49 protein-coding genes and 2 pseudogenes (1 of these 51 running past the window's edge) are annotated in these 57,671 nt (G+C 66.0%); 21 read left to right on the top strand and 30 right to left on the bottom strand.

The window, feature by feature from the left end; translation table 11 throughout:
• Positions 1–1,614, bottom strand: partial view of a hypothetical protein gene (locus tag AB0H61_RS28980; protein WP_357310600.1) — the 5' portion only. 18 nt of this gene lie to the left of the window's left edge; the window shows 1,614 of its 1,632 coding nt (coding positions 1–1,614); it begins with the start codon at positions 1,612–1,614; its stop codon lies off the left edge, out of view.
• A 472-nt stretch (positions 1,615–2,086) separates the two neighbouring features.
• On the opposite strand from AB0H61_RS28980, the gene AB0H61_RS28975 reads away from it, so the two are divergent.
• On the top strand, positions 2,087–2,677 hold the full coding sequence (locus AB0H61_RS28975) for a TetR/AcrR family transcriptional regulator (RefSeq protein ID WP_357310599.1): 591 nt from the start codon (positions 2,087–2,089) through the stop codon (positions 2,675–2,677).
• An 81-nt stretch (positions 2,678–2,758) separates the two neighbouring features.
• Here the strand turns inward: AB0H61_RS28975 and AB0H61_RS28970 are convergent, their stop codons facing one another.
• Positions 2,759–3,547: a crotonase/enoyl-CoA hydratase family protein gene (locus AB0H61_RS28970; RefSeq protein WP_357310597.1), complete on the bottom strand. Its 789-nt coding sequence runs from the start codon at positions 3,545–3,547 to the stop codon at positions 2,759–2,761.
• Between the two features lie 36 nt (positions 3,548–3,583).
• Positions 3,584–4,363, bottom strand: a complete 780-nt coding sequence (locus tag AB0H61_RS28965; protein WP_357310595.1) for an SDR family oxidoreductase — start codon at positions 4,361–4,363, stop codon at positions 3,584–3,586.
• Positions 4,364–4,672: 309 nt separating this feature from the next.
• On the opposite strand from AB0H61_RS28965, the gene AB0H61_RS28960 reads away from it, so the two are divergent.
• Complete coding sequence (locus tag AB0H61_RS28960) at positions 4,673–5,911, top strand: acyl-CoA dehydrogenase family protein (RefSeq protein WP_357310593.1); 1,239 nt, start codon at positions 4,673–4,675, stop codon at positions 5,909–5,911.
• A gap of 200 nt (positions 5,912–6,111) precedes the next feature.
• Positions 6,112–6,933, top strand: coding sequence for an acyl-ACP thioesterase domain-containing protein (locus AB0H61_RS28955; RefSeq protein ID WP_357310590.1), 822 nt, complete (start codon positions 6,112–6,114; stop codon positions 6,931–6,933).
• A gap of 242 nt (positions 6,934–7,175) precedes the next feature.
• Here the strand turns inward: AB0H61_RS28955 and AB0H61_RS28950 are convergent, their stop codons facing one another.
• Positions 7,176–7,859, bottom strand: a complete 684-nt coding sequence (locus AB0H61_RS28950) for a DUF2267 domain-containing protein (protein WP_357310588.1) — start codon at positions 7,857–7,859, stop codon at positions 7,176–7,178.
• Between the two features lie 298 nt (positions 7,860–8,157).
• Here AB0H61_RS28950 and AB0H61_RS28945 point away from each other — a divergent pair.
• Both AB0H61_RS28945 and AB0H61_RS28940 read left to right on the top strand, forming a co-directional pair.
• Positions 8,158–8,862: pseudogene (locus AB0H61_RS28945) on the top strand (phosphoribosyltransferase); the annotation flags it as partial.
• Between the two features lie 144 nt (positions 8,863–9,006).
• Positions 9,007–9,387 (top strand): hypothetical protein, encoded by a 381-nt coding sequence (locus tag AB0H61_RS28940; RefSeq protein WP_357310586.1) that lies wholly within the window; start codon positions 9,007–9,009, stop codon positions 9,385–9,387.
• A 34-nt stretch (positions 9,388–9,421) separates the two neighbouring features.
• Here the strand turns inward: AB0H61_RS28940 and AB0H61_RS28935 are convergent, their stop codons facing one another.
• Positions 9,422–10,297, bottom strand: a complete 876-nt coding sequence (locus AB0H61_RS28935; protein WP_357310584.1) for a DUF302 domain-containing protein — start codon at positions 10,295–10,297, stop codon at positions 9,422–9,424.
• Positions 10,294–10,842, bottom strand: a complete 549-nt coding sequence (locus tag AB0H61_RS28930) for a flavodoxin domain-containing protein (protein ID WP_357310582.1) — start codon at positions 10,840–10,842, stop codon at positions 10,294–10,296. The genes AB0H61_RS28935 and AB0H61_RS28930 overlap by 4 nt, the downstream gene beginning before the upstream one ends.
• Positions 10,843–11,322: 480 nt before the next feature.
• Between AB0H61_RS28930 and AB0H61_RS28925 the strand changes: the two genes are divergently transcribed.
• The 3 genes from AB0H61_RS28925 (at position 11,323) to AB0H61_RS28915 (ending at position 14,951) form a co-directional block, all read left to right on the top strand.
• Positions 11,323–12,240: an ABC transporter ATP-binding protein gene (locus tag AB0H61_RS28925; protein WP_357310580.1), complete on the top strand. Its 918-nt coding sequence runs from the start codon at positions 11,323–11,325 to the stop codon at positions 12,238–12,240.
• Complete coding sequence (locus AB0H61_RS28920; protein WP_357310578.1) at positions 12,237–13,847, top strand: ABC transporter permease; 1,611 nt, start codon at positions 12,237–12,239, stop codon at positions 13,845–13,847. Before AB0H61_RS28925 ends, AB0H61_RS28920 begins: the two co-directional genes overlap by 4 nt.
• A gap of 216 nt (positions 13,848–14,063) precedes the next feature.
• A complete protein-coding gene (locus AB0H61_RS28915; protein ID WP_357310576.1) occupies positions 14,064–14,951 on the top strand; it encodes a universal stress protein in 888 nt (295 codons plus the stop codon).
• Positions 14,952–15,056: 105 nt separating this feature from the next.
• Here the strand turns inward: AB0H61_RS28915 and AB0H61_RS28910 are convergent, their stop codons facing one another.
• Both AB0H61_RS28910 and AB0H61_RS28905 read right to left on the bottom strand, forming a co-directional pair.
• Positions 15,057–15,422, bottom strand: coding sequence for a hypothetical protein (locus AB0H61_RS28910; RefSeq protein ID WP_357310574.1), 366 nt, complete (start codon positions 15,420–15,422; stop codon positions 15,057–15,059).
• 360 nt (positions 15,423–15,782) lie between these two features.
• Complete coding sequence (locus AB0H61_RS28905) at positions 15,783–17,186, bottom strand: cellulase family glycosylhydrolase (protein ID WP_357310572.1); 1,404 nt, start codon at positions 17,184–17,186, stop codon at positions 15,783–15,785.
• Positions 17,187–17,440: 254 nt separating this feature from the next.
• Between AB0H61_RS28905 and AB0H61_RS28900 the strand changes: the two are divergent.
• Positions 17,441–17,551 (top strand): annotated as a pseudogene (locus AB0H61_RS28900) (IS481 family transposase); the annotation flags it as partial.
• A 22-nt stretch (positions 17,552–17,573) separates the two neighbouring features.
• Here AB0H61_RS28900 and AB0H61_RS28895 read toward each other — a convergent pair.
• The 3 genes from AB0H61_RS28895 to AB0H61_RS28885 all read right to left on the bottom strand — a co-directional run bounded on the left by AB0H61_RS28895 (position 17,574) and on the right by AB0H61_RS28885 (position 21,789).
• Complete coding sequence (locus AB0H61_RS28895; protein ID WP_357310570.1) at positions 17,574–20,030, bottom strand: FHA domain-containing protein; 2,457 nt, start codon at positions 20,028–20,030, stop codon at positions 17,574–17,576.
• 139 nt (positions 20,031–20,169) lie between these two features.
• On the bottom strand, positions 20,170–20,982 hold the full coding sequence (locus tag AB0H61_RS28890) for an enoyl-CoA hydratase-related protein (protein WP_357310568.1): 813 nt from the start codon (positions 20,980–20,982) through the stop codon (positions 20,170–20,172).
• Between the two features lie 195 nt (positions 20,983–21,177).
• A complete protein-coding gene (locus AB0H61_RS28885; protein WP_357310566.1) occupies positions 21,178–21,789 on the bottom strand; it encodes a TetR family transcriptional regulator in 612 nt (203 codons plus the stop codon).
• A gap of 131 nt (positions 21,790–21,920) precedes the next feature.
• Here AB0H61_RS28885 and AB0H61_RS28880 point away from each other — a divergent pair, with 131 nt between their 5' ends.
• The 3 genes from AB0H61_RS28880 (at position 21,921) to AB0H61_RS28870 (ending at position 25,728) form a co-directional block, all read left to right on the top strand.
• A complete protein-coding gene (locus tag AB0H61_RS28880) occupies positions 21,921–22,496 on the top strand; it encodes a TetR/AcrR family transcriptional regulator (RefSeq protein WP_357310564.1) in 576 nt (191 codons plus the stop codon).
• Positions 22,497–22,558: 62 nt separating this feature from the next.
• Positions 22,559–24,442 carry an alpha/beta fold hydrolase gene (locus AB0H61_RS28875; RefSeq protein ID WP_357310562.1) on the top strand — a complete coding sequence of 628 codons (1,884 nt, stop codon included), beginning with the start codon at positions 22,559–22,561 and terminating at the stop codon, positions 24,440–24,442.
• Between the two features lie 77 nt (positions 24,443–24,519).
• Complete coding sequence (locus AB0H61_RS28870; protein WP_357310560.1) at positions 24,520–25,728, top strand: amidohydrolase; 1,209 nt, start codon at positions 24,520–24,522, stop codon at positions 25,726–25,728.
• A 220-nt stretch (positions 25,729–25,948) separates the two neighbouring features.
• On the opposite strand, the gene AB0H61_RS28865 is transcribed toward AB0H61_RS28870, so the two are convergent.
• Positions 25,949–27,298: an MFS transporter gene (locus AB0H61_RS28865; RefSeq protein WP_357310558.1), complete on the bottom strand. Its 1,350-nt coding sequence runs from the start codon at positions 27,296–27,298 to the stop codon at positions 25,949–25,951.
• A 34-nt stretch (positions 27,299–27,332) separates the two neighbouring features.
• On the opposite strand from AB0H61_RS28865, the gene AB0H61_RS28860 reads away from it, so the two are divergent.
• Positions 27,333–27,761 carry a hypothetical protein gene (locus tag AB0H61_RS28860; RefSeq protein ID WP_357310556.1) on the top strand — a complete coding sequence of 143 codons (429 nt, stop codon included), beginning with the start codon at positions 27,333–27,335 and terminating at the stop codon, positions 27,759–27,761.
• Positions 27,762–28,038: 277 nt separating this feature from the next.
• Positions 28,039–28,755, top strand: a complete 717-nt coding sequence (locus AB0H61_RS28855; protein ID WP_357310554.1) for a hypothetical protein — start codon at positions 28,039–28,041, stop codon at positions 28,753–28,755.
• 563 nt (positions 28,756–29,318) lie between these two features.
• Here the strand turns inward: AB0H61_RS28855 and AB0H61_RS28850 are convergent.
• Together AB0H61_RS28850 and AB0H61_RS28845 are read right to left on the bottom strand one after the other, a co-directional pair.
• The gene (locus AB0H61_RS28850; RefSeq protein WP_357310552.1) at positions 29,319–30,554 is read right to left on the bottom strand and encodes a hypothetical protein; all 1,236 of its coding nucleotides are present in this window, start codon (positions 30,552–30,554) and stop codon (positions 29,319–29,321) included.
• Positions 30,551–31,711, bottom strand: a complete 1,161-nt coding sequence (locus AB0H61_RS28845) for a hypothetical protein (RefSeq protein WP_357310550.1) — start codon at positions 31,709–31,711, stop codon at positions 30,551–30,553. The genes AB0H61_RS28850 and AB0H61_RS28845 overlap by 4 nt, the downstream gene beginning before the upstream one ends.
• 600 nt (positions 31,712–32,311) lie before the next feature.
• On the opposite strand from AB0H61_RS28845, the gene AB0H61_RS28840 reads away from it, so the two are divergent.
• Positions 32,312–32,665 carry a hypothetical protein gene (locus tag AB0H61_RS28840; RefSeq protein WP_357310548.1) on the top strand — a complete coding sequence of 118 codons (354 nt, stop codon included), beginning with the start codon at positions 32,312–32,314 and terminating at the stop codon, positions 32,663–32,665.
• A 158-nt stretch (positions 32,666–32,823) separates the two neighbouring features.
• Here the strand turns inward: AB0H61_RS28840 and AB0H61_RS28835 are convergent, their stop codons facing one another.
• Complete coding sequence (locus tag AB0H61_RS28835; RefSeq protein ID WP_357310546.1) at positions 32,824–34,335, bottom strand: long-chain fatty acid--CoA ligase; 1,512 nt, start codon at positions 34,333–34,335, stop codon at positions 32,824–32,826.
• Between the two features lie 128 nt (positions 34,336–34,463).
• Between AB0H61_RS28835 and AB0H61_RS28830 the strand changes: the two genes are divergently transcribed.
• The gene (locus tag AB0H61_RS28830; RefSeq protein ID WP_357310544.1) at positions 34,464–34,682 is read left to right on the top strand and encodes a hypothetical protein; all 219 of its coding nucleotides are present in this window, start codon (positions 34,464–34,466) and stop codon (positions 34,680–34,682) included.
• 104 nt (positions 34,683–34,786) lie between these two features.
• On the opposite strand, the gene AB0H61_RS28825 is transcribed toward AB0H61_RS28830, so the two are convergent.
• From AB0H61_RS28825 to AB0H61_RS28795, 7 genes are read right to left on the bottom strand one after another with little or no spacing between them, the layout of a single operon-like run.
• Positions 34,787–35,005, bottom strand: coding sequence for a hypothetical protein (locus tag AB0H61_RS28825; RefSeq protein WP_357310542.1), 219 nt, complete (start codon positions 35,003–35,005; stop codon positions 34,787–34,789).
• Positions 35,006–35,049: 44 nt separating this feature from the next.
• On the bottom strand, positions 35,050–35,934 hold the full coding sequence (locus AB0H61_RS28820; RefSeq protein WP_357310540.1) for a hypothetical protein: 885 nt from the start codon (positions 35,932–35,934) through the stop codon (positions 35,050–35,052).
• A gap of 31 nt (positions 35,935–35,965) precedes the next feature.
• On the bottom strand, positions 35,966–36,838 hold the full coding sequence (locus AB0H61_RS28815; RefSeq protein ID WP_357310539.1) for an ABC transporter permease: 873 nt from the start codon (positions 36,836–36,838) through the stop codon (positions 35,966–35,968).
• Complete coding sequence (locus AB0H61_RS28810) at positions 36,838–37,812, bottom strand: ABC transporter permease (RefSeq protein ID WP_357310537.1); 975 nt, start codon at positions 37,810–37,812, stop codon at positions 36,838–36,840. The genes AB0H61_RS28815 and AB0H61_RS28810 overlap by 1 nt, the downstream gene beginning before the upstream one ends.
• Positions 37,809–39,344, bottom strand: a complete 1,536-nt coding sequence (locus AB0H61_RS28805; protein WP_357310535.1) for an ABC transporter substrate-binding protein — start codon at positions 39,342–39,344, stop codon at positions 37,809–37,811. Before AB0H61_RS28805 ends, AB0H61_RS28810 begins: the two co-directional genes overlap by 4 nt.
• Positions 39,341–40,330, bottom strand: a complete 990-nt coding sequence (locus AB0H61_RS28800) for an ABC transporter ATP-binding protein (RefSeq protein ID WP_357310533.1) — start codon at positions 40,328–40,330, stop codon at positions 39,341–39,343. Before AB0H61_RS28800 ends, AB0H61_RS28805 begins: the two co-directional genes overlap by 4 nt.
• On the bottom strand, positions 40,330–41,289 hold the full coding sequence (locus AB0H61_RS28795) for an ABC transporter ATP-binding protein (protein WP_357310531.1): 960 nt from the start codon (positions 41,287–41,289) through the stop codon (positions 40,330–40,332). The genes AB0H61_RS28800 and AB0H61_RS28795 overlap by 1 nt, the downstream gene beginning before the upstream one ends.
• Before the next feature lie 592 nt (positions 41,290–41,881).
• On the opposite strand from AB0H61_RS28795, the gene AB0H61_RS28790 reads away from it, so the two are divergent.
• Positions 41,882–42,553, top strand: a complete 672-nt coding sequence (locus tag AB0H61_RS28790) for a TetR/AcrR family transcriptional regulator (protein ID WP_357310529.1) — start codon at positions 41,882–41,884, stop codon at positions 42,551–42,553.
• Here the strand turns inward: AB0H61_RS28790 and AB0H61_RS28785 are convergent.
• The 3 genes from AB0H61_RS28785 to ligA all read right to left on the bottom strand — a co-directional run bounded on the left by AB0H61_RS28785 (position 42,550) and on the right by ligA (position 48,393).
• Positions 42,550–43,503, bottom strand: a complete 954-nt coding sequence (locus AB0H61_RS28785) for a hypothetical protein (protein WP_357310527.1) — start codon at positions 43,501–43,503, stop codon at positions 42,550–42,552. The genes AB0H61_RS28790 and AB0H61_RS28785 overlap by 4 nt on opposite strands.
• A 973-nt stretch (positions 43,504–44,476) precedes the next feature.
• Positions 44,477–45,475 carry a hypothetical protein gene (locus AB0H61_RS28780; RefSeq protein WP_357310525.1) on the bottom strand — a complete coding sequence of 333 codons (999 nt, stop codon included), beginning with the start codon at positions 45,473–45,475 and terminating at the stop codon, positions 44,477–44,479.
• Between the two features lie 926 nt (positions 45,476–46,401).
• The gene (gene ligA / locus AB0H61_RS28775; RefSeq protein ID WP_357310523.1) at positions 46,402–48,393 is read right to left on the bottom strand and encodes an NAD-dependent DNA ligase LigA; all 1,992 of its coding nucleotides are present in this window, start codon (positions 48,391–48,393) and stop codon (positions 46,402–46,404) included.
• 470 nt (positions 48,394–48,863) lie between these two features.
• On the opposite strand from ligA, the gene AB0H61_RS28770 reads away from it, so the two are divergent.
• Positions 48,864–49,166 carry a hypothetical protein gene (locus tag AB0H61_RS28770; RefSeq protein WP_357310521.1) on the top strand — a complete coding sequence of 101 codons (303 nt, stop codon included), beginning with the start codon at positions 48,864–48,866 and terminating at the stop codon, positions 49,164–49,166.
• A gap of 396 nt (positions 49,167–49,562) precedes the next feature.
• Positions 49,563–52,193, top strand: coding sequence for an AAA family ATPase (locus tag AB0H61_RS28765; protein ID WP_357310519.1), 2,631 nt, complete (start codon positions 49,563–49,565; stop codon positions 52,191–52,193).
• On the opposite strand, the gene AB0H61_RS28760 is transcribed toward AB0H61_RS28765, so the two are convergent.
• The 4 genes from AB0H61_RS28760 to AB0H61_RS28745 all read right to left on the bottom strand — a co-directional run bounded on the left by AB0H61_RS28760 (position 52,190) and on the right by AB0H61_RS28745 (position 55,339).
• Positions 52,190–52,603, bottom strand: a complete 414-nt coding sequence (locus AB0H61_RS28760) for an ester cyclase (protein ID WP_357310517.1) — start codon at positions 52,601–52,603, stop codon at positions 52,190–52,192. The two genes, AB0H61_RS28765 and AB0H61_RS28760, sit on opposite strands and share 4 nt — an antisense overlap.
• 43 nt (positions 52,604–52,646) lie before the next feature.
• A complete protein-coding gene (locus AB0H61_RS28755) occupies positions 52,647–53,063 on the bottom strand; it encodes a Dabb family protein (protein ID WP_357310515.1) in 417 nt (138 codons plus the stop codon).
• Positions 53,060–54,229 (bottom strand): MFS transporter, encoded by a 1,170-nt coding sequence (locus tag AB0H61_RS28750; protein WP_357310513.1) that lies wholly within the window; start codon positions 54,227–54,229, stop codon positions 53,060–53,062. Before AB0H61_RS28750 ends, AB0H61_RS28755 begins: the two co-directional genes overlap by 4 nt.
• Before the next feature lie 516 nt (positions 54,230–54,745).
• Entirely contained in the window at positions 54,746–55,339 is a 594-nt protein-coding gene (locus tag AB0H61_RS28745; RefSeq protein ID WP_357310512.1) for a hypothetical protein, read from the bottom strand.
• A gap of 126 nt (positions 55,340–55,465) precedes the next feature.
• On the opposite strand from AB0H61_RS28745, the gene AB0H61_RS28740 reads away from it, so the two are divergent.
• Positions 55,466–55,762 (top strand): chorismate mutase, encoded by a 297-nt coding sequence (locus tag AB0H61_RS28740; RefSeq protein WP_357310510.1) that lies wholly within the window; start codon positions 55,466–55,468, stop codon positions 55,760–55,762.
• 20 nt (positions 55,763–55,782) lie between these two features.
• Here AB0H61_RS28740 and AB0H61_RS28735 read toward each other — a convergent pair whose 3' ends face one another.
• On the bottom strand, positions 55,783–56,193 hold the full coding sequence (locus tag AB0H61_RS28735; protein WP_357310508.1) for a MerR family transcriptional regulator: 411 nt from the start codon (positions 56,191–56,193) through the stop codon (positions 55,783–55,785).
• Positions 56,194–56,243: 50 nt separating this feature from the next.
• On the opposite strand from AB0H61_RS28735, the gene AB0H61_RS28730 reads away from it, so the two are divergent.
• Positions 56,244–57,197, top strand: a complete 954-nt coding sequence (locus AB0H61_RS28730; RefSeq protein WP_357310506.1) for an alpha/beta hydrolase — start codon at positions 56,244–56,246, stop codon at positions 57,195–57,197.
• The last annotated feature ends 474 nt before the right edge of the window (positions 57,198–57,671 follow it).

Here is a 57,671-nt window from a genome sequence, read left to right as displayed (position 1 = left end):
GTGTTGCCAGCTGGTGATGTTCCACAGACGGACTAGACCGCTGCTCTTGTCCGCGGTGGCTAGGAAGATGCCGTCGGGACTGAAGGCGACCGCGTCGGCAGGTGTGTCCAGCTCGCCGACCGAAGACCCTGTTATCGGGTTCCATAGTCGTACACCGGCATCGGACCAGACGTGGCGTCTAGCAGTGGCTAGAAGGTGGCCGTCAGGGTGGAAGGCGACCGCGTCGGCGCCGCGGTCGAGGCGGCGGACCTGCTCACCCTCGAGGTCCGACAACCACACCTCTGTGTTGCAAACGGCGGCAAGGAGTCTGCCGTGAGGGCTGACGGCGAAGCTTCGGACGGGTGACTCTCGTTCGATGTGCAGATCGCGGACGTGCTGGCCAGTGACCGGGTTCCACAGCTGGACAGTCGGATTCCACTCCCGCATCCAATAGTTGTCGACGGTCATGGTGCTGGTTGCCAGCATCTGATTGTCCGAACCGACCGCGAGGGTCACGACCCGCTCGTTGTGGCCGACAACAGCCTCACCAGGGTCGGGTGCACCATCGCCCAGGACGAGCAAGCGGTCGCCGGTGGTGGTGTCCCACAGGGTACCGCCAGCGGCGAGCGTGCCGTCAGCGAGGAAAGCGAGGCCTTCGACGGGGTGGCTGATTGTGCCTATGTCGCGCAGGTGCTCGCCGGTGGCCGCGTTCCATATCCGTATTCCACCCCAACCGTTCCCGGCCAGCACCGTGCTGTCGTTGCTGAACGCGATGGCGCTGGTGGGGCCGGGTGTGCGGAGGGTGTGCACGTGGTCGCCGGTCTCGAGGTTCCACACAACGATCGTGCGGTGGCCGTCACAGGTGGCGAGCATTGTTCCGTCCGGGCTGAACGTGACCGCTCGCAGGTCAGCGGCGCAGTGGTCGAGTGCTCGCAGTTCCCGTGCGGGTTGCTCACGGCGCAGCACCATGTCCAGCATCTCGCTGGCGGCGTGGTCGCCCCCAGCGGTCAACGATTGGAGGTCGGCAACCGCTTCTTCGTAGCGTCCTTGTGCCAGCAGCAGCCCGGCCCGCGTCCGCCGGCCCACCGGGTGGGCGATGGTGCCCAGCAAGTCGATGGCTTCATCACGCAGGTGGATTCGGCCAGCGCGCCAGTCGCTCGCGATGTTCACCAAAGTTTTTTCGAGGTTGTCGTAGTACGCATGACCCGGATCGATATCGGTGAGTAGGTCGACGGCAGTGGCAAGGCGGGCGTCCCTCCAGAACCTGATGACCGTGTACTCGAGTTCCATTGTGGCGGCGCGGTTTCCGGTGACAGCCAGCTGCCGAAGCAGATCGATGCGGCCTTGGCTCGCCAGCCAGCCGGACACGTTGGCGGTTCGGTCGGGCACGGGCAGCCTCTGCAGCTGCGCAATGGCTTCCTCCACACGACCCTGCCCGGCGAGCAGGCGGGATAGCCGCCTGCAAGCGCCCGCGTTCCCGGTTTCGGCCAAAGGTTGCATCTGGTCGATGGCCTCGTCGACCCGGCCGTGGCGTACCAACCAGTCCGCCAGCGCGCGGCGGGCATACCGATCTCCACCAGCCACCCGCGCCTCCACCTCGCTGATCCGGTCTGCCCGGACCAGAGTGACAGCCAACTGGCGGCACCCCTGCGGGTCCCCGGTGTCGGCCAGTTGTCGCAATTCTTCGAGACGGCCCATTCTCGCAAGGCGGATCGCTGCTTGGCGCCGGACAGGGGCGGGGCCTGGCGCTGATGCTGACGAGATCGGAGTAAACGGGTCCATGTCAAAGTCCTAGCACGCATGCCTGACCATGGACCGCGGCGTTATTTCCACCACGGCCGTCACCGTGGAGTTCGGACGACGCCACAGCCGCATCGAAGTTCTCGCGGACCGCATTTGAGGAGTGTGCAACCGAGATCTCGCCCCAGCGAGTTGTACCCCCTCCACACTCCGTATAGCTGAACACCGGCCCGCGTCGGCACAACCACAAAGCAGTCTCTATGGATTATGTTATATTTATGATACTTGACAGATCGTGTTGATTCACGGTCCGCGGGTTCGACCTGCCGCCGGGTGGCCCGCGAGTCGTTATCGGAGGAGTGGTGGGATGGCGCGGCAGAGGGACACGCGGTCGCGAATGGTCCACAGTGCGGTCGAGGTGCTGCGTGAGCGTGGTGTCGGTGGGGTGACTATCGATGCGGTGCTGGCCAGGAGCGGGGCACCGCGGGGTTCGGTCTATCATCACTTTCCCGGCGGGCGCGCCGAGATCGTTTCCGAGGCATTGAAGTTCGCTGGTGACGCGATCGGGGAGATCGTCGATCGCGGTGCTGTCGACGGCTACTCCGAGGCATTGCGCCAGTTCGTCGATCTGTGGCGAAACATCCTCGAGGGCAGCGACTATTCCGCGGGCTGCCCGGTGGTGGCGGTGGCTGTCGGCCCGGTCGAGGAGAGTCCCGAGCTGTTCGCCGACGCCGCCTCGATCTTCGAGCGGTGGCGTACGACGCTGGCGACCGGTATCGCCCGGGAAGGGCTGTCTTCCACGACAGCTCAGCACCTGGCCACGATGTCGATCGCTGCGGTGGAGGGCGCGGTCATCCTGTGCCGGGCGCAGCGCAGTAGTGAACCTCTCGACGAGGTTGTCCAACAGCTCGAGGTGCTCTTCGACAGTCAGCGGCTGCTCGCTCGGATGACGCGCTAGCTATCGCGATCGTGTCCAGCCTGGTGCAGGGCAAGACGACGCCCCGGTCCGTCGTCCGGGCCGGGGCGTGACACCTTCTGGTCAGTGGCCGGTGAAGACTGCCTTGCGTCGTTCGACGAAGGACTGGATGCCTTCGGCTCCGTCCGCGGTGGCGAACAGCTTCACCACGTCGGGCACCAGTTCGCTGGCGGCGGCGCGGTTGCCTTCGTCGCGGGCGCGGTGGGCCGAGGCGAGCAAGGTCCGCACACCCAGCGGCGCCGAGGACTCCGCGATGCTGTTCGCGATCTCGACGGCGCGCTCGACGGCGGCGGGGCCGTCGGCGGCGATCTCTTGGACCAGCCCGATGCGGTGTGCTTCGTGGGCGTCGAACTCCTCGCCGGTCAGGATCCAGCGCATGGCGTTGCCCCAGCCGCTTTCACGCCAGAAACGCAAGGTCGCGCCCCCGAAGGGGTAGATGCCCCGCCGGATCTCGAGTTGGGAGAAGCGGGTCGTCTCCGCGGCGACGCGGATGTCTGCGGCCAGCAGCAGTTCGATGCCCAGCGTCATGCACCAGCCCTGGGCGGCGGCCACGATCGGCTTGGTCCAGTTGTAGTCCAGCCGCCACGGGTCGAGACCGTCGTCGGGGTAGGTGGTCTGCCCGCTGGCCAGCGCGGCACCGACGTCGAGCATGTCGAGTCCGCCAGTGAAGTGGTCGCCGTGTCCGAACAGGACACCGGCGCGCAGATCTTCGTCGGATTCCAGCAGCGCGTAGGCGCGCGACAGGTCGGCGAGCATCTCGGTGGTGAACGCGTTGCGCTTGTCGGGCCGGTTCAGGCCGATGAGTAGCAGGTGCCCGTTGCGTTCGACGGTGACGGTGGGCGAGTCGGTCATGTGGGTCCTTCGAGGTGATGGTGTTGTGGCGGCAGCTCAGCGCAGGGTGCTGATGCCGCCGTCGACGGGGATGATCGCGCCGGTGATGTAGGCGCTGGCGCGGCTGGCGAGGAAGACCGACAGGCCGGCGATGTCGTCGGGGTTGCCGATCCGCTCGAGCGGCAGGTGCTGCCCGACAGCCTCGGCGCCCGCGGTCAGCAGCGTCGCGGTCATCTTCGACTCGAACAGCCCCGGCGCGATGGCGTTGACCAGCACGTCGGGTGCGAATTCGGCGGCCAGGTGCCGGGTGAGCATGTGCACCGCGGCCTTGCTGGCGCTGTAGGAGAAGTTGTTCATCCCGGGCATCGGCGGCCGGATGCCGTCCACGCTGCCGGTGTTGACGACCCGGGCGGGGTCACCGGGAGCCGATCCGGCGCGCAGCAGCGGCAACAACGCCCGGGTCAGGAAGAACACCGCCTTGACGTTGACCGAGTAGACCTTGTCGAACCCGGATTCGGGGAACTGCTCGACCGAGGCTCCCCAGTTGGCGCCGGCGTTGTTGAACAGCGCGTGCACCGCGGTCTCGTTGCTGGCGAGCTCCGCTGCGAGTTCCTCGATCCCCTCCGTAGTGCTCAGGTCGGCCGAGATGGTCTCGACCTGCCCGAGCGGTGCCAGTTCCTCCTGGGCCGCGCGCAGCTCCGCGCTCTTGCGGCTGACGAGGTAGACCTTCTTCGCGCCGGCCCGCAGCAGGCCGCGGCCGATCATCACCCCGATCCCGCGGCCACCTCCGGTGACCACGGCCACCTTGCCGTCCAAGTCGAAGAGCTGCGTGCCCATCCCAACCACCTCCTGGATCCGATCCGGATCGTCGTTTCGCCGCCGGGACGCGCAGCGCCCGGCCTGATGCGGCCAGCGAACCACAAGAACCATGTTCTATGCAATAAAGCATAGTCTCGCTTTCGATGAGAACACCACCCCGAGGCGCCGGCCGTTTCTGAAAAGTCCCAGTAATTGCGGCATCTCGACCATTTCCTCATCGCACGTACGGCAGCCATCCGGCGGGTAGCCAACAGCGTCAATCCATGGCACTATGCAATCTGTCATATCATTGAGAATGCTCGCTACAGGCGGGGAAGGATGGGATTGATGGTGACCGCGGAGACCGTGGACAGAGGCAGTTCCCTGTTCGCGCTGCCCTCGGCAGTGGCAGAGGCCGGAGTGTGGGCGCACGATTTCGCCGTGAAGTACGTTCGGCCCGCGGCGGCGGAGTACGACGAGCGGGAGGAAACCCCGTGGCCGGTGTTGCAGGACGCGGCGCGGGCGGGTCTCTACACCCCCGAGTTCGCGGCGATGGCGCCCCAGGATCCGTCCGGGCTGATGATGGCGGTGGTCTTCGAGGAGATCTACTGGGGCGACGGCGGAATGGGCCAGGCACTGCTCGGTACGTTCCTGCCCGCGGCGGCGTTGTTCGGGGCGGGCACGCCCGAACAGATACGCACCTGGCTGCCGGCGTTCTTCGGCACCGCGGACGAGCCCGCGGTCGCCGCTCTGTGTGCCAGCGAGCCCGACGCGGGCAGCGACGCCGCGGCGATCCGCACTCGCGCCGAGTTCGACGAACGCTCCAACGAGTGGGTGCTCAATGGTGTCAAGACCTGGGCCACCAACGGCGGCATCGCCGGCGTGCACGTCGTTTCCGCCTCGGTCGACCGTGAACTCGGCGCCCGCGGTCACGCGTTGTTCCTCGTGCCGCCGGGCACCAAGGGCCTGAGCCAGGGCCAGAAGTTCCGCAAGCACGGACTGCGGGCCTCCCACACTGCCGAGGTAGTCCTCGACGACGTACGGATCCCGGCCGATCTGGTGCTGGGCGGCAAGGGCAAGCTCGACGAACGCCTGGCCATCGCCCGCGAGGGTCGCCGGGTGCGGGTCCCTGCGGCGATGGCCGCGTTCGAGATGACCCGTCCGGCCGTGGCCGCGGCGGCGATCGGTGTCGCGCGCGCCGCCTACGAGTACACCCTCGAGTACGCCAAGACCCGGCGCCAGTTCGGCCGCGCGATCATCGAGAACCAGGCGATCGCGTTCATGCTCGCCGACATGGCCACCGACATCGATGCCGCGCGCCTGCTCGCGTGGCGGGCCTCGAACATGTTCGCCCAGGGCAAGCCGCTGGCCAGGGCCGAGGGCAGCATGGCGAAGCTGCGGGCCGGTGAGGTCGCGGTCCGGGTGACCGACCAGTGCGTACACATCCTGGGCGGCAACGGCTTCACCCGCGACTACCCGGTGGAACGCTGGGCCCGCGACGCGAAGATTTTCACCATCTACGAAGGCACCAACGAGATCCAGCGGATCCTCATCAGCCGCGCGATCACCGGCCTGCGCATCGAGTAGCCGACGCGGCGGCTCGCAACGCCTGGCGCGCCGGCATCGAACGGCAAAGTCCGACACGGCGTCCCCCGCGTCGGACCGTACCTTCCGGGCGGGCCACCGTTCCGGTTCCGGCCCGCACGGCCCGCTGCCGAATTCCGGCTCCGGACGTGCGGCCCGCACCGCGCCTGCTCCACCACCACGACGAGAAGGAGACCCTCCCGTTGTCCACCGAGGCCCCCGCAGATCCTCTCACCGCGGCGCCGCCGTATGTCCTCGCCGCCAAACCGGCAGCAGCCCAGTCCTACCGCGGGCGGTACCGCGTCAGGACCTCCGATGTCGACGAGTCGATGCGGCTGCGGCTCGACGGGGTGGCACGGTTGGTGCAGAACGTGTCCGAGGACATGATCGCGGACTCGTCGTTCTTCGACTCCGACCCCTTCTGGGTTCTGCGACGCACCATCATCGACGTCATCGACCCGGTGAGCTGGCCCGGCACCGTCGAGGTGCAACGCTGGTGCACCGCGACCTCGACCCGGTGGGTGAACATGCGCCAGAGCCTGCACGCCACCCACGAACAATCACCGTTCAACCGCCGTCACCGCCTCCCGGGCCACATCGAAACCGAGTCGTTCTGCATCAAGATCGACGCCTCGGCTCAGCTGTCGCGGATCTCCGACGCAGCACTCGAGGCGCTCGGGCGCCACGCACACGACACCAGACTGCGCTGGATCGCGCTCAACACCGAGCCCCTTCCCCGAACAAACGGGACCGACACACAGTTCCAGCCCCGCGCCAGCGACATCGACCCGTTCGGCCACGTCAACAACACGATCTACTGGCAGGTCGTCGAAGACGAACTGACCACACACCCGGCCCTCACCTCGGCCCCGCACCGCGCGGTCGTGGAGTTCCTCAAACCGATCGAGCCCGGCACGCAACTCGGTATACGTACACGGCACACCGACGATCGCCTGGCCATCTGGCTGCTGCTCGATGACAACATCGTGGCTGCCACTGCCACGGTGCGGCCACTGACGGTGTAGCCGGTCCCATGAACATGCCCGCCTCGACATCGCCCAGCTCGCCGTGTCGCCGGTCGACATGCCGTACTGATCTGTTCAATCGGTCGGTGCGCCGTGAATGACGATCACCCAGCGCAGGCCCATGAAGTTCGGCCGCCGGGTTCAGGTTGGGGGGAGATCGGCGGCAACGATTCCGCCGCCGATGACCCTTGTCCGCACGAGCCCACTCAGTGCGGGTGCGAACCGCGTTGCCCGGCAGATGGTCACGAAATACCTTCTCGATCATGGGAGCGATCAGCGGTTGGTGCGCCGGATCCGATTGGTCCTTCGGCGAGCAGAATTCGGTGCGCCTGCTGGGCGGCGGATATCCGTACGGCGTCTTGCGATTCGCCGCCGAGCGGCTTCTCGAGCCCATGAACGAGCACCGCCACCGCGTCATACAGTGCGCGGAGCCGGTTTTCGAATTCATCGAAACGAGACAATTCCGGTTGCGTGACAGCAGCCACCGTCAACGTTCCGGAGAGTTGGGTGCCCATGAGAACGCGGCGCAGATCGTCCGGCAGCAGTGTGAACACGTGGTCGAGCTGTCCGGGGGAGAACAAGTCGGCGAGCGTATCGGTCACCCCGCCGGCGAGCGCGACAACCTCGTCGCGTTCCACGCCTGCCTCGTCGGCGAACTGGGTGAGGAACGAGGGCACATCGTGCGAAACGGGGACGTGAGCGGGAACCCAGCCCTCGTAGAAGATCCCGCGCAGCAGCTCGGGTAGCTGGGCGCTCAGGTGTGCGGCCGCGTTGACACCGATGCGGTCACGCACCGTATGCAGCCAAGCTCGCAGGACACGGTGCGCGAAAGCCCGGTCCTCGGTGGCGAGTCCTTCGGCGATGGCATGCAGCCACTCGTGTGCGGTGTGGACCGCGGATGCGAGGGGGTCGCGGTGATAGCTCATTGGGTGCACCTTTCACGGGGTGGATCGTGGTGGAGGGAGCCTTCGGCAGTCGGCGACACGGGGCGATGGTGTGCGTCCACGTGCGGACCGCGGCCCAGTCACGCAGATCCCCGTAGCGGCCCCCGCCTAGCAGCCAGGTTTTGTCTGGTCCATATCGGAAAGCCTGCTCGCATGCGGCCCTCGCCCACAAGCCCACTACCCCGTATCCGGGACCAACGGCTCTCGGCTCGGCGACGATCGGACCTTCCGCCACGCTTCGTCGAAGCCCACGCTGGAAAGATCCGTGAGGAGGTCTGCGATGTTGTTCGACGATCGCCGTGACGCCGGATGTCGGCTGGCGGAGCGGCTGGAATATCTCCGGGACGAAGATGCCGTCGTGGTCGGCCTGCCAAGAGGCGGTGTTCCCGTCGCCTACGAGGTCGCGCGGGCGCTGGATGCGCCGCTGGATGTGATCGTTGTACGCAAACTCGGTGTCCCGTATCAGCCGGAGCTCGCTTTCGGTGCGATCGGCGAGGACGACGTCCGGGTGATCAACGACGCTGTAGTCGCGTACGCACAACTGACCAGCGAGGCTATGGCGAAGGTGGAGCGCCGCGAACGCGATGAACTCGCGGGGCGGGTCGAGCGGCTGCGGCGTGTGCATCCGCGTGTCCCGCTGTCGGGGCGCACGGTGGTCGTCGTCGACGACGGTATCGCCACAGGCGCGACCGCCCGTGCCGCCTGCCAGGTGGTGTGGGCACATGGTGCACAGCGCGTCGTGCTGGCGGTTCCGGTGGCGCCTCGTGACACGCTGGCGATGCTGGTAGGCGAAGCTGACGAGGTGGTTTGTCTGGAGGTGCCCACGTGGTTCGGCGCCGTCGGCAGCTGGTATCTCCGTTTCGGCCAGGTCTCCGACGCCGAGGTCACCGAGCTGCTACGCCGGGCCGGAGATCCGCCGCAGCCACAGGAGCCTCGAGCGGGGGATCCACCGGTGCGCGACGACGAGGCGCGGATTCAGGCCGGAGATACTGGGCAGCCGCGGCGCGCGCACCCGCCCTGCTGATCGTGGGTAGGCACGGCACGGTCCGTAACCGTTGGGCCGATCGTCCTCGGATTTGGGTGCCTTCGGCACTGTCGGCTGCGGGGATGCCCGAGCGATCGTGATGTCATGTCCAAAACCTCGAAGCTTTCGGCACCCGAACGGCGGCACATCGCCGAACGCACCCTGGACGCAACGGTGGGGCATGCGGAGGTGGTGCTCGTCCAGGTGCGGTGCGGACGAGGCCATCGGGTGGCGGCCGTCATCGAAACTCCGGCGGGGCCGGTGTTCCGCTCGGTGATCGGTCTGCGTGCTCACGGTGATCGCGACTTCGTCGATACCGGGCACGGCGCCCACCACCACGGCTCTCGCTACGCCGACCTGCTGGCGGCCGACGACATCGTCGACGATGCGGTACCTGCCTCCTGCGAATGTGGCTCGCACACGCTGTCGCGGACACGGCTCGAGCAGGCGATCGCCGACCGGGAGCGCACGATCCAGTTGCGCTGAGCACGGCACCGGGTCCTGGGCGAAGAGACACGAACTATTCCCCGGCGGATGAACGCTTCAGGATGCTCTCGAGCGCCGCCGTGACGCGGGTGCGGGTCTCCTGCGCAATCGGTCGGAGCGTGGGCCGTCCGGTCTGGCGGACCAGCAGATCCGGATCCACAGCCTCGACCAGGGTGGCCTCGCCGTCGGCGCGCACCACCACATTGCAGGGGAGTAGGAGGCCGATGCACCGATCCACCTCCAGCGCTCGATGCGCAAGACGCGGGCTGCAGGCCCCCAGGATGACGTAGTCCTCCAGCTCTACGCCGAGCTCCGTCCACAGGGTTGCACGCATATCGATTTCGGTGAGGACGCCGAAACCCTGTTCGGCCAATGCGTTTCGCACCGCCGCGACGGTGTCGGCGAACGGGGCGCGGATTCGCACAGCAAGTTCGGCGGGAGCGACGGGGATGCGGATCTCAGTGCGCAGGTCGTGCGGGTGGACCGCCTCGTCCGGCGCGACGAGATACACCTCGGTAGGTGGCCCGGCGGGCTGGTATTCCGACGTGCGCAACCAATCGTCCAGCGCGCGGTAGGCGTCGCCGATGCTCTGGTAGTGGCCGTGATGAACGGTCCGCGCAGAGAGGCCCGGCTCGGTTCGGCGCACCGTAACCTCTTCGGTTGCGTCATCGAGCGGCCCGGCGATGACCGGCAGGCCGAAGATGACATCGGTTGACGTGCCAAGGCCGAACTCGCCCAGATAGGTGGTCGACGGAGGCCCGGCGGGGGCCATTCGGGTGATCGTGGCCAATTCGTACAGCGCCCGCATCCCGGCGACGATATCGTCCCCGGCATGGTCGGCGTGCACGCTGCGGTGCAGCTCGAGCACGGTATGTGGGGTCGATTCGACGACCGTGACATGGTGGGTCATGGCTGTTCCCGTGGTGTCGAACCGTGGTATGTGATCCGGTCGAGTTCGGTGCGGGAGAGCCGATCTGCCCAGGTGCGGGCGCACTCCACTTCGCCCGCGACGAGCGGACCGAGCATGCCACCGACGAAGAAGTCCACCGGGCTGTCGGCGAGCTCGTAGCCCAGGTGGCGCAACCGTTTTGCCGCACCGCGGGCGGCCGACCCCGGCAGCCAGGTGGGCGTGGCGGCCTTGGTGCCGAAGGCCACGGCCCTGGTGCCGGGCGGCACGGGGGAGGCGTGGTCCAGCCATTCGCGAATGCCGACGTCCACCGCGACGGGGGCCTGTGTCCGATCGGCGGCATCGCGGCGGGTGCGGGTCCGGCTGAGCCCGAAGACGTGCGTCGGACCGCCGACTACCAATAGGTCGACCGGCGGGGCGGGTTGCTCCGCGGCGGCGGCCACCTTCAGCAGCTCCACAGTGCAGTGCGTGCCCAGACCCTCGGCGATGGCCTCGGCGATGGCCTCGGTATTGCCGAACATCGATTCGTAGACGACCTGTGCCCGCATGTCGGTCTCCTCTGCGCAAGCTACCCCGCGGAACCTATGGATAGGACGCTACGATCGGGCCGAGGTGACCCACAGTGCCGAACCGACATTCGTCGAGGGACTTTCGGCCATTGGTCCAGCACCGGTGCGTCCCGGGTACGAATGTGAACAGCGACGGTCGTAAGGGCGGTGGGCAGGTCGGCGAGTTCGTACCGGGCGGTGGACCCGACCCGACCCGACTCGATCCCGCACGGTGTGCAGCCAGGCTCGGATGGCGCGATATGCGCGATCGAAGATGCCGAGATCATCGGTGACGGAGCGCAGCCACACGTGAGCGGTGTGGATGGTGGGTGCGAGCGGGTCATTGCGGTGCGATATGGGCGGACCAGGTGCGGATCCCGGCCCAGTCGCGCAGGTCCCCCATAGTGGCCGCCGCCCATGAGCCCGGTACACCGTCCGGGACTTCCACTTCGGTACACGGCTGTGGAGGAGGATGGAACCATGGCGAATGACCTCGCGATTTCGGTTGCCGGACTGACGAAGTCTTTTGGCCGTACCAGGGCCCTGGACGGGCTGGATTTGCGCGTGCGCACCGGCGAGGTACATGGTTTTCTCGGCCCGAACGGTTCCGGGAAGACGACGACAATTCGGGTGTTACTCGGACTGCTCCGTCCCGACAGCGGCCGGACCCGCATGCTCGGCGCCGACCCCTGGGCCGACGCCGTCGCGCTGCACGCCCGGTTGGCTTACGTGCCCGGTGAAGTGACACTGTGGCCCGGCATCACCGGCGGCGAGATCATCGATCTGATGGGTAGGCTGCGCGGCGGCATCGATCAGCGCAGGCGCGCCGAACTGCTCGAACGGTTCGATCTCGACCCGCGGAAGAAGGCGCGCGCCTACTCGAAGGGTAACCGGCAGAAGGTCGCCCTGGTCGCGGCGCTGGCCTCGGATGCGGAGCTGCTGTTACTCGACGAACCGACCGTCGGACTCGATCCGCTGATGGAATCGGAATTCCAATGCTGTGTCCGGGAATTGGTCGAACAGGGTCGCACGGTGCTGCTGTCCAGCCACATCCTCGCCGAGGTCGAGGCGCTGTGCGATCGGGTGAGCATCATCCGGCACGGTCGCACGGTGGAGAGCGGCACGCTCGGCGAACTGCGCCACCTGACCAGGACCACCGTTGCAGTCGAAACCCTGTGTCCCGCAGCGGAATTGGAGACGATCACGGGCGTACACGACCTGATCCTGGACGGCACCCGCGCGCGATTCGATGTCGACACAGCACAATTGGACGTGGTGTTGCGTGCGCTCACCGAAGTCGGCGTGCGCAGCCTCACGAGCACTCCACCGACACTGGAAGACATCTTCCTGCGCCACTACGGCCCCGAAGCGACGTCCACTTTCGGAGCGACGTCGTGATAGTCCTGCGGACCGGCGTGACCGACGGTGCGACCGGTGCGGGCGCACTGTTGCGTTTCGCGCTGCGGCGGGAACGTTTCACGCTGCCGTGGTGGCTTCTCGGGCTCGGATTGCTGCTGGCCTTCCAGTCGGTGGCCAGCCAGCGCTTCTACGACACCGCGGCCAAGTTGGCGCAGCTGCGCGCCACCGTGGGCGCGAACGCGGCGGCGGTCGCGATGAGCGGGCCGACGCTGCTGCTGGACACCATCGGCGGCGAGATCGTGTTCGAAATCTTCGCGTACCTGGCGATTGTGGTCGCGCTGATGAATATGTTCCTGATCGGCCGACATACCCGCTCCGATGAGGAGACGGGACGCGCGGAACTGATCCGTTCCGCTCGGGTCGGCCGCCGGGCGCCCGCGGCGGCGGCGCTGACACTGGCCGGGTTGGCCGATGCCGCGGTGGTGCCGGTGGTATCCGGCGTGGCCATCGGGACCGGGTTGCCAGTCGGCGGTTCGCTGTTGCTCGGCGTCGCGGTCGCCGGGGTCGGGTTCTCCTTCGCCGCGGTGACCACGATGGCTGCCCAGATCTTCGAAAACCCGCGCAGCGTCTACGGTTCGGTCACCCTGGCCATTGCCGCCGCGTACGTCGTGCGGGCGGTCGGCGACGTCGGCACCGGGGCGCTGTCGTGGCTATCGCCCATCGGCTGGGGCCAGCGCACGTATCCGTTCGTGGCGGACCGATGGTGGCCGGTGCTGTTGTTCGGCGCGGCCTCGGCGGTATTTGTCGTCATCGCCTTCGCGCTGCTCGAACGGCGTGATTTCGGCGCGGGACTACTGACCTACGGATCCGGGCGGGCGCACGCGTCGTGGGCGCTCGGCTCACCCCTGGGGCTGGTGTGGCGGTTACAGCGCGGATCGTTTGCCGCCTGGTGTTTCGGCGTTTTCGGGCTCGGCGCGGCCTACGGCTCCTTCGCCGAGAGCATCGAACAATATCTGGCCGACAACCCCGAGATCGCCGCATGGATACCCGGCGGCGCCGAGGACGTGGTGGCTTCGTATCTTGCGCTGGCCGTTTCGATCACTGCGCTGCTCGCGGCCGCCTACGGGATCACCAGTGTGCTGCGCGCGCGAGCGGAGGAAACCGCGGGTCGCGCCGAGGCGCTGCTGGCCCCTCCGGTGAGCCGCACGACGTGGCTTGCGAGTCAGGTGACCATGGCACTGGCCGGTAGTGCCGCGGTGTCGGCGGTGGGCGGGGTCGGTGTCGGTCTGGCACATAGTCTGGCGGTCGGTGATCCGACCCAACTGCCGAGGATGATCGGGGCCGCATTCGGGTATGTACCCGCCGTGTGGCTGGTTGTCGCGGTCGCCGCCGTCGGATTCGGCAGGGTACCTGGGATCGTGGCACCGCTGGCCTGGACGGCCTTCAGCTACTGCGCCGTGGCCCTGATGTTCACCGATTCCTTCGACCTGCCCGCGTGGTTCGACGCCGCGTCCCCCTTCGCGCACACGCCGCGGTTGCCGCTCGAAGACCTCACGGCCGCACCGATTCTCACCATGCTCGCAATCCTCGCCGCGGCTCTGTTGGCCGCATTCACCGGGTTCCGCCGTCGAGACGTGGGCTACTGATCGGCCCGACTGGACGATCCGACCGCGTCGCATCCGAGCCGAGCTGTGAGGACTTACGTCCCTGGTTGATAGGCCGCCCGGCTCTGTGCTGGGACGGGTCGAGCCACGAATAGTGAGGTGCGCGGCCACCGGGGCGTCGGGACAGCACGTGATCGACGACCACTCCGGTATCGAGATACGTCAATACCAAGGGACACAGCCGAAGTGGAGCGACAGATGACCACACTCGCGAATCAGCAGACGATCGTCGTCGGAGTCGACGGCAGCCGGGTGGCGCTGGCCGCCGCGCGGTGGGCGGGCGCCGTCGCGGCCCGACAGCATGTGCCGCTGGTGCTCCTCGGCGTGGTGCCCACCGCGGACTATCGGCTCACAGCTGCCGCGCTGGCCGAGGCCGACATCCTGCCCATGCTGCGGTTGGCCGCGAAGAACAAGGTGCGGGAGGCCGCCGTCGCGGTGCGGAGCGACCAGCCGCAACTGGAGATCACCGAGCTGGTGCTGGACGGTTCGCCGGCCAGGGAGCTCATCGCGGCGGGCGATTCGGCCCGCCTGCTGGTCGTGGCCGCGAGCGCCAACGACCGATTCAGCACCCTGCTGCTCGGCTCCACCGCGCTGCTGGTGGCGAATAAGGCCACGTGCCCGGTCGCCGTGTGGCGCGGAGACCATAGCCGGCCGCTGCCCGACCAGCGCTCGATCCTGGTCGGCGTCGACGGCAGCCCCGGCAGTGAGGCGGCGGTCGGGCAGGCCTTCGAGATCGCCGCGCTGTTGGGGGTCGGGATCGTCGCGCTGCATGCCTGGAACGATCCGGATCTGCTGCAGTGGAGCCCGGTGCCGGATGTCTGGGAAACACTGGCCCAGCAAGAGGAAGAGCTGCTCGGTGAGCGGCTGGCCGGTTGGTGCGACAAGTTCCCGGATGTGGCGGTGACGCGGGTGGTGCAGAAGAGTCCGACCGCGCAGGCGCTACTGGAACATGCCGCGGACGCGCAGTTGATCATCACCGGCAGCCATGGCCGCAATCGCCTCACCGGGCTGCTGGTCGGCTCGACCAGCCAGAATCTGCTTCATCACGCGCCGTGCCCGACCCTCGTCTGCCGCGATCGCGGGTAATGACAGGCTCGGTCCCGGACTCGACTGGGCCGATGGTCCTGCCGAACCGCGACTTGTCACCGAGGGTGGGGGAGAAAAGTACCTCCGCGAGTGATCGGCGTGGGGTCATCGGCGGCAGGTCGGTGGTGTTGGGAGGCTGGCCCACTCGTAGGGGCCTCGGCTGCCCGATGAGGGGTCGTCTGCCCAGCCCCTGGTCGCGGATCGAGTCTCGGCGGTGAGCCGGTCGGCGCCGCGATCGTGGAGAGGGCGAATCAGTGCGCCACGGGCAGCGGCACGCTCGGCCAACAGCCCGAGGTACCCCGGTGGGACGGGGCAGTCGCTGTAGCGCCTGCGATCGCTGCGCCGACGGGTGATCGCGGCGCTCATGGCGATGTCCTGGTCGGTCGCCCGCCGCGCCACTGCCGCCACGGCGGCCAGATGGTCAGGGTTGTCCGGATTCGGCGCTCGATGCACGATCGTCGCCCATCCCATCCCATCCCATCCCATCCCATCCCAGCGCGGCGAAGGCCACCGACAAGTGGTGCAATACCGCCCGCGGCCGAGCAGCACATCACGCTGATCGCGTGCGGTCACCGGCAGTGATCGTGTCCGATCCATACAGGTGGATGTTGGCAGGTGTGATCTGCCATCGCGATGGCTGCATGTTGCATCTCGACGGGTGGCCTGACGTCCACCACCACTGACAGTTCGCGGGAGTCGGAACCCAAAACGGGGGATCTGATCTCGGTCCAACCAGCCGAACCGGATGCTTGGGCAGGAAGGACTACGTAGGAGACGCTCGACGTCGTGGCGAACGCTGTCGGTGAGAACCTCAGGCGGCCGCGGTGCTGGTCACCGTCGCGTCACCGTCACCTGGACGGTGTCCTGTCCGGGGTTGGTGGTGAGTTGAAGCAGCCGGGCATCGGGGACCGACACGACGTTGGCGCCCTGGATTTCGACCTGGTAGCCGTCGGGGTAGTTGCTCTGCGGCAGATATACCTCGGTGCGGGCTTCACGGGGGAACGGTTCCCCGGAATCGGCGCGGCGGGCGCTGTATCGGATGGTGAACGTCCCAGTCGCGCTGTCGTAGTGCCACTGCAGCGGGGTGCCTGCGATTGCATGTGGATATGGCCGGACGATCGCCGGATCCATCAGATTGGGGCCGGTCGGTGGCTCCTGGGGATGACCAGGTGTCTGGTTTTGCGGTTGGGACCAAAACAGCCAGGAAGCCATATTGTCGTCGAATGTATCGGCGAGACGAGTCAGCTTCGCCGAATCCTTGGTCGCGCCGAACTCGGTCACCAGCCCGACAACGCCCTCGAGGTCGGCGCGAGCCAATCCGTTGCTCACGCAGGTGTCGATCGGGCCGACGCAGTAGTCGTGAAAACTCATCCCCGCGTTCGGATCACCGGTGGGATTCGGCATCCAGTTCGGTGTGCCGAAGTCGTTGGTGACGGACGGCTCGTAGAACAGCAGGTGCTTCGGGTCGACTCGGCGGATGGCGTTCATCACTTTTGCTTCGAACGGCGCGAGTACACCGCTTTCGAATTGGGGGCAGCCCTGCGGGAAGCAGGTCGGGTATTCCCAACCGGGCCACGGCTCATTGATCAGGTCGTAGCCCAGCACGTACGGCTCGTCTGCGAAGCTTTGCGCGACATGCGCCCACATCGCCGCATAGTGTTCCTGCAGGCCGACGCCATCGGGCGCAGCGTGGTCGCGCCAGAAGTTCGCCCACGTTTGATTTTGTGCCGGGCTCGTGAAGTAGACCAACGGAAAGCCGGGGTCGGGCTGCAATGGGAACCCGTCGGTAACCGTCGCCCAGTAGGGGAACCCGCTCCAACTCGCGCCCACCGATTCGTTGAACGCGTCCTGATGGGAATCGATAAGGCTGTAGATGTTGTACCGGGCCAGCAGCTGCTGGGTCTGCTTGATCTGCGCGATGTAGTTGTCGTCGTAAACGCCGGGCTGCGGCTCGACCGCGTTCCATGCGAAACCAAGCCGGACCGCGTTGAAACCGTTCTCCGCCAGGAACTGGGCGTCGTTCTCGCCGAAACCTCCTGCTGCGGGGAAGTACGGCGGGTACTTGTAGACCAGATTCACGCCGTGCAAGGTGACCACCCGGCCCAGTTCGTCGGTGAGCCACCGACCCGCGTGCCCCAGTTCCGGAGCCGTCGGTGTCGCCGCGGCCGGTGTGGTCAGTCCCAGCAACAATATGACCAGCCCGAGACACCGTGCTGTCGAGGACATGATGGTCATCGCGCAGACCTTTCGACGATTATGCGCCGACGGCACTTCTACGGCGCTGACGACTAAAGCGAGAAACGCTCCGATACGCGGCCGAATAACACGATGGTCGAGATCACCGAACTGATGCCGAAATGCTATATATCGCTGGACGGATTCGATCGCGACACTCCGCTACACACCGCGACCAAGGGGTGGGATCGCGGATCGGTCCTGCCGCCCGCATCGCGGCTATGTCGGTTCCAGCTTTGTGTACAACGCCGTGCGACCATTCCCGGCTCGCCTACGGCGAAATCCTGCCCGACGAACGCAAAGAGACTGCGGTCGCGTTCCGGTGGCGAGCTCGAATGTTCTTTTCCATCAACGGAATAACCGTCGAGTGACGACGAATCGCCGGCGTCAGATCCTCGCGGGAAGGGCACCGCGGCGCCGTGGGCGCAGCTGGTACAGGCGGTACCAAGCCAGCGCGAGGAAGACGACCCCCAAGCCGGTGACGACTCCCATGTCGAGCAGCCACGTGCCGAGGGTGTGTTTCCACAGTGGGTCGGGTGCGCCCGTATGCGGTGAGAGGGTGTCGAGGTCGAGCGTCGCGGCGCCCGCGCCGTAGCCCCAACGGGACGGCGATATGTAGGACAGTTGGTCCAGGACGGGTGTGCCGGGGAGCCGCACCAGACCGCCAGTGAGCACCAGTTGTGCCATCGACAGCACGATCAGCAGTGGCAGCGTCTTCTCCGAGGTGTTCACCGACACCGACACCAGCAAGCCCAATGCCAGCGATGCGATGCCGAGCATCGCCATCGCCAGGATCAGCTCCAGCTCCGCCGACGTGAATATCCCTTTCGGAGGCATACTCTCACCGATGGTGCCGATGAAGAACAGCACCACCGACTGAAGAATGGTGATCACGCCCAGGACCAGGAGTTTGGACATCAGGTAGACCCCTGCCGACAGGCCCGCCGCGCGTTCTCTGCGGTAAATCGTCTGTTCTTTGACGATCTCGCGAATCGAGTTGCCGGTGCCGACGAAGCATGCGGCGAATATCAGAATCATGAGTTTGGTCGGGGCATCGGTGTTGGTTCCCGGGTCCCCGGTGAAACCCTCGCCCGACGGTATCGCGGCGATCAAGCCACCGAGAAGTAGGGGCATTACGCCGAGGAGCGCCAGATAACTTCGGTCCGAGGCGATGACCGCCAGGTATCGCCGACACAGCGTGCTGAGCTGGCTGAGCTTGGACTGTGGGGCGGGCGGCGGTGCCGGTGGGCGCTGCACTTCCACTGGGCCGACGTCCTCGGTCAGTCCGACCGCTACGTACTCCTGGAAGCGTGGCGAAGCCCGGAATTCACCGGCCCAGTCGCGGTCTTCCTCGCGATCGAACGCCTGGAACACCTCAGCCCAACTGGGCTGCGCGAAATGCTCCAGCCCCTCCGCAGGTGGCCCGTAATAGGCCAGCTGACCGCCGGGCACCAAGACCAGCAGGCGGTCACAGGAATCGAGATTCGCGACGCTGTGCGTGACGACGATGACGGTCCGTCCGTCATGCGCCAGTTCGGACAGCATTTCCATGACCGTTTTGTCCAGGCCAGGATCGAGGCCGGACGTCGGTTCGTCGAGGAACAACAGCGATGGCTTGGTCAACAACTCCAGCGCGACGCTTACGCGTTTGCGCTGCCCGCCCGAGAGCCTATCGATGCGAGTATCGGCGTGGCGCGCCAGACCGAGCTCGTCGAGGACCTCGTCGACCCGCTGCTCCCGCTCCTCGCGGCGTGTGTCACCGGGGAAGCGCAGTTCGGCCGCGTAGAGCAGGGCGCGCCGTGTCTGAAGCTGGCTGTGCAGGATGTCCTCCTGCGGGACCAGCCCGATCCGGTGCCGGAGCTCGTCGTAATGGGTGTACAGGTCGCGTCCGTCGTAGCGGACCGTCCCTTCCGTCGCGGGCCGCAACCCGGTGATCGCGCCGAGCAGTGTCGACTTGCCCGCGCCGCTGGGCCCGATGACGCCGACAAGTGAGCGCTCCGGGATGGGGAAGCTCACCTCGTCGAGGAGCACCTTGCCTTCCGGCGTCCGCACGATGAGGTTCTGCACCGAGACCGACACGTCGCCTGTGTCGACCGACTCGCGCAGTTCGTCGCCGACCAGCCGGGCCGTGGTGTGCCCCATGCCGATCAAATCGGATTCGGATAGGTCTGCGGCGTCGACCCTGGAGCCGTTGACGTAGGTGCCATTGTGGCTGCCGAGGTCGACGATCCGGTAGCTGCCCGGGCTGATCGTGCGCAGCTCGGCGTGATAGCGGGAGACCATGAGGTCATGCACGACGATGTCGTTGTCGGCCGCGCGTCCGATCCGGAGAATGGGCGAGGTGATCCGGACTACCGAGCCGGCGTCGGCCGCTGGAGGTGCCGATCGCGAAACCCGTCGGGGCAGGCCCGGTTCGAACAGCGTGACCGTTGCTTCGTCGTCGAGGTCGATTCCGGGATCGGGGACAACCATCGTGTCGCCACCGACATCGTCGTCCGACTCGTGGCCGGGTTGTCCCTCCAAGGAAACTGCCAACTGCGCACCGTTCACGGCGTGACCGAGCTGGAACGTCTCGTCGTGGTCGATCAGCATCCGCTCGACGCGGTGACCGTCGAAGAAGGTGCCGTTGAGGCTGTCGGCGTCCTCGATTTCCCAACCGTCCGAACCCCGTTCCAGAACGGCGTGCACCGACGATACGCGCGGATCGCTCACGACAATGTCGGCTGTGGGATCCCGACCGACGTTATACGCGCCACCGGCGCGTAACCGATAGACGCGTTCCCTCGTCTGCACCACAAGAACTGGCGCCTCGGGGAATTCCGTGGAGGATGATGCATCCGCCATAGCGCGAGTATACGACCGAGGCGCACTGGAGCTCTATTAGTTGGCAAACCGCCATCTCGTCGCGGTGTCCACTTGCCGCTGGCCTCGCACTTCCCATCACACCCGTCTGACCAGCACAAACCGACCGGCGAGCAGAAAATCAGCGCGTGACCGGGGCGAGTGGGGCAAAGGCGGGCGGCCGGCGGTCCAGATAGCTGGTCACGCCTTCGGTGGCGTCCGGATGGGTGAACGCGGCCAGCATCAGGTCGTCGGCCTCGGCGACGGCCGTCGCGAAGTCCGCATCCATGGCCCGGTTGATCTGGCTCTTGACGATGCTCATCGAATTCGGCGAGCAGTAGGTGGCGAGTTCGGTCGCGTAATCCACGGTCTCCTGCAACAGCGTGTCCGGGGCGCAGATGCGATCGACCAGTCCGATCGCCTGGGCTTCCGTGCCTCGAATCACCCGTCCGGACAGCAGGAGGTCCAGCGCGCGACCGCGGCCGATCAGCCGGGGGAGTAGCCAGGCGATTCCGTATTCGGCGATCAGGCCGCGGCGGACGAATGCCGTGGTGAATTTCGCGTCGGGTGTGCTGAACCGAAGGTCGCAGTACAGCGCCTCGATCAAGCCCAGACCGGCGGCCGCACCATTGATCGCCGCGATGAGGGGCTTGCGGACCGATAGCGGAAACTCGCGCGGGCGGGTGCGCTCCGGCATCTGTATATCGGTTGCCCCGCTGGCCTGTCGCAGGTCGTCCATATCGGCGCCCGCGCAGAATCCGCGCCCGGCCCCGGTGACGACGATGGCGCGGACTTCCGGGTTGTTTTCGGCGGCGTCGAGCAGTTCGAAATAGCGCTGTTCGAGCGTGTCGTTCCAAGCATTGAGCCGATCCGGGCGGTTGAACGTCAGGATCAGTACCGGTCCGCGCTGTTCCACGAGGACGGTGTCGGCGGCCTGCTGGGTGGTCTGACTCAAGGGTGCGGTCCTTTCTGGCGACCTACCTGAAAACTGTTGCCGGGCACGCATATCGGATGTGCGGATTCCGGTCCGCTCAGCACGCACCGACGGCGGTCCGCAGCTGCTCGGCTCCGAACCGACAGTAATCGAACTTGAAGTCGGATTCAATAAATTGGCCCGCATGGTGGTGCGGTTCGATTCGGCACCCGGCGTCTAGCCTGCGCTCGATCGAGTGGCGCCGACCATGCGCAGCGCGAGGTCCGCGTAATAGTCGGCGATGTCCTCGGGTGACCAGGTGCCGTCCTCGCGATACCAGCGCGCGATATCGATGCCCAGTGAGAGCAGAGCGGTCGCCGCCATATGCGGATTCTTGGTTTCGAACGCGCCGCAGGCGACCCCGCGTTCCAGGAGTAGGCGGACCTCCGCGTCGATGTTGTGCCGCATCTCCCTGATCTCCCGCTGATGGTCCGAATTCAGCGCGGCGAGTTCGTAGTTGATGATCCGGGCGATGGTATGTGCCCTCGCATGGTGCACGGCGAAGCTGTGCATCACCGCGATCAGTTGCTCCGTGGGGTCGTCGGTCGAGTCGATTGCGGCGCGCACGAGATTCAGCGTGTCCTGGTGGCCGTTCCGGGCGATCTGGTAGAGCAGTTCCTCCTTGGAACGGTGGTGCACGTAGATCGCCGCCGTGCTCAACCCGGCAATCGAGGTGATGTCGCGGGTTGTCGAGCCGTGAAAGCCGCGTTCGGCGAAGGCGATCGCGGCGGCGTCGAGCAGCCGCGCTCGGGTTTCGTCCGCGCGTGAGCGGTCCTCGGTGTCGGTCACTCAGACAGTCTCCCACCGTGGATATGACCGCCGCTGGAGCGGGGCGCGCAACAGTATCGAGCGGGTACCGCGGCCGCGAATCGGCAGACCGTTGGTTGACGTGACTATGTAGACCGGTCTAATCTGTGGATATGGCAGTCTCGGGAAGTTCGACGCGGGCACGGATGGTTGAGGCCGCTTGGTCGCTTATCGAGGCAAAGGGCTACCACGGCGCCGGGCTCAATGAGGTGCTCGCGGTAGCCGAAGCGCCTCGTGGCTCGCTATATCATCACTTCCCCGGAGGTAAGGACGAGCTGATCGGTGAGGCACTCGGAGTTGCGGGCAGAGAGGTCGATCGGATCGTAGGGGAGCTGGCTCTGACGGCGCCGACTACCTCTGATCTCGTGCGGGCCCTACTGGAACGGCTGGCCGACAGGATGGTGGCAGCCGATTACGCGAAAGGCTGCCCGGTGGCGACGGTGGCCCTGGAGGTTGCCGCGAGCAATGACAGCCTCCAGTCGATCTGTGGCGGCATCTATTCGAGCTGGCGACGAGCGCTGGCCGACGCCCTCCGCGCCGAGGGGCATGACGCGGCCGAGTCGGACGAGCTCGCGACGACGGCACTCGCTCTCATCGAAGGCGCATTGGTGCTGGCGCGTGCCGACCGCAGCCGGGTCCCGATCGAACAGGTCGGTCGTCGCATCGCCAAGCTGCTTGCCATCGACTGACAAACGCACCACTTTTGGGGTGTTTGCTATCCAGAATATGTAGACCAGTCTAGAGAGAAGATATGAACGAGACCTTGACCAGTGCTCCAGACGCCGTGGTATTCGGCGCGACGGGCTTTCTCGGTAAGTGGACGGTGTTGCATCTGCTGGATGGGGGCCGTTCAGTCGCGGCCGTCATTCGTGAACCGCATAAGTCGCATAGGAGTGCCGCTGGTCGGCCGATGCCGAGCAGGGCGGACGAGTTGCGAGCGTGGCTACGTGATCATGGTGTTGCGGCTGATCGGCTCACGGTGGTGTCCGGTGATTTCACGAACGGCGCGGACCTGGGGTTGAGTCCGGCGGACCACCAACGGCTCACAGGTGTGCGGGATGTGTTCAACACTGCCGGGCTCTACCGCTTCGGGCTGCAACGTGCGGAAGCCACGGCCGTCAACGTCGATGGTGCGCTCAATGTGCTGTACTGGGCCGCGACTCTCCCCGGCCTGCACAGGCTGATTCACGTGTCGGGATATCGGGTCGGGTCGGACCCGCACACGCGGTATCCGCTCCCCGAGGACGAATTGACGGAGCTCTACCGGGTCAAAGGAGCTTACGAAGGCTCCAAGACGGAGGCGGACGCGGCCATGCGGGTCGTCGCGGCGCAACTGGGTGTCCCATTGACCGTGGTGAATCCCAGCAGCGTGATCGGCCACTCGATCACCGGCGAGGTCGATCAATACATCGGGTTGGCCGATCTGGTTCGCGATCTGTGGATGGGGCGGCTGCCCGCGCTGCCGGGAACCGCCCGCACGTTTGTGCCCGTGGTTGCGGTGGACTATTTCGCGAAGTTCATGACCGCCATTCCCGAATTCGATCCGGAGCCCGGCGGGCTGCACTGGGTGCTCGATGGGAACACCCCCGACCTGCCCGATACTGTCCGACTGCTCGCCGACCACCTGGGTGTTCGCGCGCCGAAGACCCTTGTGCCGCTGGCGATTGTCCGTCGCCTGCCAACCGCGCTGACCGGGGCCGATCCCGAGACCCTGAGTTTTCTGTCCGAGGACCGTTACGATACGGCTTCAGCCGAGAAGGTCGCCGAGAGCGCAGGGCTCAGCACACCACCGGTCGAGACGACGTTGCGCCGCTGGGCCGATCGGCTGGTATCGGATGGCTTCGGAACGACGCCCGCGGTGCTACCCGGCGGCTTCCATGAAGTCGGCGGATCCCGCACGTTTGTCGCCGGAGACAGAACCTCGCCCGATGTCGTTCTCCTGCACGGACTCCCACTGGACGGTGAGTCGTGGCGGGGGGTGCTCGGCGAGTTGGACGACGATGTGTCGGCCCTTGTCGCCGACTTGCCCGGACTCGGCCGTTCGGCCCCCTTGTCGGCAGCCCCGCTGGATTGGCTCACCGATCTGCTGGCGCCCGTTGAAACCCGTCCCATCATTGTCGCTCACTCAGCGGCGACGGCGCCCGCCCTGCGCTACGCCGCCGCTCATCCGGATCGCGTCGCGGCCGTATTCCTCATCTCTCCCTATTTCCTTCAATCCGAGCCCAATTGGTTGCTCCGCACACCGACGTTGACAACACCTCTCCTGAAGAGGATGTCGGCCGATCGGCTCGCCCGCACACTCCTCGGCGCCCGAGGCGGCGATGCTTCGGGCCAGGTTCGTCAGGCCATCGAAAGTGCTGCCGCGCAACTGCAACGACCTGGGGTCGCCCGCCGTACCGCCCGCTGGCTCCGAGCCGCGAACCGTCCTGCAGAACGCGCCGCCCTCCAATCCCTGCTCGGCGGAACCGAACCGTTCCCGGTACCCGTCCATATCGTTGCCGGGGAACTGGATCCGCTGGTCGGCGATCCCGGTCCAGCCATGGTCGCGACCATCGCCGGCACCGGACACTATCCGCAACTCACACATCCGTCCGACATTGTTGCGATGATGCGCGGTATCGGGAGCATTCGATGAACCCCGGTTCCGGATCGGCAACCGGACCGAACGAGCCCGACGACGACCTGCCAGCACACCCAACAGCAACGGACGTTGTGGATGAACACTGGCAGCAGGTCTACCGGCAGTTGCACGCGAATCCCGAACTGTCGGGGGCCGAGTTCGCCACGGCGGATCTGGTGGCCGGGGAGTTGCGATCGCTGCCTGGTTGGGAGGTGACTCGAGGTGTGGGCGGCACCGGAGTGGTGGGTGTGCTCAGGGGCGCACCTGGACCGGTGATCTGGTTGCGCGCCGATATGGATGCTCTACCGGTCCAGGAGGAGACCGGTCTCGATTTCGCCTCGGTCGTACCCGGGGTCATGCATGCGTGCGGGCACGATTTTCATGTCGCCGCGCTCCTGGGTGCCTGCGCCGCGCTGGGGTCCGCAGGCGGACTGTCCGGCACGGTTGTGGCGATCTTCCAGCCCGCCGAGGAAACCGGTTCAGGCGCAAGGGATATGCTCGACGACGGTCTGTTGGAGAAGGTGCCGCATCCCCGGATCTGTCTCGGGCAGCATGTGAGTCCATTGCCTGCCGGGTTGGTTTTGACCAGGGGTGGGCCGTTGATGGCGGCCGCCGATTCGGTGCGGGTTTCACTGACCGGCGTCGGCGGGCATGCATCGATGCCGCACGCGGCCGTCGACCCGCTCGCGATGGCGGCCTCGCTGGTGCTGCGGTTGCAGGCATTGACCGCCCGGCAGACCTCGCTGTCGGCTGCTCCGGTCCTCACGGCCGCGGCGCTGCATGCGGGAACCCGTGCCAATATCATCGCCGACCATGCCGAATTGCTACTGAGCTTGCGGACATTCACTCCCGGCTCGCGTCGCGACATGCTCGAGGCGATCGAGCGGATCGCGATAGCGGAGGCCGAAGCCGCCGGTGCGCAGCATGAACCGGTGGTCGAGGTTTTCGATAGCCTCCCGTTGACTGTCAACACCCCGGCCCACACCGAGCGGGTCATGACCGAGCTTGCCGCCGGTGGACTTGCGGTGTTACCACTGCCGAATCCGATCACCGGTAGTGAGGATTTCGGATTGCTCGGCACGGCGGCGGGTTGTCCGTCGGTGTTCTGGCACATCGGTGGCGCTGATCCCGCCGGGTTCACCCCGGCCGACCAGGAACTGCTTCTCGGTGAGGGGAGGCTGCCATCTCGGATGCCGACAAACCATTCGCCGCGTTTCGCCCCGGCGCCCGGCAAGGCATTGGCTCCGGCGATCGCGGCGCTGGTGGCTGTGGCACGCGCGGAACTCGCGGGTGCACAGTAAATCCAGTCTTGATGATCGAATGGCATTGGGAGGGTGGTATTTTCGCCATGTCGGCTCTCCCGGGGGCTCCGATCGTCGGCTCTTCGCCGGTGTTGGTCGACCCGGGAGGCGTCGCCGCGGTGGGTGGGTTCCCGAATTCCGCGGCGACGCCTATTGATAACCCTTCCGAATTTTCGAGCGCCCAGATGAGGGGATGGCGCTGCTTACCCGGTTCGGAGGGTCAGGAGTGGGCGGTGGCGGTTTCGCCGACGGTAGCCGGCTGTGCGTGCGTCACGGTCTCCGGTAGAGCCCACGCACTGGCGAGCGTGCACACGGCCATCACCATCAAGAAGGCCGAGACCGCCGCCGTCGATCCGGTCGCGGCCAGCAGTGCGGTCATCAGGAAAGGTGTGCCGCCGCTGACCAGAATCGCGGCCAGCTGGTAGGCCAGCGTGATGCCCGAGTAGCGGATCCGGGGTTCGAACAGTTCGGCCAGATATGCCGCGAGCGGCCCGTATACCAAGCCGGATCCGAGGCCGCTGCCCACCGCGGTGGCGATCAGGATGGCGGTGAGCGAGCCGGTGTTCACCAGCCAGAAGAATGGGAACGCCCACACCGTCAAGATGGCAGCGCCGGTCAGCATGAGCGGGCGGCGCCCGAAGCGGTCGGACAGCGAGCCGGCGATATAGATGACCGGGATGCCCACCGCGGACGACAGCAAAGACACCATCAGCAAGCTGTTGCGGTCCAAGCCGAGTTCGCCGACACCGTAGGAGAGCACACCGGCCACGCTGATGTAGAAGATGGAGTTGCTACCGAAGAGCAGGCCGGAGCCGAGCAGCACCTTCTTCCAATGCTTGCGCAGCACCTCGAGAATCGGGGCTTGCGCGATCGCGGTCGAGGCGTCGCCGGCGCGAGCCTGGAGCTGGCGGAACTCCGGGGAGTCCTCGATGCGCAGTTGGATGAACAGCACGACCGGGAACAGCAGGGCGCTCGCAAGGAACGGGATACGCCAACCCCACGAGAGGAAGTCCGCGCCTTTGACGAGGCGGGCCACCAGCAGGAATGCACCCGTGCCGAGCACCAAACCGAATGGCACGCCCATCTGGCCGAATGTGCCCGCCCGGCCCTTGCGGTTCGGACGGGAGGTTTCGGTGAGCAGCAGGGTGACCCCGCCCCACTGTCCGCCGACCGCGATGCCCTGGAGGAATCGCAGGGTTACCAGCAGGATCGGTGCTGCTGCCCCGATCGACGCGGTGGTCGGCAGCAGGCCGATTGCGCAGGTCGATACCGCGACCAGGATCAGGCATGCGACGAGTGCGGGTTTGCGGCCGAACTTGTCGCCCACATGCCCGAAGACGAGTCCGCCTATGGGTCGGGCGATGAAGCCCGCCCAGAAGGTGCTGAACGACAGCAGCGTTCCCATCAGCGGTGAGGCGTTGGGAAAGAACAGCTTGCCGAAGACCAAGGCCGCGGCGGTGCCGTAGATGAAGAAGTCGTACCACTCGATGGAACTGCCGATGAGGCCGGCGGCCATGAGTCTGCGCAATTTCTTCTGGTCCGGGGCGGCAGAGACCGGGGTAGGCGTCATCGCTATCTCCAAGGTTCGGGGTGAAGGAACTGATGTGACTGCCGTCACTGTCAGTGGCCGAACCGTACTTGAAGTTGGCGTCAAATTCAACTGCTTTCGCGGCAATTGTTTCCCGACCTCGGCGGGGGGTGGAAGGAGGTCAGCTGTTGCCGATGTGGGCAACGGTGAGCTGGCGTGCGAAGGCGCGGCCGATCGCGGAACGCGGGATCCGCGTCATGCGGAGTTCTCCTCGATGATCGCGTTTGCTGGCGCCAATGCCAGCGCCCGCGGCCGTGCCGGGAGGCTCATCGGACTGCGCAGTGCGCAGCTGGGCGTGACCGGCCTGGGGCTGGGTTCGGGCAGCGCTCGAATGGTCGGATTGGTGGTAGGTGGCTATCGACAATGTGCCATCCGGCATCCCGAAGTGCTTCTGGCAGTCAGTTTTTCGGCCCGACACCCGAGGGCTTGGGCCGAGTGTGTGTGACATAGGTCATGCCATTGATACCTGAATCCAGCGTCAAGTTCAAGTGGTAGCGGGAAGAAAATCGCGCGATGCAGAAATTTGCTCGAAGGGGTTGACGCCGGTATGTGGCCTGCTGCATCTTTAGTGGCCATACCAGTTAACAAGCGCTTAGTTATGGTCTGTAGGCCCGGAAAAGGATCGCAGTTGCCGATGTCGCTAGCGGCGTCGACTGCGTTGCGCTGGTGCGCATATGGATCTCTCGAACGGTCGGTTCGAGGTATCGAGAAGAAGGAATCCGATGAGGAAATCTATTGCGGCCTCTGCGCTGCTCGCCGCCGCGCTGGGTGTCACAGCAGGCGCCAGTTCGGCCGCGCCGCTCGATCGCGGCGATGCGGTGAACTACACCGCATCGATGGCCGAACGGTCCGTGGTGATCAGTGCCGATGCCGGTTCACTGGTCGTGGAGGAGGGGGTGCTGAAACTCAAGGCCCGCAACGGTTCGGTGCTGGGCGGGACGGAATTGTCGTTCCGGGTCGATGATTTCGTGTTCCCCATTGCGGCGGAGATCCGCGACCGCACGGCCACGCTGACCCCGCAACTGGATCGCGAGCACGCGACCTACAAGCCCGTGGCCCTGCCGTACGAGGATCAGGCGCCGTGGAAGACGCAGTACGACCGTGAACAGGCCGCCTGGGCGCGGCTGTCATCGACGATTCTGATGGGCGCGACGATCGGTACGACTGTCGGCGGCCTCGGTGGCGCCGCGGTCGGTTGTGTGCTGGGCGGTATCGCCGGGGCCACCGTTGCCTCCGCGGCGATCATCGGATTGTTCGGCGCGTTCATTCCGGCCGCGGCGATCGGATGTATCGGTGGCATTGCCGCCCTCGGCACCCTCGGGACGATCGCCGGTCAGCTGCTGATCACGGCCCCGGTCGCCATCATGGCGGCCGTGCAGTACTTCACCACGATCAACCAACCGCCGCCGACGCCGGCCGCTCCGGCTCCGGCGAAGTAGCGCCCGAACAGGATGCTCGCCCCGGTGCGCCGGGAGGCCCTGTCCAGTCTGTCACATCGACTGGGCAGGGCTCTGCCGTGTCATCGGGTATTTCTGCGATCGCCGAACGCTTGGTGCGCTGTCGTCGCCGACCTGGACGCCAAGTCCGCCGAGGCGGTCGTTCGCGCCATCCAGGGCGACGTCCCCGGTGCCGCGCTCGCCGTCGGGGCAGGCCGTATCGAATCCGACGGAGATCCGCGCGCTGATCGATCGTGCGGAAGCCGAATTCCGTCCGGTAGATATGTATTTCGGCGCCAGATCGATTCACCCGCGGTAGGTGTTCCGATCGCGTCGAAGTACAGCGCGAGCCGAACGAATGCCTGCGGTGAGGCCGGAATCGGTTCGCAGGCGATCCTGGAGATAGCCCAGGCCGGCATACTCCATCCGGGAATGCCGCGACTGGACGCCGACGAAGCCTCTCCGACGGCCGGCAGGTGCGGTCGCGCCACATGATCAACAGTCGCCCAGCGATATTCGCGGCTCGATCTCGACCACGAACCGATGCCGCCGGATAAGTCGACAGTTCACCCTGTCTGCGGCTGGGTACCGCTCGGTCGTGGTGCAGTGGGGATTGATTCGGTGAGGCCGAAGGCGAGTTGATGGGCGACCGTGGTGGTGACGACCAGGTCGTCCCAGGTGGACGCTTCGTATCTGTCCGCTCGGATCGCGTCATCGAGGAGCCCAGCCGCGAGGACACCGGCGCGGAGCAAGGACGGGAACTGGACGTGCCGGATCGCGGCCGGGTGGAACTTTCCTTTGTCGCGTTCGATCGCGAACAGCTGTGCGACGGCCTTACCGGTGGACAGTGCGCCGACCAGTGCGTGTGCGGCCAGCAGCATCTCGGTTCGTTTCCGGGTACGACCGGGCGACAGGCCGGCGATCGTGCCGGTCTCCCGATATGCCTCGGACGCGGCATGCGTCCGGATCAGCACCTCGATCACGAGGGTTGTCATACCGGGGCCGATGGTCGCGCTGCGTAGATTCCATCCCTGCCCCGCCCGTAAGCCGGAGTAGGCGTGGTGGGCGAAATTCTTCGTCCGCTCGTCGTGGCTCTCGTAGAGCCATGAGGTGCCGGGGACCGGCAGGCTCATGGGGGTGAGGAAGTCCGCGGCGAGATGTTTCATGACGCGCAGTGCCGCATCTGGTAGATCATCGACTTCACGGAAGCGCCCCGAATCGTCGTGGACCGGTATCCGTTCACCGTATTCCCAGCGCACACCGACGAATTCGTTGTCGAGCACTTGGCGGAGCGTGCTGAACAAGCGCGCCAGATCGTGGCCGCCGGATTTGATGCGATGCGCACGGCCGCCGAACCCTTTGCCCATGTAGTCGATCGGCAGCCGTTTCCCGGCGGCCTCCCAGGCTCGCACTCGCTTCGACTTCGCCAGTTCGTCGAACTGTTTCGTGACCGCGCCGTCGATCGCGCCGTTGAACCACACCGAGGCCGCTCCGACCAGCCCGGCCACCGCGACCATCGCGAAATCCCGTGTCGACCACCGAACCCGCGACCGAGCCCGCCACCTGTCGAGCGCCCCCCGTTCCTCATCGCCGAGGACGGATTCGAGGTCGATCACCGACCAGCCGCGCTCGTCGCGGAGACGGTCGTGGAATTCGGTGATGTCCTCGTAGGACAGTCCGTTCGCGGAAGTGGACGGGGGCGTGGTGACCGGCTCGTCGGCGAGGGTGGCGTCCGCCGCTCGGTGCGCGTCCGCGATCCGGTGGGCGAGCGCGTCGAGGTTCCGTTCGAGGGAGTCGGTCATCGCGGATTCGTCTCGCGTGCGCTGCGGTCGGGGTCGACGTCGGGGTCGATGGCTCCGTCGGATGGCGCGTCCGGGTCGGGCAAGCGATCGAGCACGATCTCCACCGCGGCCGCGGCCTGCTCGCTACGCTCCAACTCCGCACGCAACTCTGTGAGTTCGGACCTGGCATCGACCAATTCGGTACGCAACCTCCTCACCACCGATTTGAGACGGTTGTTCTCCTGATCGAGTTCCGCGTTCGAGTTCTTCAGTTCCGCGATCCGCGCGGACAGCGCGCCCACCTTCCCTGCCAGATCGTTCTGGGCGTGGTGCAGACTCTCCACCACCCTGCGCATCTTCTGATCGCGGTCCGCGTCCTCGACCAGGAGGATGCGCGCGATCAGCCCGAGTTCGATCGCCGCCGAAGCGACATTCGCGTACGCCAGCCCGCTGAGCCGCGCCCCAGCTCCGGCGACACCCGCACCGGCAAGCCCACCGACCCCGGTGACAAGCGCGGCACCACCCGCCATACCGAAACCACCGGCGGCGAGGGAGCCGCCACCCAGCGCCGCCAGACCCGCCGATGTCGCGGCCGCGCCACTCAGGCCGAGCAGCGAGCTACCCACCACAGCGCCGATAGCGGGGGCGGCGACACCGCCGGTCGCCACGCCCACGCCGAGTCCGACCACCGTCACGACGGCCAACCTGCCCCAGCGAATGGACTTGCGCCGCAGCTGTTTCAACACCGCATCGAGCTCACGTCGCATCGCGTCGTAATCGTCGGGCCGCAATCCCGGCAGCAGCGCGGCGACCTCGGCCGATGCCGCGCGGTGCACTTTCTGTGTCCAGCCGACCCGACCGGTCCACGGATCGAATACCAGCAAGTTCGCCAGCAGGATCACCGCGCGATCCCGCTCGGTGAACTCGGCCGCCAGCCCCGGTGCGTCCGCGAGTATCCGGACGAGATCCCGCGCCGGATCACCAGGTTCGCCGGCTCCGGCCACATTCCCGCCCGACACGAGAGCCGCCACGACGGCCGCGAGCTGCTCGGACCGCTGCGCGGACAACTTCTCTCGCCGCTCCGCCACCACCTCGGCGTGCATCATCCGCACCTGCAACGCACGCAGCGCGGGCACTTCGGACGCTTCGAGACGCCAACGATCGGCACCCTCGGCCACCTGACCACCCCCTTGTCGAATCGGCCTCACTCTAGAGCCGACCACCGACAAACTTTCAGCACTTCCACGAAATGGTTGGACACGCCGACGAATATCCGCTCGACACACCGGCCGACGCCGAAATCCAAGTGTTCGAACAGCATCCAATACCCGATACCCTTGGGCGGGCACCCGCCGACAGCGGTTGGATCCGGCGCGCGGCCATGCGAGAACCACTCGTCCCCGCAATAGTGCTCATTCGGCGGAGGCAGCCGACACGCCACCCGATCGGTTCCCTGAGATCACCCACACGATTGAACAGATCGAGCCCGCACGCTGCGAGGGTGTCAGCTCCGCTCGAAAGTTGACCCGTCGGGCGGAAGCATCGGACTCACACCAGCACCCTCTGGACGACGTATCCAGTCACGCCCGGATAAGCTCCGCGAGTTCCGGATCTGCCCGGACCACATTGCGACGCCGGGAGGTTCGATGAAGTGGTGGCCACTGCAAACCGGCGTTGGAAGCCCCGATGGAGGTCCGTTGATCGCCGTGGCCGAGTGTCTGGCCGCGAGTAACCCAGACGCCCTCGCCCCAGTGCAGACAGGCGGTGCTGAGGTGTCGATGAGCACGCTGCTGGCCGAACTTGAAAATGCCGGACTTGTCACCACCTTCGAATGGGATGACGAGCCCGAGACAATCCGCGCGCAGCTGGAAGGGCTGTCGTCGTTCCCGGGTGATATGTCCTGGGACTCGTACGCAGACTTCGTCGAGGACGTCGAGGACTATGACGACGCTGAGAGGGTCGAACAATTCCTCGGGCTTGTCGGCAAACACAGCCTCGAGGCCGGAACGGCAACTGTGTCGGTCGACACCGGCAACGATGCTTATGCGATTGGTTTCGCACCCAAGCACTCCCAGCAGCTGAAGAAGGCTATGCGGTGGATCACTGTGGTCCGTCGCGACACGTTCACCTAGGGTGCGTCCGACCTTGTTTCGCGCTCACGCCCCCACCGGTTGTCGGTGAGGGCGTCACGACCACCCTCGTTCGGTACCGGCGCGATCGGCCACCGGGCGCGGTGCGGGACCCACGCGCGACAGTTCGTGCGCTGTGCCGATCACCGTCGGTACCGCGGTTATCGCGCGGCTTTGCCCGTCGCGGAGATGAATCGAAGCTCGTCGAACCCGCGCGTAAGGATCTTTCCGCTCGGACCCTTCGGCAATTCATCCACGAACGCGAAGAGATGCGGAACCTTGTAGGCCGACAGCCGCTCTTTGGCCCAGGAGCGCACAGACTGCGGATCGAGTTGTACGCCGGGAGCCGCGGCCACGACCGCGCCGACCTCCTCGCCGTAGTAGTCGTCCGGTACACCGATCACCACCACTTCGACGATGTCCGGATGTTGATAGAGGACTTCCTCGACCTCGCGGGGATAAACGTTGTACCCGCCGCGGATGATGAGATCCTTTGCGCGCCCAGCGATGTAGACGTATCCTTCGGCATCGCAGCGCCCCAGATCGCCCGTCTTGAACCATCCGTCGGACAGGTCGGCGGCAGTGGCGTCGGGCCGATTCCAATAGCCTTTCATGATGCTGGGCCCGCGCAAGTAGATCTCTCCGACAGTGTCCGTGGGAACGACGTTTCCGTCCAAATCGCGTATTTCCATAGAGGTATTGGGGAGAACGGTGCCCACCGATCCAACCCGCTGCTCGCGGTCGAGCGGGTTGTATGTGGCCGCGCCGGTCGATTCGGTTAGTCCGTAGCCTTCCAGGATGGTGCAGCCGAACCGTTCGGAGAAGGTCCGGATCACCTCGGCGGGAAGGGAAGCGCCACCGGAGGTCGCCAGTCGCAGGCTCGCGAAGTCCTCCGGCCCATAGTCGCCGACGGTGTGCAGCATGGCATTCCACATCGTCGGCACCCCGGAGACGAGGGTCAGCCGGTGATCCCGGATCATCTCGATCATGCCCCGAGGCTCGAACGGGGACAACATGGAGAACGAGCACCCCACATGCAGCGAGGTGACCAGGCATACGGCCAGCCCGAATACGTGGAACAGATGCAGACCCGTGCCGAAGCGCTCGTCGGGCGTGAGCTGGAGCTGGTCGATGAAAGTGCCTGCGGTTTCGACGAGATTCCCGATGGCGAGTTCGACACCTTTGGGTTTGCCGGTGGTGCCCGAAGTGTAGAGCAGGACCGCCGTGTCGTCGGCGCGTCGGTCCACCGGTGCGGTGACGGCGTGGACCGGTGTGGTGTGTGCGCCAGGGTCGAGGACCAGCAGCGGAAGTCCTCGTTCGGTGGTGGCCTGCCGGGCCGAGTCCTGCGCTTCGTGCCAGGCGATAGCGAGCCGAGCACCGGAATCATCGAGCACATGGCCGATCTCGGGCACGGTCGCCATCGTGTTCATGGGAACGGCGATGGCACCGATAAGTTGCGTGCCGAGGAATGCGACGACGAACTCCGAGACGGTCGGGGCGACGAGCAATACTCGATCACCCATCGCGACACCGGATTCGGCGAGCCAACCGCCGAAAGCCGCACTGCGGTTGGCTAGTTCGCCATAGGACAGCTGCTGGTCCAGTGCCCGCAGCGCTATTGCGTCGGGGCGCTCGGTCGCATGCTGCCAAAAACGGTCGGCGACATTGGGCATGAGAATCTCCTTACGGGTTGGGCATGCAGGGTGAGTGGGCGAAGGAAGCATGACGACGGCGGCCGGCGATAGCGGCCGAGGCGTCGGCAGCGCGGACCTGGAGCCGCCGGAACTCCGGCGAATCCTCGATGCGCAACTGGATGAACAGCACCACAGGGACCAGCAGGGCGCTGGCCGGCGGTGCCACGTCGATCGACGGTGCCGTGGATGAAGAGGTCGTACCACTCGATCGAACTGCCGACCAGTCCCACAGCCATGAGCCTGCGCAATTCTTCCGGTCCGTGGCGGCGGAATCCGGGTTCGAAGTCATTGCAATCTCCAAGATGACTGTGCCTGAACCGATGTGATGGCAGTCACGTATCGGTCTGCGCCAAACCGTACTTGAATCCGGTGTCGAATTCAATAACCGTCGCCCGGCGGCCGCTCGCGCGGGTGTGCCCGCGTCATCCCTTCAGCGTAGATTCGTTGCGGGCGTGGACTTTCCGATATGGATTCCGATGCTCGGCTGGGCCACGTCGGCGCCGACGGGTGCGAGGAGTCGGAGGGTAGGCCCGATCTGCGTGGCGAGGGTGTCGTGGATCCGCGACCCTGCCTCCGAATCACGGGCGCGGCCCGCGTCGACGTGTTCGTACGGCATCCGGACGGTGCGGAGAACGGTAGGAGCGGCCATACCCCTGGCTCGGCGAGCGTGCTCGGATCGCCCGCAACGCGAGCTCAGTTCGAGTTCGTGTGCCGCGCGGCCAATGCGACAGGATACCCCAGGTCGGCGGTCATTACGGCGGCTGCCAAAGGGTGCGCCAGCTCCCGCAGCCGGGCGCAGCCGCTTTCGCCGATCGCCTCGTACGGGTGAATCGCAAGCCGGTCGGTGCGGTCCTCGATCTCCTGGCGGCGGCGGCGACCATCGTCACTCAGCACGAGTTCGGGTCCGTCCGCGAGCCAGCCGCGCGCTCGGAGCCGTTCGACGCCCGCGGTCCAATCCTCCACACTCCAGGAACGGCTGATCCGCAATACTTCCGGTGCGATGATGCCGGTCGCGCTGTGGGTGATGAGGGCCTCGATTCCATCCAGCCCTTCGGCGAGTAGCAGCGCGACATGGCCGTCACCGCGGAATTCGCGCAGCAGTGTCTGCGCATGCCACAGGACCAGGTGCGGAGCCGTTGGCCACGGCAGCCTCGCATGCCCTGCGAATAGTGTTCGGCCCTGCGTCCGTTCGCAAGCATGCTCCGCGGCCCGCCGCGCCAGTTCGGCCGCTTCGCGCACTTCGGGCTCGTCGATGGCTGTGCGCCATGCCCGGCGTAGTGAGCGGTCGACAGCCTCGTATCTCGCCGCGAGCACGTCGTCCGGGGTTGCCATAGCCCAGGCAGCGGGCAGCGCCGAATGAACTACAGCGGGATTGAAATTGAAGAATGTCGCGATGGCGACCTCGGCCGGCACCGCTCCCATCGCAGCCGATCGAGGCGCGAAGTACATCGTGCTGCGATCGGTGAAGCCGAGCCGGGCGTACACCTCGGGACCGAGTGGGCTGAAATAGATCATCCCGTGGATGGGCTCGAGGGCTCGGAACGTCGCCCGCGCGGTCTCTGGCGAGACTGTAGTCAATGTTCACTCCTGGGGTGGGTCGGTAGCGGGGTCAGGAGGCGGCGGACCGGTGCGCGTCCTCGGAGAAGTGGTCGCGAATTTCGTCGCCGATCCGGTAGGTGGCAAGGACAGCCACCGCGATGAGCACGCCCGGTGCGAAGATCTGTTCGGGCGCGATGAGGATGTGCTGGTAGGCGTTGTTCAAGTCGCCGCCCCAACTCGGCGCAGGTGGCTGGATACCGAGACCGATGAACGACAGCGCTGCCTCGATGATGAACGCCAGGCCCGCGAAGACCGTGCCCTGAACGATCACCGGGCCGATTGCGTGCGGCAGGATATGGCGCAGCACTACAACATGGGCTGGGCAGCCGGACAGGCGCGCACTGAGCACGTACTCGCGCCGACGCAGTTCCAGTACTCCGCCGGCGGTCAGGCGAGCGATCACCGGCGCGAACACAACGCCCACCGAGCACATCGCGGTGACGAGATCAGGTCCGAGCACACCGGTGATCGCGATGGCGAGTATCAGCGCGGGGAAGGCCAGAAAGGCGTCCGCGGTTCGCATGAGAAGCGCGCGGAGCCAACTCGGCCCGTATCCGGCTCCGAGACCCCAGGGAACACCGACCGCCACGCCGACACCGACCGCGATCAGGACCCCTGTGAACGAGGAACGCCCACCCCACATCAATCTGCTCAGAACGTCACGGCCGTAGCTGTCGGTGCCGAGCAGGTGATCACCGCTCGGGCCGGCGAACCGATCGGCCAGATCCTGAACAGTCGGGCTGTACGGAGCGACCAGCGGCGCCAGCACCGAAAGGAGTGCCAATATCGCGATGACACCGAGGCTGAGCCACAGCGCCGTTCGTCTCCAGCGGCCGCCGCGGCGGGTGGTCCCGACGTCATCGACCAGCGTGAGGGTGTTCATCAGTGTGCCTCCGATCGCAGTCGTGGCGTAAGCCAGACATTGGCCAGGTCGATGACAAGGTTGAGTCCGAGCACGATCGCGACGTAGCTCAGGACGATGCCCTGCAGCATCGGGTAGTCACGGGTCTCGATGGCGGTCACGAGCGCCCCGCTCATCCCAGGCAGCATGAAAATCTGCTCCTGCAGGACCGTGGCGCCGAGCATGCCGATGGCGAGTAGGCCGTATACGGTCAGCAAGGTGGGGAGAATGTTGCGAAAGGCATAGCGCCACACAACGGTTCGCTCCGTTAACCCCATTGCGCGCGCCGAGCGCACATACTCGCTGGACAGTTCGTCGATCATCGCGGCCCTGACCTGGCGCACGACCACCGCGGCAGCCCCGGCGGCCAGCGCCGTCGCGGGCAGTGCCAGGTGCTGAAGGTTTTCCGCCGGGTTCCGTGAGAACGGTACATATCCCAGGGCTGGAAACAGGCTCAGGCCGACGGCGAACACATCGATGAGAACTATGGCCAGGAAGAAGTCGGGTACCGCCAACCCCATCCCGGAGGCGGCGCGGATCGCTCCGTCGGACCGTCGACCGCCGCGTTGTGCGGTCCAGGCTCCGAGGGGTACCGCGACCGCCGCGGACATGATGAGCGCCAACCCCACGAGTTCGAGGCTTACCGGCAATCGATACAAAATCTGATCGGCGACCGGTGCCCCGTTCACCAGTGATGTGCCGAGATCGCCGCGGAGTACTCCGGTCAACCAGTGCCAGTACTGCTCATGAAGGGGCTTGTCCAGTCCCAGACGCTGGTTGATGACCGCCGGGTCGATGTCGGTGCTACTCACACTGAGCAGCGCATCCGCCGGTCCGCCGGGGACGAGATGAATGAGCAGGAACGTCATGACAGTCGTCAGGAAGGCGGTCGGCAGCATCTGCCCGAGTCGTCGCAGGAGCAGGCGAGCCAGGGGGTTGTTCGTCGATCTGCTCATGAGACCGCCAAATAGACCAGCTCGGGTGATCCGTTGAGCGAGGGTACGACACCCTTGACGCGTCGGGTGTAGGCCGCCACGGCGGGGGCATGGTACAGGGGGATGAATTCGGCTTGGGCGACAACGATTCGGTTGATCTCCTTGACGACCGCCAATTGCTCTGCGTCGGTATAGGTGTCGTTGAGCTTGTCGATCAGGCGTGTGATATCCGGATTCGGTTCGGCGTTCTGGCGGTAGTACGACGTCGGGCCGAGTAGTGCGCTGTAGTTGAGGGGAGCCGACCACTGCGAGGGCCACCCAACGCTGAACAACTCCGCGGCGTTGTGCGCAACGAATTGTGAAATTGCCTGGGCGCCTGGAACATTGACGAAGTTCACATCGATGCCGACCTTCTTCCACTGCTCGGACACCACGACCGCGTTGGTGGAGAACGGCGGGAGTGCGGCGGAGATGCCCCGGATTGTCAGACCGTTGGGGTAGCCCGCTTCGGCCAGCAACTGCCTGGCCTTGTCGGGGTTATAAGGCCACGCGTTGTCGGATTGGGGGTCGTGGAAGGTCGTGCCCGGCGGGTAGAGCGACCAGGCCGGGGTTCCGGTATTGCTGTTGAGCACGGCGTTGGCGATTGCCTTGCGGTCGAGTGCGTATTCCATCGCCAGCCGGACCTTCGGATTGTTCACCGGGCTGTTCTTGGTATTGATGACGATGGCGGTGAAACCGAGTTGCGGTGTCCGCTCGAGAGTGATGTCCGGATTGCGCTCGAGCGGCGGAGTCGCGGATTCGCCGATACCGAAGGCATAGTCGGCAGTGCCGGATGTCAGGGCGTTCGTCATCGCGGTGTCACTGGTGACGATTTTGATATCAATACCGGCGGCCTTCGGTGCGGGATCACTTACGGGCCGGTATCCGGCGAATCGCGCAAACGAGTATTCGCTGTTCGGAACGGCGCGCGTGAACTCGTAGGGCCCCGCGCCGACCGGATGATTCGCGAAGTTGTCCCCATGCTGCTTCAGCGCGGTCGGCGAGACGATGAAGCCGAGTCGACTGCTCAGATAACCGGGCATACCGGATGTCGGCTTGTTCAGCCGGATGGACACGGTATCCGCGGATACGACATCGATGCCGGTGATGGACGGAACCGGCACCAGACCGGTGCCGAGGCAGTGCTGCATGCTCGCTTTGACGGCGTCGGCGTCGACGGGCGTGCCGTCGTGAAAGGTCATTCCGGGCCGGATCTTCACAGTGAACGTGAGCTTTTCGGGTCCGGCGAATTCCCAGGAGGAGGCGATGCCCGGCAGTGGTTTCAGGGTGGCCGGATCGATATCGATCAGAGGTGCGTACAGCAGCTTCAGGTAGGTGAGGTCGTATCCGGAATTGCCCGCGCACGGATCGAGTGAGCTCGGGGTCTGCCTGGTGGCGACGTTGACCACGGCATTCGGATCGGCGGGAGCGTCGGTAGACGAGCCTCCACCGCATGCGCTGAGGGTGAATGCGAGCGTAGCCGCGGCGGCGCCGGCTGTCAGTTTTCGGTTCATCGTGGTTCTACTCTCTGGTCCGCGTCGGTGCGGGTCGGTTTCCAGGTGGCCTGGGCTCGGTCTCGGTAGTGGCAGGCCGTGGGGTGGTCTGATGAGGCGTCATCCGCCAAGGAGGGGATCTCCTGCGCGCAGTAGTCGGAAGCCAGTGGGCACCGAGTGCGGAATCGGCAGCCGGACGGCGGTCGGCGGGGATCCGGGATCTCGCCGCGCAGCAGAATTCGGCCGCGGTCCCGCCGGTCGAACGTCAGACGCGGGACGGCCGCGAGCAGTGCCTGGGTGTAGGGATGTCGAGGACCCTCCAGTACCTGGCGGGTCGAGCCGACTTCCACCAGCCGTCCCATGTACATGACGCCGACGCGATCGGCGATCTTCGCGACCGAACCCAGATCGTGCGAAATGAACAGGTAGGTCAGTCCGTGCTCATCGCGTAGATCGGCCAGCAATCGCAGCACCTCGGCTTGCAGCGACATGTCCAGCGACGCGACCGGCTCGTCACACAGGATCAGATCTGCCCGTGATGCAAGTGCCCGCGCAATGGTCACACGCTGCCGCTGGCCGCCGGAGAGCTGACCCGGCCTGCGGTCGGCGATGTCGTCAGTCAGGCCCACCCGGCGCAGCAGCCCCAGGGCGGGGCCCCGCAGCGAATGCGGAATGCGCAATCGACCGGGTGCCATCGGCTCGGCTACGCACTGCCACACCAAGAGACGGGAATTGAGCGCCGTACGGGGATCTTGGAAGATCACATGCGATGGGCGGCCACCGCGTCCTCCGGTACCCGGCGTCCGGTTGATCGACCCGGATGTCGGATCGACGATTCCCGCGAGTGCGTGTGCCAGCGAGGATTTTCCCGAGCCCGATTCACCTATGACCGCCAAGGTTTCACCGCGACGTAGGGAGAAGCTGACCCCGTCGACGGCTCGCAGCCGGTCCGCTCCTCGGCCATAGTCCACGACCAGGTCGCGGACATCCACGAGAGTCGCGCTCATCAGGCCACCAATCCGGACAGCTCGAGTTCACCGCTGCGCAGGCATCGCGTCGCGGCATTGGTGTCGCCGACCAGGTCGGGATGCGTGTTCCGGCATCGTTCGACGGCGTGGGCGCACCGCGGCTGATAGGCACAACCCTTCCGATTGGGCGTGAGCTCCCGGGCCGGCGCGGCTGCCGGGAGACCGATTGCGAGCCCGGTCGCATCCAGCAGACTGGCCGAGTACGGGTGGGTCGGCCGCTGCAACAGCGCATCTCGTGGCGCGACATTCACAACTTCCCCCGCGTACATGGTGATGACCCGGTCGCAGAGCTCGGCGACCACCCCGACGTCGTGGCTGATCAGCAGCACCGATAGCCCGTCCTCGTCGGCGAGCTGACGGAGCAACTCGATGATCTGGGCCTGGATCGTGACATCGAGGGCGGTGGTCGGTTCGTCGGCGATGAGCAGTTGCGGACCGCAGGCCAAGGCCATCGCGATCATCACACGCTGGCACATTCCACCTGACAGCTCATGGGGATAGGCCCGCAGCAGTCTGTCCGCATCCGGCAACCCCACCCTGTCCAGGAGCTCCGTTGCCCGCTTCGTAGCCTGGGTCGCAGTGAATGTCAGGTGCGCTCGCAGTACGTGAGTAATCTGCTTGCCGATCGTCAATACAGGGTTGAGTGACGACCGCGGCTCCTGGAAGATCATGCTCAGTTCACGTCCGCGCATCGCTCGCAGCATGCTGTGCGGGGTCTTCAGGATGTCGTTGCCGTTGAACGAGATCCGCCCGCGCACATCCGCCCCCGGCGGAAACAGTCCGAGAATGCTCAGTCCGGTGAGGGTCTTTCCACTGCCACTCTCGCCGATCAGTCCGGCGACTTCGCCCTTATCGAGCTCGAATTCGACCTGCCGCAGCAGCGTTCCCACGGCGGGGAGCCGCAATGACAGGCCGCGCACACTCAGCAGCGGTGCCATACGCACTTCTCTCAATCTTGCTAAGCCACACGCGGTGGAGGGGATTGGTGGGTTTGGTGACCGCGCAGCCGGAATCGGTCCGACACGGCGCACCTCACGAACCTTCCGGGCCGATGGGGTCGGATGGGGGATGGGGAATCGCGGGTCATGTGCGGCGCGGGGCCTTCGGACCCGACCGAATTGCTGTGAACTGGGACACAATGGTTACATCGATATGAATCCGACGTCAAGTTTGAATTTGGGATACTTCGCGTCACGGGGCGCGGGGAGAGACGGGTTGATTCCGAAGGGGTGCTGAGGGATACGGAGGGCTCGGTGCGCGCTGCTCGATACCCTGTGTGTTCCTGTCCGCGTGGCCTGGACGGTGGCGTGCTGCCGCTCTGGCAGGTGCTGTGGCCGGACTGGACGATGGGGTCCCGGCCGTGCGTCGACGTGGCGCAAGTTCCGCGTACCCGTCGCCGATTCCTCAGGTATCCGCGGCAGCCTCGGTGAACCGGATGCGGCCGGCCTCGGCGCGAGAGGTTTCGGCGGAATTACCGTGGTGGGTGGCCGGATCGGCGGAGTCCGTGCGGGGCCCGGGGGTGGACCTGATATGAAGGTGTGGGTGGGACATAAGCAGTTGCTGGAACCGACCCTGACGACCTTGCCGCACGGGCCGCACGGGCTTGCTCGCGATCTGGTGACGGGGTCGCAGCGTCAGCGGCTCCTGTTCGCGGTGACAGTCGTCGTCGCCGACCGCGGCTACCTCAATGCGACAGTCGCAAATATCGCTGCGGCAGCGAAGGTTTCGCGTCGTACGTTCTATCAGCACTTCCCGGACAAGGAGGCATGCTTCCTTGCCGCGGCCGAGACGGGTCGCGATCTGATGATCGAACATCTCGAGCGGGCGATGACGCAGGTGCTATCCGAACAGGTGGAGCCCCTCGAGGTACTCCGGCGCGGCATTCGCGAGTATCTCACCCTGTTGCGTGACGAACCATCGTTCGCCCGCTCGTTCTACCTGGAAACCGCGGTGGCCGGATCGCGTGCGATCGCGTCGTTCGAACGTTGCCAACACTGGTTTGCCGGGTACATCCGAACGTGGCGAGACACGGCAGGCCCCATCGATCCATCGGTCCCCGATTATGCCTATCTGGCGGTGACCGATGCGACCAATGAGGCCGTCCGTCGAACCCTGCGTGCCGGAGGTGACTTGCTCGAACTCGAGGGCGCGGTGATGTACATCCACCGCGCGCTGCTCGGGCCGGCAATACCTGTCGACTAGGAAGTGATTCTGTCTCTCGCCCCGGTGAGGTCGCAGGAAGCATCGTCGCTGGTGTTGCCACCTTCGGAGACGATCTTCGCGAACACCTTCGCGCAGTTGGCCAGAGCGGTACCGACGGTATTCGCTGTAATAGTCGAGTTCCGCAATACGACGGTGCCCAGCGGGATGTTGACCCGATCGGTCACCGGGGGCGGGAGGGTGTCGAGGTAGGCCGGCGCCACGTTGATGCCGCCGCCGGCATCCGTGGCAGAGTTTCCGGTGATTGTCGAACGATCGAAAGTCACCACGCCCCGGCCTCGGACATCTACGCCGCCGCCGCGACCGGCGAATCCACCGGGGCGGGACCACTTTTCGGGATTGACCACGCGGTTGTTGGAAATCGTCGAGTCGGTGAAGGTGCAGGTGTTATCGCACCGCACACCGCCCGCCTCGCCGGATGTATTGCCGGTGATGGTCGTATTCTTCGTCTGCAAGTCCGACCCCGGCACGTTGAAGATCCCGCCGCCATACCCGGCGCTGTTACCGCGAACCACGACGTCATCGAGTACCAGGTTCGACGAATTGGAGATGCCGCCCCCACCGGTGTCGTAGAAGGGGATCTCATGCTGGGCGGTGACGCCGCCGCTCACAGTCAATCCCGCCAACGTTACGGGCGCGGCAATACTGAACACCCTGTCGATCCCGTTGGCGTCCAGCACTGTCTGGTCACGGCCGGCGCCCCGCAGTACCGTCGGCGCGGTGAGGTTCAGATCTCCCGTGGTCGGATCGGGGTTGCGGCCCTGCACTTTCTTCGGGTCGGGCGGTATTGCCAGAATGTACCGTCCGGCGGGCACCACGATCGTACTGCCCGGACGGGCATTGGCCGTCTGCACCGCGGCACGCAACGTGCAGGTGTTGGAGGCCGTGCGGCATTGCCCGCCTTTGGGGTCGGCCGCGATCTCGTCTGCCATGGAGTTCACAGTGATAACCCCTGGCGCGTTATCGGCGTAGGCCGCTCCGGAGAATCCGACTGTGCTTCCAGCGACCAGGGCTGTGATTGCGACGGCGCCTGCCGCCGCAACAGATGTGCTTGTCCTCATGAAGTCTCTGATCCGATCATGAACATGGAGTAGGGTACGCTCACGTTTGAGTAAGGAACGCGAATGATTACAACTTTGTAGCAGAGTGGGGAACCATCGAGGGCGTTACCGAGAATCTTTGTGGCAGTTACCAATTCGCCTCAGCCGGGGTTGCGGCTCCTCGCCTTCGTCGAGTACGGCTCCTGGTCCGGAGCTCATCCTCGACCTCGCAAAATGTTTCGCGTCCGGCGTCCGCCACTCGCGTGATCCCGACGCGTATTCGCGGGCCGAGCCTGCGGCCGAACACGCTTGAAACGGCGGTGGTTTCGTCAGGTTGCCACCGGTGGTCTGCCTAAACCTTCGCCACCTGGCTGGAGGAGCATCCTGATGTGGAGATCATCTGCCGTGATCGTGGCGGCACCTACGCCGACGGTGCCCGTACCGGTGCACCAGATGCCATGAACTGCTCTCGCACAAGATAATTCACCCTCCACGGAATGAGTGCCGCATCCGGAACGATGGGGCCGAGACATCGAGCTGGCTGCTCCCTGACACAGCAAGGACGAGGGGCGTGATTGCCCTGGAGTACGTGATCGGCGCGAATGGTGAATCGACGCAGCCACCGTCGTCGAACAACTCGATCGGGGTACACCAGCTGGATGTGGGCTAGCCGCGATGACCGGCGGCGGAGTGAAGGAATCGTCCGCTTCGAAGAGACCGGCCGCCAGGTCGGCACGTGTAGAACCCGGTTATGCGGGGGAGCTTATCCGTTCTCCGACAGAAACTTTCGTCGGCGGCGTCCGGCGGAGCTCTACGGTCGGTTGGCGGTACGTCGGTGACCTGAGCCGACTCCTGCGGGAACTTGCTAGGGCTGGATGAGTGGCCAGAGTTTCTCGGCGATGCGTTGTCCGGCGGCGCAGACCTGGTCGGTGTCGACTTCGGGAGTGCCGGGGCGGCGGACATAGACTTTCAGCAGTTCGACCGGACGGTAGGGCTTGGCGGTGGAGCGGTTGGTTTCGCCGGGCCACTGGTCCCAGGTCTTGCCGGTGGTCGAGTGCGAGCACACCGCAGCGCCGGTTTCGCTGATGGAGGAATGCATCACCGAGGTTGGCCGCCCTGCCACGGTGCTGTTGGGACGCCCGTAGGCGCCGCCGCTGGCACGCAGTGCGAACTCATTAATCACCTCGACATCGACAGCCAGGACCGCCTGACTGGCGCCGGTCCCGGCTGTCCAGTCGCATCGTATTCCAAGGCTGTTGTGGTCGATACCGTCGCTGCGGCCGAGCGCGGCGGTGATGTCTTCGGCCGGCACCTTCGAACACAGATCGACCGCGCCGAGCGAATCTGCGGGGTAGGCCACCCGCGGCACTTTGCCGTCCAGGAGGGCCAGGATGACGGCGCTGGCTGCTCGTTTACCGACGGTGGCGATATCGAGTCCCTGGGCCAGGACGCCGGTGGTGTAGTCGAATCCGCGGTCGCTGCCGGCGGCGTGGATTGTGACTCCGACCCCGGCTTGGTCGTGGATAACCTCGACCCATTCGTGTTCCTCGGCGTCCCAACTCCCGCTGCGTTGCAATGGACCGTTCTGTTCGGTGATAACCGTGGGGCCAGACGGTTTCGCCGCGGCGGCATCTGGGTCGATGTGCACGTCCACGCGGATGCCTGCCTCGCGACCGCTGGCCGGCGACAGGTAGTAGTTGCAGCCGTGCAACCTGGTGGCGCCGAATGCGACGTTGATGTCCTCGGCAGTGTTGGCGGCGAGGTGTTCGGCGGTGATGAGCCCGCACGGGTCGATCGTGGCCGCGTCGGCGAATGATACTGCAGCACTGCTGCTTTCAACGGGGGAGCAGCTGGCCACCAGCATGACACCGCATGCGACCGCTCCCAGCATCGGCGTCGCCCGCGCTCGCAAACCATCACCGAAGAACCCCATCACCCCTACCCTTCCCCGGACGATCTGCCGATGAAGATACACACTGGTTCCCGGGTGCAGATGGGCGGCTGGTCCACAATGGTGGCAACGCCGACGTGGCATCGCATCGAGCCACAAGCGAACCGGACGACACCTCGTAACCGGCGGGAGAAGCGTGGGGTTCGATTCCACCGTGACCCCAGCGGCGCCGACGACACCCATCTCGCCGCTGCGAGCGTCGACGGCACACTTCGGACCTGGCTTACCAAGTCATTCCGCGATCGCCGACCGCATCTGTTCAAACCCGGCAGGTGCACTCACAGAGAGCGAGTGGACGCAGAACACGCCTGGTTCAGGCCATCGAGCACTCTGCTGACAGGTGGCCCGGCCCTGAGCGACTCGGCTCGGATCACCGCGCTTCCGGTGTCCTGCACCCGCGAGACCCGGACGCGTATTCGTGGGCAGAACCTGCGGCCGAGCATGCTTGAAAACCGCGGTGGTTCCGTCAGGTCGCCGCCGGTCTACCTACGCGACGGCGGCGTTGAACGAACCCTGGGCGTCGGATTGCGGTCATCGCCGGAATCGGTACCGGCATCCTCGCCAGCACCGACGGCGCGAGCGTGCCCGCCGCCGTCTGCGATTTCGTCGTCGGATGTCAGCGGCTCCTCGTCACGGCGAACGTCAGTGGTTCGACGCCGCCAAGAGGCGGCGCGCCCGAGGCCGATCTGATGAACTTGTCCGGCCATGAGGACGGCCGCACGTTGTAGTGCTACCTCGAGAGCACATCGTCTTCCGCGAGGTGATCCGCCCCGACTTACCCCGACGCCCGGCCAGAAACGCAGGTACTGCGCCAAAGGCCCGGCCGGGCGCGCCGGTGTCTAGATGACCTTGGCGGCGATCAGCAGGTTCCAGATCTCGCCCTGGTCGACGACCTCGACGCCGAGCTTCTCCGCCTTGGTCAGCTTGCTCTCGCCTACCCCAGCACCGGTGATGAGCAGGTCGGTGTTCGCCGATACCGAGGACGCCGCCGTCGCGCCTGCCTTCTCGCATAGGCGTTGGAATGTCGGGCGGGCGACCTTCTCGCCGGAGCGTGGGTCGCTGATAGCGCCGGTGATCACCACCGTCTTACCTTCCAGGGGCGCGCCGGCCGCGACGACCGGGGGAAGGTCCTCCTCACGCACGTCCAGGGAGACGCCTGCCGCGCGCAGTCGCTCCAGTTCCGGACGAAGGCGAGTGAGGTGCGCGACGAGGGAGGCGGCGACCTTGGGTCCGATATCCTCCACGGCCACGAGCCGTTCCTCGCCCGCATCGGCGACGTCCTCCAAGGAGCCGAATCCCGCTCGGGCCAGGCGAGCGGCGGTGCCGTCGGAGGCCATCGGGATCGCCAGGCCGATCAGCGCGCGGCGCAGGCCGACCTGGCGGCTGGCATCGATCGAGTCGATCATGCGCGCGGCCGAGACCTCGCCGATGCGGTCGAACTCGAGCAGTCGCTCCTTTGTCAGCGTGTAGAAGTCCGACGGGCTTTCCAGGATGCCGTCTTCCGCCAGGCGTTCGATCCACACCGGCCCGATGGCGTCGATGTCCGCCGCCGCCCGCGACGCCCAGTGGATCAGCCTGCGCACCGTCTGTGCGGGGCAGGAGATGTTGGTGCAGAACAGCTCCCGGCTGTTGCCCTGCTCGGTCACCGGCTGCTCGCACGAGGGGCAGGCGGTGGGCGGCACGATCTCGCGCTCCTCACCCGTGCGCTTGGAGGCGTCGAGCACGCCCGCCACGAACGGGATCACGTCGCCCGCGCGGCGCACCAGTACGGTGTCACCGACTTTGATGTCGCGGGCACGGATCACCTCTTGATTGGCCAATGTCGCCTTCGTGACCGTCGTGCCGCCCACGAAGACCGGTTCCAGCCACGCGACCGGGACGATCTTGCCGGTCTTGCCGACATCCCAGACCACATCGGCCAGCAATGTGGTCTTCTCCTCGGCGGCGAACTTGAACGCCAGCGCGCCACGTGGGGAGTTCGATCGAGTCCCGGCCGCCGCGTAGGCATCGCGGTCGGCCAGCCGCAGCACCGCGCCATCGAGGTCGTAGTCCAGCTCGTTGCGACCTTGCTCGATTGCGGTGATCGCTGCCTGCGCCTGCTCGGCGTCGGCGCAGAGCCGCATCTGCGCACCCGCGACTCCGAGTGCCCGCAGCCCCTCCTCGAGGTCGACCGCGGCGCCGCCAGCAGAGGTATCCAGGTCGAAGCCGAAGAACCGCAGGCGTCGCTCGCGGACCGTGACCGGGTCCTTCGCCCGCAGCGTGCCCGCCGCGGCGTTGCGCGGATTGATCAGCGGCTTGTCCGGATGCGCCGTGTTGTAGGCGAGGAAGGTCGAACGCAGCATCACCGCCTCACCACGCACCTCAACCCGCCCCGGGACGTCGATCCGCTCGGGGACGCCATCGGCCAACGCGCGGACCAGCACGGTCACGTCGTCACCAGTGGTGCCATCACCACGGGTCACGGCACGCACCAGCCGCCCGTCCTCGTAGACCAGGGCCAGGGACAAGCCGTCGAGTTTCGGCATCACTACCACCGGCTGGCCGGGAAAGCGGTCGAAGAACGCCGCGACCTGCTCAGCTTTGGTCGCCTTCTCGAGTGACAACATCGGACGCGAGTGCCGGATCGGGGCGTGCAGCACTGCGGGCGCCCCGACCTGCTCCAGCGGATTCGGGTCGGGCGCGAGGTCGGGGTGAGCTTCGATCAGGCCACGTAGCTCGTCCTCGATCGCGTCGTACTCGGCGTCCGCGACCAGCGGCGAGCCCTGATAGTAGGCGTCGCGCAGCGCCACAATGCGGTCGGCAAGTTCTTGGATATGTTCCCCAGTTTCCACAGCACCCGACGCTACCGATACCCACCGACACCGTGGAACGACGATCCGTGGAGCATTCAGTCTGCCGCGCTGCCCTTCCCGCACACCGGCCCCACGCCACGCTGCTGGGGAGGGATCGGTGCGGACGGGTCGGCGGCTGCGCGACGCTGCCAGCGCCGCCGATCCAACCGTTCCCGCTCGCTGGATCTGGACACCGGAATGCTGGGGCGCGGATACCAACCTGTTCCGCGGGATCGGCTCCGCCGCACGCCGATTCGCGGGGCGGTCGGATAAATAGACAGAATTTGATCATCGAATCTGCGTCCGGGTGAAGATGAAATTGCGTTACCTCGACACAACATACTGTTAGCCCGCTATTAACGGTGATTATTCACACAATAAGAGAATTGGATTTGCAGATTTCTTTTCCATAACGTTGCTGGTGTACGCCATGATGCGTCGTTATCCATCCGTGAAAGGAACCTCCGTACATGTTCTCTCGCAAGGCCCTGGCCGCCGCCGCCACCGTCTCTGCCGCCGCCCTGTTCTTCGGCCCGGTCGCGATGGCCTCCGCCGCTGACTCTGCCGCCACCGGCTCGGCCTCGGGTTCGGCCGACGGCGGCTCGTCCTCGGGTTCGGCTGGCTCGTCCACGGGTTCGGCCGGCTCGTCCGCCGGTTCCTCCATGCTCGACTCCGGCAGCTCGGCCCTCGACGGCGGCACCTCCGCCATCGTCAACATCATCGATGCGATCACCGGCATCAGGGACCTGAACCAGCCCCAGCCCGCCGCCTGATTCGGTCTCGGTAGCGCACCGCTTCGTCCGCGTCGCCCCTCGGGGCCCGGATTTCTTTTGTGCGACTACGCTGCGCATCAGCGAGTGCGCGCTATTGCAGTGAATTTGCCAGAACCCAACTGGTCATTCGTAGGGTCAGACGCCGCGGGGCGGTCACGCATTTGATGTGGCTGCCCGGGTGGGTGAACAGTTCGCTCGCCGAGTCACCGGTCGGCCCGCAAGTATTCAACACCGAATACCGCCGCCGCGGTCGGAGTGCGGCACTGCCACGACCTCCGCGACATCGGACGCCTCCGACGCTCATCCTGTTGTGCTGCTGGGCGGCGTCCTTTCCCCGCGCAGGGTGCTCCAGAGTTGAGTGTGCTGTTTCGTGCGGCCTCGAGTACGGTGCGCGCTGTGCAGAATGGTTCGTCGTTGGTCGGTAGACAGGACGAGATCGGCCGACTGGAGGGGATTGCGCGCTCGGCTGCCGAGGGCCGGGGCGGTGTGGTGGTACTGCGGGGGGAAGCAGGTATCGGCAAGAGCGCCCTGCTCGAGCAGGTCAGCCGAGCGCCTGGGTTCCTGGTGTTGCAGGCGTCGGGGTCGGAGTTCGAGTCCGAATTGCCGTTCGCCGCACTGCACCAGCTGTGCGTGCCTGTGTTGGGGCGTGCGGATGAGCTGCCAGAGCCTCTACGAGTTGCGTTCGGCCAGGCCACCGGCGCGCCGGAGATGTTTCGTATCGGGTTGGCGGTCCTGGAATTGATCGGCGGGGCTGCGCGTAATCGCCCTGTGCTGTGCGTGATCGATGACGCGCATTGGCTCGACGATGCATCGACCAAGGCGTTGATGTTTCTTGCCCGCCGGATCGCTTCGGAGCCGATCGCGATGATCTTCGCAGCTCGCCAGGGGCTCGATGAGCTTCCCGGTATGGAACTGGAGGGTCTGAGCGACGACGAGGCGCGTGGGCTGTTGCAGTCCACGCTCGACCCTCGGGTGCGTGAGCGGATCCTCGCCGAGGCGCGCGGTAACCCGCTGGCGTTGCTGGAGTTGCCGCGCACCGATGGATTCGCTCTCCCACAGACGTCGTCGGTGACGAACCGGGTGGAGCGTGGATTCCAGGCCAGGCTGGCGGCATTGCCCGCAAAGGTGCAGTTGCTGCTGACTCTCGCCAGTGCCGAGCCGACCGGCGACCCGGCCCTGTTGTGGGCGGCGGCCTGCGAACTCGGCATCGATGTCGATGTGAGCAGCGCCGCGGAAGTATCGGGCCTGATCGAATTCGGCACGCGGGTGCGGTTCTGCCATCCGCTGGCGAGGTCGGCGGTCTACCGGGTTGCCGACGTAGCCGAGTTGCACACCGTGCACCAAGCGCTGGCCGAGGTAACCGATCCGGTCACCGACGCCGACCGCCGCGCCTGGCACCGAGCTCATGCCGGCGCCGGGCCGAACGAAGCCGTTGCCGCCGAACTGGAAGCATCCGCGTCCCGGGCCCAGGCTCGGTGCGGCGTTGCGGCCGCAGCAGCGTTCCTCGAACGCGCCGCGGCGCTGTCGCTGGATCCGGCCAAACGCACCGGACGCACACTCGCAGCCGTGCGGGTCACACTGGAAGCTGGTGATGTCGAAGCAGCTTCGGATCTGCTGACCACCGTGGACACCAGCGGCTTGGACGACGAAGTGCTCGCGCGAGTCGATCTGCTACGCGGGCAGATCGCGTTCAGTCGGCGCGGTGACGGGGACGGCCCGCGTTTTATGCTCCGCGCCGCGCAGCGGATGGCCGCCCTGGATCCGGCATGGTCGCGCGACTGCTACCTCGACGCGCTGGAAATGGCGTTGGCAGTCGGCCGCGCCAGCGGAGTGATGGACCAGGTGATATGTGCAGCCGGTTCCCCCCAACCGGCTCCGGCGCCACCGGACATCCTCGACGCACTGCTCACGCTGACCACCGAGGGGCACCGGGCGGCGGCGTCCTTGCTGCGGTCGGTCGTCACCGATGTCGGCGTGTTCGCTGCCCGTCCCGCACTGGCCACGATGGTCGCGGCCGAACTGTGGGATATCGACGCGCACAACGTGATCACCGAGTGGATCATGAAAACCGGTCGTAGTTCCGGCTCGCCGATCATGCTGCGGCTCGGCCTTGCCCAGGTGGCCGCCGGCGCTGTGCATACCGGCGACTTCGCCACGGCGATGTCGGCGATCGCGGAAGAGGAAGCGATCGCCGACGCCGTCGGCGCGCCACCGATGATGTACCCGCGGCTGCACCTGGCCGCCGTCCGCGGCCGTCGGCAGGAAGCGCGCGAACTCTTCGACGCGGCGGCGGCAGCGGCTGACGCCCGCGGCGCCGGGCAGCTGATCGCCAACATCCACTGGGCCCGATCGGTGCTGGGCAACGGTCTGGCCGACTATCCGGCGGCGCTGGCCGCCGCTCAGCAGGCGGCAGCAGGTGGTGACCTGTTCCTCGCGGGCATCGCGCTGCCGGAACTGATCGAGGCAGCGGTGCACTGCGGCCACAGCACCGAGGCCGAGGCCGCGCTGGCGGCACTGACCGAACGCACCCAGCCGAGCGGCACGGTGTGGGCTGCCGGAGTCACCGCGTGCGCCCGTGCCCTCGTCACCGGTGACGAACCGGCATATCTTGACGCCATCGAGATCTTCGACGGAACTCGGCTCACGCCGTACCTTGCTCGGACCGAGCTGCTGTACGGGGAATGGTTGCGTCGCCAGAACCGCAGGCTGGATGCGCGCCAGCGACTCCGCAGTGCACATAATCGGCTGTCGGAGTTGGGGATGGAAGCATTCGCCCGTCGTGCCGCAGATGAACTGCGGGCCACCGGAGCACAGGCAGGCAGCCGTTCCACCCGCACCCACGATGAGCTGACCATGCAGGAAATGCACATCGCGCGGTTCGTGGCCGCCGGTGCGACGACCAAAGAGGTCGCCGACCGGCTCTTCCTCAGCCCTCGCACGATCGATGCCCACCTGCGCAACATCTTCCGCAAGCTGGGCATCACCTCCCGCAGACAGCTGCGGGAGGTACCCGACCTGAAGCCTTAGGAAATGCCCAGCTGCTGAACAACCCACATGCTGTCGGCGTTGGCCCAGTACTCACTGATCAGGTTGTCGGTCACCTTCAGGATGTCGGTGCCGAAGAACTCGATCGGAGTCGGTCCGGGCGCCGCACCGGGTAAACCGGACTGGTACGTCCCGCGACCGAGCCAACGCAGCACCAGGTAGGGCTCGTCGACCAGTGGCCCGACCTGAACGGTGAAACGAAGGTCGGGGACAGCTGCCCGGATGCCACCGACCCAGATGTCGAGCTTGTCGCGGCCGGCAGTGTCCGCGGGAGGTCCGCCCAGCAGCGGTGCGGCATGGGAGACGAAATCCGGGTGGACGGTGCCTTCGACCAGTGACAGGTCACCGTTCCATATGTCGGTCCAGGCCTGGGCGATCTTGTCGTAGGACATTGTTCTGGTCCTCTTTCGTTTCGGTCAGGGGTCGGTGGCGGGGCTATTCGCCGTGCTGGCCGGGGGCGGCGCTGCCGCTGTATTCGCCGAGCTCGGAAACGAGCTTGGTGATGTCGGGCATGGTGTCGTAGCGGCGCTGGTGCAGCTCGGCGATCTTGTCGGCCAGCTGCGGGTCCTCGTCGTCGGTGATGTCGAACGACATGAACTTGTCCACCAGGGGCAGCCCGACCCGGTCGGTGTTGAGGTGGGCCGGATGCACGAGGTATTCCCAGTAGCCCTCGAGGTCCTCGATGGCGAACACCGCGCCGTAGTGGTATTCGCCGCCGTAGTCGGGGCCGACGACGAAGGACTTCACCGCCGGGATGACCCGGCCTTGGTTGCGCAGGCTCTCGAGCGCCTCTTCGACCTGTTCGGGGGTGGCGGAGGCCTTGATGGTGAATCGGTTGCCGTGGTAGATCATGCGACTTTCCTGTTCTTGTTCCGGTGCAGGGTGAACAGCGCGGTCAGGGCCGCGCCCACGGTCATCGCGACACCGCTGAGAGCGAAAGTGTCGGCGACGCCGATGGTCTGGATGAGTGGTTGCACGGCCAGCGGTGAGAGGAACTGGCCGAGGAAGATCCCGGTGACAAGTCCGCTGAGGACTTGGCCGCGGCGCTCCGCGGCTGCCAGGTCGGCAAGGCGCAGGTTCAGGTTGGGCACAACGAGGCCGACGCCGATGCCGCCGACGAGCAGTCCGGCCACGATCAGCGCGACAGATCCCGCGGTGCCGATCACCAGCCAGCCCAGCCCCAGCAGGCCGATACTGGTGATGGTGATCGCGGTGGGTGCGAGCCTGCTGCGCAGGACTGGAAAGGCCAGCGCACCCACGATGCCGGTCAGTGTGCTCCCGGCGACCACGATTCCGGTGACCGAGGGGCCGACGTGGAAATCGGTGAGCAGGAACGGCAATTGGGTCGGTGCCATGTAGAACGCGAGTGTCACGACCAGGGCGAGTACGTATATTCCGTTGATGCGCCGCGAGTTCCGCGACGCGCCAGTCGCAGCGGCGGGTGTGGCGGCGCGGGCGGGCTCACCGATCGTCAGCACGGCGAACGGCAAGATCAGCGCGGACACGGCGTAGATCCAGAACGGCAGTTTCCAGTCCAGGTCGGCCAATACACCGGCCAGTGGCAGGAATACCACTCCGCCGAGGCTCGCCGCTGCCTGCTGCATCCCGAGGAACGAGGCACGCCGTGGTCCGTCGAACCAGTCGGTGATCAACGCACTGACCGCGGTCATGATCCCACCGACCGCGACGCCGAGCAGCGCTCGCGTCGCCAGCAGCACTGCCAGGCCAGAGACGAAATACCCCGCGGTGCCCGCCACCGCGTAGAGCGCCAAGCTGCCGATGAGCAACGGTCGCCGCCCGACACGGTCGGCGACGGTGCCGCTCAGCGGAGCACTGATCGCGATCGCCAGCGACGTGACCGTCAGGGCCAGCCTGACCAGTACATCTGCCGTGTCGAAGACCTCGGTCATCGCCGGCAGACTCGGCGCGATGATGGCCGCGGCCATGATGGTCAGCGTGGCCGCGGCCAGCAGCGTCGCCTGGGCCACCCGCGGGGGTGCGTGCCGGGCGGTGGTCATCGGTCCTCCTCGTCGTTCGTTGATGAGATGAAGACTTCCAGTGGCACAGTGTGTTTCGCGTCGGCGAAAATTACCTATTCGCACCGCGGGAACCGCATAGGTGGTTTTCACCGACGCGAGTGAAAGACCTGCCGAATTCGTGCGAGCAGGGTCCAGGCCAGAGTGGTGGTCCATCGCCTGGCCGGAGCTATCCCGCAGCCGCAGCGTGGCCGCTCTGGTGCGCGGCGTCGCGGCCGACGGCACCTATCTCGAGTACTGCGAGGCTGTCGCGGCACGCGCAATCGCAGCCTGATCGCCGAGCGGGAGCGCCCGGGCTGGTGACCGGTTCATACGCGCACGACTACGCCGAGAACCTGACTTCACGGTGACCGAGGACCTGCTCGCGGTCCGTGCGATCGACCGTGTCCTCGACTCGACCGACAACCACTGGTTCGAATGCCGGAACGAGGGCGATCCATTACCCGACGAGCTGGACAGTCACCGCGCCGTACCCAGCCGATTGTCGGAAGCCTCGGCTCAGAATTTGCCGATGTGATGTTCGATTCTGTGCCCGAGTCGGGCGGCGAATTCGGTGATGAAGTCCTCGGTGAGGGGCGGCCAACCCCGGAAGTCGAAGGCGAGGGTGCCCAGGGCGAAGTCGTCTGCCCATTGCCAGGTGGTGATGGGGCTCGGTGTGGTGCAGGAGGGACAGATTGCCGCGCCGGTGCCTGTCTGTTTCCAGGCGTCGATCGCGTCCGAGAACGGCTGCCATACGGCGGGATCGGCTTCCCATTGTTGCGGGTAGTCGATGATCACGGTGGTGGCCTGGCAGCGTGGGCATATCGCGGAGGCCGGTTCGATGCAGCCTCGGCCGGAATAGTGGTCGTGGCGGCCGACGATGACACCGACGGGGCCGGGGATCCAGTCGGCGCCCCATTCCTGGGTGATCTGCGGCCAGTCGGGACCTGGCACATAGCCTTCATCGATCTGGAAGCTGTACATCGCGTAGCGCGAAGTCTCCCGAAGCAGCCACCGTCGCGACACCATCCAGTCCACCATGTGCTCGGCCAGCGTGCTCGCGTCGGCCGAGGTCACCTCGAGGTCGACGATTCGTTCGAAGTAGTAACCCACACCGGCATCCTGCCACCGAGGACCGACGCCCGTACCCGAGTCAGCGGGGCGCCGAGTGGCCTTCATCTGATCGGCAAACAAAAGCCGTTACACGGCAACATGATTCGACTGCTAGTGTCGCCCTCCGTGAATACTCCGTTCTCCCTCGCCGAGGTCCGTGCCGAGATCGATGCGATCGACAGCACGATGATCGAACTCCTCGCGACCAGGCAGGAACTCGTGCGCGCGGCGGCGACGTTCAAACGCGACGAGCACGCCGTCCGCGCCCCCGACCGCTTCGCGCAGCTGATCGTGTCGGTGCGGGAGCGGGCGGACGCGGCGGGCTTGTCGGCCGATGTCGCGGAAACGATTTGGCGCTCGATGGTCGGCGCGTTCATCGAACTGGAACTGGCTGAACACAAGTCGCTCCAGGCGAGCGAGTAGCCCCCCGCGAAGATTCCCGGTTACGCGGCGATGTGTACTGCCTCAGCTTCCGGAGGGGCGAGAATGCTTTTGAATTCAGGGCACTCGGCTAGCGGTTGATGGGTGCAGGTTGCGGTGTGGCGCAGACCATCCCGCATTCTCGTCAGGCGGGCGATGTCCTCGTCCAGTTGCTTGGCTCTGTCGGCCAAGTGGGTTCGGAGTTCGGCGTCCTCGGGGGTGGCCGTCAGGAACCTGGCGATCTGCGCGATGGTGAAGCCCGCCGCGCGGGCGCAGGTCACCAGAGCAAGTCGGGCGAGCACATCCGGGTGATAGGTACGGCGCAAACCATGGCGGCCGTCGGGCTTGATGAGGCCCCGTTTCTCGTAGAACCGCAGCGCGGACGGGGTCAGCCCGGCCTGCTCGGCGACTTCGGCGATATCCAACGATGTCATGCCCGATTACTCCTTGACTTGAACCGCGCTTCAAGTTGCACGATAGGCGCATGACCGAAGAAATAGAAGACCAGATCTCGTTGCACCCGCAGGTCGAGGCGTATTTGGATCGACTCGCCCAATTCAATTTCGGTGAGCTGCACACGTTCCCCGTCGAGCAGGCGCGCGAAGGGGTGCGCAGAGGAGTCGTTCTGTTGGGCGAGCCCGAAGCTGTTGCCGACGTCGAGGACCGCATGATCCCCGTGGCGGATGGGGATATTCGGGTCCGGATCTACACTCCGGCGGGTGCAGGCCCCTTCCCGCTGTTGGTGTTCTTCCACGGTGGCGGGTTCATGCTCGGCGATCTGGACACCCACGATGGTCTGTGCCGGAGCCTCGCGAATGGGGCCGAGTCGATCGTGGTTTCCGTCGACTACCCGAGGGCGCCGGAGCACAGATTCCCGGCAGCACCCGATGCCTGCTATGCCGCGACGCGGTGGGTTGCCGAGAACGCGGCCCGCATTGGCGGGGATCCCGCCCGGATCGCTGTCGCCGGCGATAGTGCCGGAGGCAACCTGGCGGCGGTTGTCGCGCAGACCGCGCGGGATCACGGCGGGCCCGCCCTGATCTTCCAGCTGCTGATCTATCCAGACCTCGATTTCCGGAGAACGAATTACTCCATCCGCGAATACGCGGGTAAGTACGGCAATATCGGCAGGGCCACCCAGCGCTGGTTCATGGATAACTACCTGACCACTGAAGAGGAGAAGCTCGATCCCCGAGTCACGCCGCTGCTCTCCCCCGACTTGGCTGGGCTCCCACCAACACTCATCATTACCGCTCAGTACGACGCGCTGCGGGACGAGGGCGAACAGTACGGCGAGCGTCTCGCGGCAGCCGGTGTCCCGGTCACCGTCAGCCGCTATCCCGGAATGATCCATGAATTCGTCCAGCACACCTTCGACGACAGCGAGAAGGCCCGAACCGAAGCAGCGACAGCACTACGGAAGGCGTTCATCCGCTGACCGTCACTCCACGCGGGCAAACGTCCGGGCTCTGCTTCTCGAATGCGGTCCCTCGCCGCAGGAACCAACCGCTGGACCGATCGAGGTCATGGATCAGCCGCAGCGGTCTCGGCGTCCGGCCGGTGTCCGAGGCCGAGACCCGTCACGTCAGGCCAGTGACGGGCCGACGCGGCTGAGGTGCCGGGCAGCTGATCAATCGACGACGGTGACGGCGGACTCACGCAGGACTCACCGGTGGCGGGCCCTCGTCGCCGACCTACGTCCCGGCGGTTGCCATGCTGCTGCGTGATGCAGCGTGGGAGATTTCATCCACGCTGTACACCAAGCCAGTTCGAGGAGTCAGGCGGCGTCGAGGGCCGTGGTGATCTTGCGGGCCATTGCTGCCACGGCGGGGTTGGGCTGGGTCTTGTGGGGCCCGGTGGCGGTTTCGATGGCGATCAGGACGGTGTCGCGGAAGTTGTCGGCCTCGGCCGG

The sequence above is a fragment of the Nocardia sp. NPDC050710 genome, from assembly GCF_040654375.1.
Lineage (GTDB): Bacteria > Actinomycetota > Actinomycetes > Mycobacteriales > Mycobacteriaceae > Nocardia.
The sequence above is the reverse complement of the archived record's forward strand: the minus strand, read 5'-3'. Positions and strand labels throughout refer to the sequence as shown.

Coding starts and splice junctions, on each gene's coding strand:
- AB0H61_RS28825 (WP_357310542.1), bottom strand. CDS start 35,005: ATGGCCGCTCCTACCGTTCTCCGCACCGTCCGGATGCCGTACGAACAC.
- AB0H61_RS28810 (WP_357310537.1), bottom strand. CDS start 37,812: ATGAGCAGATCGACGAACAACCCCCTGGCTCGCCTGCTCCTGCGACGA.
- AB0H61_RS28930 (WP_357310582.1), bottom strand. CDS start 10,842: ATGCGGGCACAGGTCGTCTACGAATCGATGTTCGGCAATACCGAGGCC.
- AB0H61_RS28785 (WP_357310527.1), bottom strand. CDS start 43,503: ATGGCAGACGAGATCGCGGCCGACCCCAAAGGCGGGCAATGCCGCACG.
- AB0H61_RS28910 (WP_357310574.1), bottom strand. CDS start 15,422: ATGGGATGGGCGACGATCGTGCATCGAGCGCCGAATCCGGACAACCCT.
- AB0H61_RS28730 (WP_357310506.1), top strand. CDS start 56,244: ATGACCGAAGAAATAGAAGACCAGATCTCGTTGCACCCGCAGGTCGAG.
- AB0H61_RS28975 (WP_357310599.1), top strand. CDS start 2,087: ATGGCGCGGCAGAGGGACACGCGGTCGCGAATGGTCCACAGTGCGGTC.
- AB0H61_RS28760 (WP_357310517.1), bottom strand. CDS start 52,603: ATGTCCTACGACAAGATCGCCCAGGCCTGGACCGACATATGGAACGGT.
- AB0H61_RS28750 (WP_357310513.1), bottom strand. CDS start 54,229: ATGACCACCGCCCGGCACGCACCCCCGCGGGTGGCCCAGGCGACGCTG.
- AB0H61_RS28935 (WP_357310584.1), bottom strand. CDS start 10,297: ATGACCCACCATGTCACGGTCGTCGAATCGACCCCACATACCGTGCTC.
- AB0H61_RS28735 (WP_357310508.1), bottom strand. CDS start 56,193: ATGACATCGTTGGATATCGCCGAAGTCGCCGAGCAGGCCGGGCTGACC.
- AB0H61_RS28830 (WP_357310544.1), top strand. CDS start 34,464: ATGCGCAACTGGATGAACAGCACCACAGGGACCAGCAGGGCGCTGGCC.
- AB0H61_RS28780 (WP_357310525.1), bottom strand. CDS start 45,475: ATGCTGGTGGCCAGCTGCTCCCCCGTTGAAAGCAGCAGTGCTGCAGTA.
- AB0H61_RS28835 (WP_357310546.1), bottom strand. CDS start 34,335: ATGCCCAATGTCGCCGACCGTTTTTGGCAGCATGCGACCGAGCGCCCC.
- AB0H61_RS28970 (WP_357310597.1), bottom strand. CDS start 3,547: ATGACCGACTCGCCCACCGTCACCGTCGAACGCAACGGGCACCTGCTA.
- AB0H61_RS28815 (WP_357310539.1), bottom strand. CDS start 36,838: ATGAACACCCTCACGCTGGTCGATGACGTCGGGACCACCCGCCGCGGC.
- AB0H61_RS28950 (WP_357310588.1), bottom strand. CDS start 7,859: ATGAGCTATCACCGCGACCCCCTCGCATCCGCGGTCCACACCGCACAC.
- AB0H61_RS28875 (WP_357310562.1), top strand. CDS start 22,559: ATGAACGAGACCTTGACCAGTGCTCCAGACGCCGTGGTATTCGGCGCG.
- AB0H61_RS28905 (WP_357310572.1), bottom strand. CDS start 17,186: ATGACCATCATGTCCTCGACAGCACGGTGTCTCGGGCTGGTCATATTG.
- AB0H61_RS28790 (WP_357310529.1), top strand. CDS start 41,882: ATGAAGGTGTGGGTGGGACATAAGCAGTTGCTGGAACCGACCCTGACG.
- AB0H61_RS28940 (WP_357310586.1), top strand. CDS start 9,007: ATGTCCAAAACCTCGAAGCTTTCGGCACCCGAACGGCGGCACATCGCC.
- AB0H61_RS28855 (WP_357310554.1), top strand. CDS start 28,039: ATGAGGAAATCTATTGCGGCCTCTGCGCTGCTCGCCGCCGCGCTGGGT.
- AB0H61_RS28840 (WP_357310548.1), top strand. CDS start 32,312: ATGAGCACGCTGCTGGCCGAACTTGAAAATGCCGGACTTGTCACCACC.
- AB0H61_RS28960 (WP_357310593.1), top strand. CDS start 4,673: ATGGTGACCGCGGAGACCGTGGACAGAGGCAGTTCCCTGTTCGCGCTG.
- AB0H61_RS28755 (WP_357310515.1), bottom strand. CDS start 53,063: ATGATCTACCACGGCAACCGATTCACCATCAAGGCCTCCGCCACCCCC.
- AB0H61_RS28770 (WP_357310521.1), top strand. CDS start 48,864: ATGTTCTCTCGCAAGGCCCTGGCCGCCGCCGCCACCGTCTCTGCCGCC.
- AB0H61_RS28850 (WP_357310552.1), bottom strand. CDS start 30,554: ATGACCGACTCCCTCGAACGGAACCTCGACGCGCTCGCCCACCGGATC.
- AB0H61_RS28895 (WP_357310570.1), bottom strand. CDS start 20,030: ATGGCGGATGCATCATCCTCCACGGAATTCCCCGAGGCGCCAGTTCTT.
- AB0H61_RS28805 (WP_357310535.1), bottom strand. CDS start 39,344: ATGAACCGAAAACTGACAGCCGGCGCCGCCGCGGCTACGCTCGCATTC.
- AB0H61_RS28915 (WP_357310576.1), top strand. CDS start 14,064: ATGACCACACTCGCGAATCAGCAGACGATCGTCGTCGGAGTCGACGGC.
- AB0H61_RS28925 (WP_357310580.1), top strand. CDS start 11,323: ATGGCGAATGACCTCGCGATTTCGGTTGCCGGACTGACGAAGTCTTTT.
- AB0H61_RS28795 (WP_357310531.1), bottom strand. CDS start 41,289: ATGGCACCGCTGCTGAGTGTGCGCGGCCTGTCATTGCGGCTCCCCGCC.
- AB0H61_RS28965 (WP_357310595.1), bottom strand. CDS start 4,363: ATGGGCACGCAGCTCTTCGACTTGGACGGCAAGGTGGCCGTGGTCACC.
- AB0H61_RS28800 (WP_357310533.1), bottom strand. CDS start 40,330: ATGAGCGCGACTCTCGTGGATGTCCGCGACCTGGTCGTGGACTATGGC.
- AB0H61_RS28865 (WP_357310558.1), bottom strand. CDS start 27,298: ATGACGCCTACCCCGGTCTCTGCCGCCCCGGACCAGAAGAAATTGCGC.
- AB0H61_RS28880 (WP_357310564.1), top strand. CDS start 21,921: ATGGCAGTCTCGGGAAGTTCGACGCGGGCACGGATGGTTGAGGCCGCT.